Below are 46,205 nucleotides of genomic sequence, written 5' to 3'. Positions count from 1 at the left end.
CGCGCCTCCAGTCCGTCACGTGGATGCGTCCAGGACGCGACCCGCTAGATCGCGCGGACCGCGTCGAGCAGCTCCGCGACCGGCACGTCGCTGCGCTCGCCCGTGGCGCGGTTCCACAGCTCGACGACGCCGTCGGTGGCGCCGCGGCCGGCGACGACGACGATCGGCATGCCGAGCAGCTCGGCGTCGCGCAGCTTGACGCCCGGCGAGACCTTCGGACGGTCGTCGTACACGACCTCGAACCGCTCGTCCTCGAGCCGCGCCACGATGTCCGTCGCGAGCTCGTAGGCGACCTGGTCCTTGCCGGTGGCCACCACGTGCACGTCGAAGGGCGCGACGTTCTTCGGCCAGGCCAAGCCCTTGTCGTCGTTGTGCGCCTCGGCGAGGATCGCGAGGATCCGCGTCACACCGATGCCGTACGAGCCCATCGTCACCGTGGCGAGCTTGCCGTTCTCGTCCTGCACCCGGAGGTCGAGCGCCTCGGCGTACTTCCGGCCCAGCTGGAAGACGTGACCGATCTCCATGCCGCGTGCGGTCTCGAGCGGGCCGGAGCCGTCGGGCGCGGGGTCGCCGGCGCGGACGTCGGACACCTCGGCCACGCCGTCGGCGGTGAAGTCGCGCCCCATGACGAGTCCGGAGACGTGCACGCCGCGCTCGTTCGCGCCCGTGATCCACGCGCTGCCGTCGACGACACGGGGATCGACGAAGTAGCGGATGCCCGAGGGGCTGTCGCTGCCCAGGACCTGCGGGCCGATGTAGCCCTTCACGAACACCCCGGGGTGCTTCTTGAAGTCGTCGTCGCCCGCCGCTTCGACCTCGGCCGGGGCGAAGGCGACCTCGGCGCGCTTCATGTCGACCTCGCGGTCACCGGGCAGCCCGACGACGACGACCTCGCGCGTGCCGTCGAGGTGCGTCAGGGCGAGCACGACGTTCTTGAGCGTGTCGGCGGCCGTCCACGGGGCACCCTCGCGCGGGGCGACCTCGTTGGCGTGTGCGACGAGCGACTCGATCGTCGGGGTGTCCGCCGCGGGCAGGCGGACGGGTTCGGGCTGCCCCTCGATCGGGAGCGCGTCCGGGACCGGCGTGACGTACGCCTCGACGTTCGCCGCGTAGCCGCCGGCACTGCGGACGAAAGTGTCCTCGCCGACCGCGATCGGGTGCAGGAACTCCTCGGACTTCGAGCCGCCCATCGCACCGGCGTCCGCCTTGACGATCACGTACTCGAGACCGAGCCGGGTGAAGATCTTCTCGTACGCGTCACGCATGACCTGGTAGCTGCGTTCGAGCCCCTCGTCGGTGAGGTCGAACGAGTACGCGTCCTTCATCGTGAACTCGCGGCCGCGCAGGAGGCCGGCGCGGGGACGGGCCTCGTCGCGGTACTTGTCCTGGATCTGGAACAGCGTCACCGGGAGGTCCTTGTAGGAGCCGTACAGGTCCTTCACGAGGAGGGCGAACATCTCTTCGTGGGTCGGGGCGAGCAGGTAGTCGGCACCCTTGCGGTCCTGCAGGCGGAACATGCCGTCGCCGTACTCGGTCCAGCGGTTCGTGGCCTCGTACGGTTCGCGCGGGAGCAGCGCGGGCAGCAGGACCTCCTGTGCGCCGGCAGCGACCATCTCCTCGCGGATGATCCCCTCGATCTTCGCGCGCACGCGGAGGCCGAGCGGCAGCCACGCGAAGATCCCCGGGGACTGGCGACGGACGTACCCGGCACGGACGAGCAGCTTGTGGCTCGTCACCTCGGCGTCGGAGGGGTCGTCGCGGAGCGTACGGAGGAACAGATGCGAAAGCCGTGTGACCACGCGCCAAGCCTAGCGGCGCCCGCGCTCCGAACGGTTCGGCATGGAACGCACCCCCACTCCCCCTGCACGGTACGACGACCTGCGTGCCCTGTACGTCAACTGCACTCTCAAGCGCTCACCCGAGCCGAGCCACACCCAGGGGCTCATGGACCGGAGCATCGCGATCATGCGCGACCAGGGCGTGACGGTCGACAGCGTCCGGCTCATCGACCACGACGTCGCGACCGGTGTGTACCCGGACATGCGACAGCACGGCTGGGCCGCCGACGAATGGCCGGACACGATCTGGCCCCTCGTGCGTGACGCCGACGTGCTCGTGGTCGGCGGCCCGCTCTGGCTCGGCGAGAACGCCTCCGTCACCCGCACCTTCATCGAGCGGCTCTACGCGATGAGCGGCCTGCTGAACACCTCGGGCCAGTACGTCTTCTACGGCAAGACCGCCGGCACGCTCATCACCGGCAACGAGGACGGGGTGAAGCACGCCGCGATGTCGACGCTGTACAGCCTGCAGCACATCGGGTACGTCATCCCGCCCGCTGCGGACGCCGGCTGGATCGGCGAGGTCGGCCCCGGCCCGAGCTACCTCGATCCGGGCTCCGGTGGACCCGAGAACGACTTCACGAACCGGAACACCACCTTCATGACGTGGAACCTCCTGCACATGGCCAGGCTCCTCCGCGACGCCGGCGGGTACCCGGCGCACGGCAACCAGCGAGCGCTGTGGGACGGCGGCGAGCGGTTCGGCGCGGACCGGGCGCACCCCAACCCCGAGTACCGCTGAGCGATCGCGGGGACGTCCCGGACGAGGACGACCGGGCACGTGGCAGCGCGCCGCGTGCCCGGTCGCCACGGTCGATCAGGCGGTGACGACCTCGGGCTTGCCGGTCGCCGCCGCGGGGCCCATCTCGTCGGCGATGCGGTTCGCCTCGGCGATGAGGGTCTCCACGATCTCGCCCTCCGGCACCGTCTTGATCACCTTGCCCTTGACGAAGATCTGGCCCTTGCCGTTGCCGGACGCCACGCCGAGGTCCGCCTCACGCGCTTCACCGGGACCGTTGACGACGCAGCCCATCACGGCCACGCGGAGCGGGACGGTCATGCCCTCGAGCCCCTTCGTCACGTCGTTCGCGAGCTGGTAGACGTCGACCTGCGCACGCCCGCAGCTCGGGCAGGAGACGATCTCGAGCTTCCGTTCGCGGAGGTTCAGCGACTGCAGGATCTGCAGGCCGACCTTCACCTCCTGTGCGGGCGGCGCGGAGAGCGACACCCGGATGGTGTCACCGATCCCCTCGGCGAGCAGGATGCCGAACGCCGTGGCGCTCTTGATCGTGCCCTGGAACTCCGGCCCGGCCTCGGTCACGCCGAGGTGCAGCGGCCAGTCACCCGCCGCGGCCAGCTGCCGGTACGCCTTCACCATGACGATCGGGTCGTTGTGCTTCACGGAGATCTTGAAGTCGTGGAAGTCGTGCTCCTCGAAGAGGCTCGCCTCCCATATCGCCGACTCGACGAGCGCTTCGGGCGTGGCCTTGCCGTACTTCTGCAGCAGGCTCGGCTCGAGCGAGCCCGCGTTCACGCCGATGCGCAGGGAGACGCCGGCGTCCTTCGCGGCCTTCGCGATCGCGCCGACCTGGTCGTCGAACTTGCGGATGTTGCCCGGGTTCACACGGACCGCGGCGCACCCGGCGTCGATGGCCTGGAACACGTACTTCGGCTGGAAGTGGATGTCCGCGATGACCGGGATCTGCGACTTCTTCGCGATGATCGGCAGCGCGTCGGCGTCGTCCTGGCTCGGCACGGCGACACGGACGATGTCGCAGCCGGACGCCGTGAGCTCGGCGATCTGCTGCAGCGTGGCGTTGATGTTCGTCGTCGGCGTCGTGGTCATCGACTGGACCGACACCGGCGCGTCGCCACCCACGAGCACCTTGCCGACCCGGATCTGCCGGGACTTGCGGCGCGGGGCGAGGGTTTCGGGGACTTTCGGCAGACCGAGGTTCACTGCAGGCACGAGGTGCACTCTACGCGCTCAGGCGGTCGCGTCCCTGATCGGCGGGAAGCGCTCAGACGACGGTGATCAGCGGGGCGTAGAGCCGCATCGCCGCGAGGGCCCGCTCGTGGTCCTCGTCGCTCGCGCCCGCACAGGCCTCGGCCACGACGGTCACCGTCGCGCCGGCGTCCGCCGCCGCGAGGGCGGTCGAGAGCACGCAGCAGTCGGTGGAGACACCGGTGAGGACGAGGTGCGGATGGTCACCCGTGACGGACTGGAGGCTCGTCCCCCACTTGCCGAAGGTCGGCTCGGTGACGACGGGGTCGCCACGGTCCGCGGCGGCCGTCCGGAACGGCTCGGTGAGCTCCCACATCGGGTCCGTGGCCGGGGCCGTCGCGAAGGACCACTCGCGGTAGTACGGCACCCACGAGCCCTGCGGGCGTTCCGGTGCGACGAACCGTGTGAAGACGGTCCGGCCGGTGAACCGCGGGAGCAGACGCTCGATCCCGACGGTGGCGTGGTCGAACCGGGGCGTCGCCCACGGGCTCTCACCGGTGAAGACCTCCTGCATGTCGACGACGACGAGCCAGGCGTCCTCGGGGACGTCGACCCCGTCCAGCGCGGTCATGCCCGCTCCTGCCGGCGGACCGCCCCACGGGCCGCGAGCAGTGTGCCGAGGAACCCGACGACGAGTGCGACCAGGACGCCGAGGTTCGCGTACGCCCAGGCGCCGTCGCGTCCACCCAGTCCGAGCGGTCCGAGGAGGTACCCCTGCCAGGACAACCACGACGGCGACGACAGCGTCACCAGGCCCCACCCGAGGCCCGTTCCGACCACGACCAGGGCGATCGCACCCCAGCGGACGTCACCGTACCGCCCGCGTCGGTCGTCGAGCTCGGCCTCGGCGTACTCCGCACGTCGGAGGACCACGTCGGCGACGAACACGCCGGCCCACGCCGCGATGGGGACGCCGAGCGTGATGAGGAACGCCTGGAACGGCGCGAGGAAGTCCTTCGCGAAGAACACCACGTACACCGCACCGGCGATCATGAACACGCCGTCCACGCCCGCCGCGACCGGTCGCGGGATCCGGACCCCGGCGCTCAGCAGGGCGAGCCCGGAGGAGTAGATGTCGAGCACGGCGCCGCCGACCAGCCCGAGGATCGCGACGAGCGCGAACGGGATGAGGAACCACACCGGGAGGACGGTGGTGAGCGCACCGATCGGGTCGGCGGCGATCGCGGCGCTGAGGTCCTTCGACGAGCCGGCGAGCAGGACGCCGACCACGACGAGGATGGCCGGGGCGAGGGCCCCGCCGAACGTGGTCCACCACACGACGCCGCCGGTCGAGGCCGACCGCGGGAGGTAGCGCGAGTAGTCGGCGGCGGCGTTCACCCAGCCGAGGCCGAACCCGGTCATCACGAGCACGAGGGCGCCGACGACGTTCTGCGCACTGCCGGTCGGCAACGCCGCGATCGCGCCGAGGTCGATCGAGGGCGCCGCGAGCACGACGTACACGATCGTGAGGGCCCCGGTGACGACCGTGATCCAGGTCTGCAACCGCATGATCACGTCGAAGCCCGCGACCCCGGCGCCGATGACGAGCGCCGCCACGACCACGAGCGCGACGAGCTTCGTCAGGACGCCGTCGTCCCAGCCGAGCTCACGGAACACCGTCGATGTCGCGAGGACGGCGAGGGCGGCGAGCGACGTCTCCCACCCGACCGTGAGGATCCAGCTGAGGAACGACGGCAGCCGGTTGCCCCGGACACCGAACGCCGCCCGGCTGAGCACCATGGTCGGCGCCGACCCCCGCTTGCCGGCGATCGCGACGATGCCGCAGAGCAGGAAGGAGAACGCGACGCCGATCACCGAGACGATCGTCGCCTGCCAGAACGAGATGCCGAACCCGATGACGAACGACCCGTAGCTCAGGCCGAGGACGGAGATGTTCGCGGCGAACCACGGCCAGAACAGCCCCGGGGGTCGGCCCTTCCGGTCGGACTCGGCGATGACGTCGATGCCCTGCCGCTCGACGGCGCGGACCTCGGGCGCTGTGCTCATGACGAGAGCGTAGTGCCCGGCCCGGACGTGGGCGCTACCCGAACAGGTTCACGGGCCGCACGATGTCGGCGTAGATGAGCAGCGCGCTCATGCCCGCCAGGAGCACCACCACGACCATGGTGAGCGGCATCGTCTTCGCGAGGTCGATCGGCCCCGGGTCCGCCTTGCCGACGAGCTTGAACGACCGACGCTTCACCGCCTCCCAGATCGCCCCGGCGATGTGACCGCCGTCGAGCGGCAGGAGCGGCACCATGTTGAGCACGAACAGACCGATGTTGAGGGACGCCAGCAGCCCGAGGATCGTGTACGCCTTGTCGACCACCGGGACACCGCTCATCGACGAGACCTCGCCGATCGCGCGGCCGACACCGACGACGGACACGGGGCTGTCCTGCGACCGCTGCTGCGTCCCGAAGGCCGCGTTCCACACCGCGACGAGCCGCTGCGGCAGGTCGATGATGAGGTGGGCGGACGCGGAGATCTGCGCGCCGGTCGCCGGCAGCACCGCGGCGGGCGACTGACGGACCAGCGACTGCCCGATGCTGACGCCGACGACGCCGACCTGCTGCGTCTTCGTGGTGCCGTCGGCGTTCTTCGCGACCGAGCCGTCGGCCCGGTAGACGTCACGGGTGGCGGTGACCGGCGTGATGTGGAGCGTCTTCTCCGCGCCGTCGCGGGACACCACCACGGTCACGTCCTTGCCCGCCGAACGCTGGAACACCGCGGACACCTCGGCGATGGACGGGTCCTGCTCGCCGTTCACCGACCGGACCACGTCGCCCGGACGGATGCCCGCCGCCTTCGCCGGCGACACCGCGTCCCCCGAGGTGCAGGTGGTCGCCTGGCTCGTCGGGAGCACGCACGCGACGCTCGACGTGAAGGTCGTCGTGGGTGCGCCGAAGCCGACGAGCAGCACGCCGAACAGCACGATGCCGATCACGAGGTTCATCGCCGGACCGGCGACCATCACGATGATCCGCTTCCACGGGGTCAGTCGGTAGAACGCCCGCGAGTCGTCGCCGCCCGAGTCCGCGATCTGCTCGGCACTCGCCTGCCGCGCGTCCTGCACGAACGCGCCGTACATGCCCGTGTTCGTGATGGCGTTCGGCCGCCCTGATGCCCGCGGCTTGAGCATGCCGACCATCGAGATGTAGCCGCCGAGCAGGATCGGTCGGATGCCGTACTCGGTCTCACCCCGGGTGAAGGACCACATCGCCTTGCCGAACCCCAGCGAGTACTGCGTCACCTTCACGTTGAACAGCTTCGCGAAGGACAGGTGGCCCAGCTCGTGGAGTCCGATCGAGACCAGCAGGCCGATGATGAAGACGACCACGCCGAGGACGAAGAGCAGGACGGATTCGACGGTCACCGGGAAAGGGTACGGGACGCTCCCCATGACCGAGCCGAGCGCACCCTGGGAGGTGCACCGCGCCTCCAGTCGGGTCCCGGCTACCGGCCTGGAGGCGCGACCCGGCTCAGCGGGACAGCGTTCGGTCCGCCGCGGCGCGCGCCCAGCGCTCCGCTGCCAGCACACCCTCGAGGGAGGGCTCCCCCGGCGCGTGCTCGTCGACGACACGCTCGACGGTGTCGACGATGTCGAGGAAGCCGATCGCCCCGGCGTGGAAGGCGGCGACGGCCTGCTCGTTGGCCGCGTTGAAGACCGCCGGGTACGTACCGCCGAGCTGCCCCACACGCTTCGCCAGCGCGACCGCGCCGAAGGCGGCGTCGTCGAGGGGCTCGAAGGTCCACGTGCTCGCCGTCGTCCAGTCGAGCGGCACACCGACGCCCGGGACACGGTCCGGCCAGCCGAGGCCGAGCGCGATCGGCAGCCGCATGTCCGGCGGGGACGCCTGGGCGATGGTCGACCCGTCGACGAACTCGACCATCGAGTGCACGATCGACTGCGCGTGCACGGTCACGGCGATCCGGTCGTAGGGGACGCCGAACAGCAGGTGCGCCTCGATCACCTCGAGCCCCTTGTTGACGAGCGTCGCCGAGTTCGTCGTCACGACGAGGCCCATGTCCCACGTCGGGTGCGCCAACGCCTGCGCGGGCGTGACGTCGGCGAGTTCGGCTCGGGTGCGTCCGCGGAACGGGCCACCGCTGGCGGTGAGGACGAGGCGGCGCACCTCGGTGGCGGATCCGGATCGGAGCGCCTGTGCGATGGCGGAGTGCTCGCTGTCCACCGGGACGATCTGCCCGGGAGCCGCCGCGGCCTGCACGAGGGGGCCGCCGACGATGAGGCTCTCCTTGTTGGCCAGTGCCAGGGTCGCGCCGGACTCGAGCGTGGCGAGGGTCGGACCGAGGCCCACCGAGCCGGTGATGCCGTTCAGCACGACGTCCGCCGCCACGGTGCGGACGAGACGTTCGGCGTCCGCGGCGCCGAACGCGGTCTCGCGGACCCCGAACCGCTCGGCCTGCTCGGCGACGAGGTCCCGGTTGCTGCCCGCGGTGAGGCCGACGACCTCGAAGCGGTCCGGGTTCCGGGCGATGACGTCGAGCGCCTGCGTGCCGATCGAGCCGGTGCTGCCGAGGACGACGATGCGGCGCCTGGCCGTCACGATCAGCCCTTGGCGAGGATGTCGACGACGAACACCAGCGTGGCGTTCTTCGGGATGCCGGACCCTTCCTGCGGGTTCGCGCCGTAGCCGTCCTCCGGCGTGACGACGATGAGGACCTGCGAGCCGACCTTCTGGCCGACGAGCCCCGTGACGAAGCCCTTGATGAGCGAGCCCTCGGAGATCGTGAAGGTCGTCGGGGCGCCCTTCGACCACGACGAGTCGAACTCCTTGCCGGTGTCGTAGACGACGCCCTTGTACTGCACGAGCGCGGTGTCACCGTCCGCGATCGCCGCGCCGTCACCCTGCTTGATGACCTCGGGGGTGGTCTTCGTCGGAGCCGCGACGCCCTTCGGGATCGTGATCTCCGGCTCGCCGTCAGCCTTGTCCTCGACCGTCGGGAGCTTCGGGTCCTGGGGCTGCGGGGTACCGGAGGCCTTGGTCGGCGTCTGGGCGACGACGTCGGCGACGACGACGATCTCGCCGCCCGTGTTGAAGCCGAGCGCGGAGGACTGCCCCACGGCGGTCACCCGGTCCCCCACCTTCGCGCACGCGAGCAGTGCACCGAAGCCGGAACCACCGACCGAGAGGACCTGCGGGTTGCCCTGGTCGAAGCCGACCGTGCCGAGCTTCTTCGCGTCCTTCGCCTCGTAGACGCTGTAGGAGACCTGGACGTAGTCGCCTTCCCCGAGCGACTTGCCCGTGCCGTGGATGACGGTGCTCGCCTGCGGCTTCTTCGCCGACAGCCCGGCCTTGAACTCCACCGTCGGAGCGGTGGTGCCGCCGAACGCACCCGACACCTTGACCGCCTTCGACGCCGCACCCGGGTCCGGGCAGGACGTGATCGCCGCGGCCGACGCGCTCGACGAGGCGCTCGGGGTGGCGGACGAGTTGCTCGACCCGGAGCCGGAGCACGCGGCGAGTCCCAGCACGACGACGGGGACGAGGGCGATCGGGAGGAGACGCAGACGCTTCACGAGGACCTAGTCTGCCGCACGCACCTTGGTGTGCGGGACGTGGTGGACCGGGAACGACACCGAGCGGGCGATGAAGCAGAGGCTGTTCGCCACCGCGTGCGCAGCCTCGGCGTCGGCGACCCGGTCGGCCTCGAGGATCGTCACGACCGGGTGCAGGGTCGCCTCGGTGAGCTCGCCGGAGCCGTCCCGGTGCACCTCCAGGCTCGCCGTCGCACGGTCCTCGTAGTCGACGACCGTGAAGCCCTGCGTGACCGCCACGTGCAGGTAGCTCAGCATGTGGCACTGCGCGAGGGCCGCGAGGACGAGCTCCTCGGGGTTCCACCGGTCGCGGTCGCCGCGGAACGTCGGGTCGGCCGAGCCGGCGATGTCCGCCTTGCCCGCAGCGAGCACGTCGTGGTCGCGACCGTAGTCGCGGTAGCCGCTCGTCCCGGTGCCGCGGTCGCCGGTCCAACGGACGGCGACCTCGTACGCGTGGTCGTTCACGGTGGGGCTCCTCCGGCTCGGTACGATTGCGGCATGACGGTGAGCTCCGACGTCCGCACTGATCGCCATCCTCTCACCGCCGACGGGTCGGTCGAACTGGCGGTCATCGACCGCAACGGCTTCGACGAGAGCCGTCACGTCGGCGCCGGAGTCGTCGTCGCCGCGGACGGGACCGTGATCGACGCCGTCGGCGACGTGCAGGCGAGCGTGTACCCGCGCTCGACCATGAAGCCGTTCCAGGCGCTCGCGGTCCGCCGGGCCGGAGCGGTCTTCTCGGACGAGGAGCTCGTGCTCAGCACCGCGAGCCACGCCGGCACCGCTGCCCACCAGGCGCTCGCGCTCCACATGCTCGAGTCGTTCGACCACGTCGAGGCGGACCTGGGCTGCCCGCCGGACATGCCCTTCGACCGGGCCACCGCCCGCACGATGACCGAACCCCGGCGACTCGCGATGAACTGCTCCGGCAAGCACGCCGGCATGCTCGCCGCCTGCCGCGTCAACGGGTGGGACGAGGACACCTACCTCGAGGTCACCCACCCCCTCCAGCAGCAGGTCCGCGCGACGGTCGAGGAGTTCACGCACGAGACCGTCGACCTCGTCGGCACCGACGGCTGCGGTGCTCCGGTGTTCCCGCTCACCCTCGCCGGTCTCGCCCGAGGGTTCGCCGGGGTCGTCGCGCGATCCGACGCGGACACGGCAGCGCTCACCGACGCGGTGCTCGACCACCCGTGGGCCATCGACGGCATCGGACGTGCGAACACCGTCACGATCGAGCGGCTCCGGGTGCTCGCCAAGCTCGGTGCCGAGGGCGTCATGGTGATGGGGCTCCCGGGCGGGGCGGCCGTCGCGGTGAAGACCCTCGACGGCTCCCAGCGTGCCGGGACCCTCGCCGCGCTGACGCTGCTCGAGCGGAACGGCATCGTCGATGCTGCCGGCGTCGCCGACGTCATGGCCGCCACGGGCGAGCAGGTCCTCGGCGGCGGCGTGCCCGTCGGGTCGCTCCGCGCGGGTGCCGGCCTGCGCTGAGCGATAGCCAGCCTCGCGCTGTGCCGTCGCAGGCCTCCGCTGAGCGGTCGCCAGCCCGCGCCGAGCCGTCGGTCACGCCATGAGCCGCGGGAGCACCGGGGACACCGGTCGCCCGCGGTCCTCGCCGGAGCGACGGACGGTGCAGCCGTAGCGGGTGACCTCGACGGCGACGTCCCACCGCCGTGGCCACCGACCGGGATCGGACACGAAGACGATGCTCGTCCGGCAGTCGCCGCGCACCGGATCCGTCACGAGTGCCGCCGTGCCGTCCGGGAGCACCGGACAGGGCTCGTCCCCCGACGTGAGCGCCGGTCGGAGGTCGGGAGCGGCGGCGATCCGGACCGTGGCCCGCGAGGCGACGGCGGCGGCACGGACCTGGGCGGCCACGGCTCGGAAGACGGCCAGCGCCAGGACCCCGCCTCCGGCGACGACGACGTGCTCGGGTGTGCCCCCGTGCAGCGTGAGCACGGACCCGTCCTGGGCGGTGCCGAGGACGACCGGCGCCACCCGCACGTCGTGCGCGTCGGCCTGTGTGCGGGCTGCGGTCGGTGGGGAGTCGTCGCTGCGTGACGTCCGGCCGGGGACGACGCGGACGTCGGCCGGCCCGACTGCCGCCTCGGCGTCAGCCGCCTCGTCGTCAGCCGCCTCGTCGCCAGCAGGGTGAGGTGTGCGCACCGCGCGGACGAGCAGTCGGTCGAGTACCGCGCAGGCCCCCGCTGCGCCGATCACCACGGCGCGCGCGACGTCCGCCAGCGGTGCCCCGATGCCCGCTCCGAGGAGCACGATCGCCGTCCCGACGAGGCAGCACCGGGCGGTGAACGGGGTCATGGTCCCAGCACAGCACCACGGCCCGTCGCGCTGCGCACGAGCGCCGAGCTCTGTGGAACGCCGACCGGAGCGGCCGCTTGTGGAGGGGCAGGGTCACTGCACCAGGAAGAACTGCTCCCCGATGTCGACGCGTGCACCGCGCTCCACCCGGTACCGCCGTCCGGGTTCGCACCGCCGGATCGACCCGTCGATGTGCCGGATGACCGTGCCGTTGCCCGAGAACCGGTCCGAGACCCAGAGGTCGTCGCCGTCGCGGCCGAGCTCGAGGTGGGTCTTCGACACCGACTTCCCGGGGTCGTGCACGGTCAGCAGGTCGTCGAACCGTTCTCCGGGCTGCGGCCGCGGGAGGCGCCCGACGAGCCCCGTGCCGTGCACACCGAACCGTTCGCCCGTGCTGAAGTGCAGGACGAACGGTGCCTGGGTCGGGGTCTTCGACACGATCCGGGTCTCGTCGACGTCGTCCTCGAGGTCGTCGTCCGCGCTCGTCGGTGCACCCTCGGCGCTCGACGCCGGCACCACCGGACCAGTCGCACCGGGCAGCGGCGGCAGCGGGGCGGCCGAGGGCACCCGGAACGTCGCCGTGTCCGTCGGCGCCGGAGCCGACGACGGCAGCGTCGCCGAGCCGGGCATGGGCGGGACGGACGGCGGGACGTCGTCGGTGCGCTCCGCGCCCGGAGCCGCGTGCGCACCCCTGGGGCGGAGCGGTGCCCGGGGCGTGCTCTCCTCGGGCTGCCGGTCGCCGCCGCCGTCGAGCCATGCGGGCAGCGGGTCACGCTCCGCTGGGGCCGGCTCCTCCTCGGCGAGTGCGGACTCGGCGGTACCGCCCTCGTCGGCTGCGCCGGGGGCAGCGGCATCCTCGACGTCTTCCGCGTGCGCTCCCCCGGCGTCGTTCGCGTCCGCGCCTTCGGCGTCTTCATCGTCCGAGCCGTCAGCGGCCCAGTCCGGGCGCACCACCGGCAGCGGCACGATCTGTCCGGTGAAGGCGGCGGTCACGGCAGGCCGCACGGCACCGCACTCCGCACAGAAGATGTCGTCGGGCTCGAGCTGGTGCCCGCAGACGTGGCACGTCGTCGCCTGCGACCCCGGTGTCACGAGCGGCGCCGGGCGCGGACGACGGTCCACCAGGGGTTCCACCACGGCGGTGTCTCCGGGTTGCGGCGGTGCGATCTCGGCCCGAGCGCTCTCGGTCCGGTCCTGCTCGTCGTGCACTCCCGGCTGCGCGGCCGTCGCGTCCGTGCGCTCTGCCGCCGGGCGCTCATCAGGCTGCGCGGCGCTCGCCTCGGACGCGTTCGAGCGACCGACCCACCACGAGGGGCCTGCCGGCGCGGCCGCGGGAGGCTGTTCCGCGGGCGGTGCCCAGACCGGCTCGGCGGCCGACGGCGCGGCGGGGTCGGGCGTCACGGCAGAGCCGGGGCGCTCAGCGATGCGGGTGGCCTCCGGGTCCTCCCCGTCGTCGGCGACGGACGGGTACGCGTTCGGGTCGAGTGGCGGTTCGACGGGCTGCGCCGCGGCGACGGGCTGCTCCGCATCCGAGGGGTGCTGCTGGCCCGACCAGTCTCCGAGCCCGGACCCGGCTCCGTGCACGTGGGTCGGCGCGCTGCGGGGCGGGTAGGCGTCCGGCCGCTGCACGTGGACGGGCGCCGGTGGTTCCTCCTCGTGCCGGTCCGCGCCGGTCAGCCACGCGCGGGTCGCCGGGTCGAGCGTCGCCTCGGGCAACCAGGCCTCGGCCGCGGGGTCCTGCCGTCTGCCGTGGACGTCCGGCTGCTGCAGGGGCGGCGGCGGGGCCTGCTCCACCGGCGTCGGAGCGACCGGGCGTCGACTGGCCGCAGCGGTCACGGCACGTCCGCACTCACCGCAGAAGATCGCTCCGTCCGGGAGCATCGATCCGCAGTGTTCGCATCTGATCACGTGTTCCGCCTGTCCTCACTCAGCCGTCCACGACGCTCGCCGGCCTGCACGCCATCGTAGTCTCGCGCGCCAGCTCCACCCTGTCCGCCGTCGGAACGCCGTGTTCGCCGCTCGACGACGGACGCCACCGACGCGCTCGCAGCCCGCGACACCTCGCGGATCCGCAGTGACCGCAAGGACACCGCGGCGCGGATCCGCTCCTTCCGCGTCCGCCCGACCCGCAGGCTCGAGATCGCGTCGTCCGTCGCCGACCACATCCGGTCCGCCGTCGTCGCGTCCGCTTCACTCGGTCCGAACACGGAGCGGTCGGCGAGTGCCGCCAGCCCCGTCCCGCCCTCGCCGGGAGCCCCGACGACGGCTTCGCGCCGGGTGGCCGCACGGTCGACGACGTGTCCGCGGTCGACGAGCGCGTCGCGGTACTCGTCCCATGCCCCCACGATGCGCGCCCGCGGTGTCGGAGCCCGCCGCCGTCGCCGACGCCGGATCCGCTTGAGCAGCACGATCACCCCGAACGGCAGGAGCACGAGCGCGACGAAGCCGAGCGTCGCGAGCACCCACGGCAGGGCGGCGAGCAGGATCTGCAGCCAGAGGGGTTGCACGGGCGGGGTGTTCCGGTCGCTCTGCGGGGGTGCCTGCTGCGACCGGTCCTGCTGCTCGGCGGGAGGCGGCGGCACGACCGTCTCCGGACGTGTGACGGGCTTCGGGGTCTGCTGCTGCTCGTCCGGGATCTCGCGGACCGCCGGGTTCGGGTCGAGCATGACCCACCCCCACTGCGCCGTGTCGACCTCGACGCGGGCGGTGACGTCCGAGCCGCGGAACGTCGTCGTCCCGCCGGAGGTCGATCCCGTGCCGGCCTTCCCGCCGGCATCGCCGCCCGCGGTGAAGCCCATGACGACGCGCGCCGGGAAGCCCAGCTGGTTCGCCATCAGGGCCGCCGCGGCCGCGTACTGTTCCTGGTCGCCGATCATGAGCGGGGACGTCAGGAGTTCCTGGATGCGGTCGGCGCCGTGCCCGGAGCGGCTCGCGCGGTCGTCGCCGACCCCGTGGCTGACGTACCCGTTGCGCTTCAGGGCCTGCACCATCGCGACGAGCTTGGCACCGTCCGTCTCCGCATCGGCGGTGTACGCATCCACGGTGTCCCGCACGGCGTCGGGCACCGAGCGCGGCGCCGGCACGGAGGCGCTGCCCGGGCGCGCGGCGGCGAGCTGCTCGTCCGTCGGCTGGTCCGGCAGCACCGCGGTCAGGTCGTACCGGGTCCCGTCGCCGACACCGCCGACGACCGCGCCGGTGCCGGTCGATCCGTTGTAGAAGAACGCGCCCCGCTCCTTCTCGGCGTCCGATCCGGTGAAGCGGACGCGTTCGAGGTCGCCGACGGTCGGCAGCCAGACACCGCTGTAGCCGTCCACCGTGACGCCGACGTGGACCGTGCTCCCCCGGACGCCGCGGACGTCGACGGAGGTCGGCACCCGTTCGAAGGTCCCGGAGGCGGTGGCACCGTCGGAGCCGCCGACTCGGTAGACGACGCCGTCGTACGTGTCGAGCGTCGCGATCCGCACGAAGCCGTTCCGCGGCAACCCGGTGACCCGCAGTTGCGCCGTGTCCGCTTCGGTCTGTTCCTCGTACGCGCGGAAGCCGCTGAGCGGGCTGACGTAGTCGCGCGGATCGAACGGCTTGACGACGTCGGTGCGCGCGACCGTGCGGCCCGTCGACGGCGGCGCCACGAGACCGAGTCCGGTGGCGACCACCGCCGCGGCGACGATGGTCCCGGTGCCGACGAGCGCGGGCCGCAACACCGATCGCACCACGGACACCCTCGACCCGATCGTGGTCGCCACCGCGACCGCGCGCCGCGCGTGCCGCACGGTCAGCGCCCACACGAGGGCGATGCCGGTCAGCGCCACCGCCGTCACGATCGACGTGTCCAACCTGCTGGGTCCGACGACGACGCTGGCCGCGAAGACGACGAGCGCCGGGATGCTGGCGAGTTCCTGACGGGAGGCGCGGGTCGCCACACTCACGGCGGTCACGGTGGCGACGAGGAGCGTGACAAAGTAGGGAACGAGCAGTGACTCGTAGGAACCGACCGGCAAGCTGATCGTCACCAGCTGCTTCCAGCCGAGGGCGACACCGGCGAAGAGGTCCACGACGCCCTGCCCCGACGGCAAGACCCCGTTCGCCTCTCCCGGGACCGCGGCGGGGACGCCGGTCAGCGCGAAGGCCGCGACGGTCGCGACGGCGACCGCCGCCGTCGGCAGGCGGAACACCGTGCCGACGAGCGCGACGATCGTGCCGACCACCACCGCCGTCGACGCGGCGACCACCATCGATCCGTCCCGGTAGACGGGCCACCACGCCACGCTCGCGACCGCCAGCAGGAGCCACACCACGAGCGTCGCGCCGATCAACCGACCGGGCGAGACCCGGCGGGCGTCGCGCCGCACCGCCTTCCGCGCTCGGGTGTCCGGGTTCACCGCCGCGCTCACGCAGCCGCCGCCGATCGGTGCAGCGCGTGGCGCAGGTCGTCGAGGTAGCCGATCGTCATCACGGTGAGTCCGGCCACCCGGAGGAACCGCGGCTGGGCCTCGGGCTCGCAGATGACCGCGACGACCTCGACGCCGACGGGGAACCGCGTCGCCGCCAGACGCAGCGCGGGGAGCTCGACGGTCGAGCCGACCACCAGGAACGCGACCGAGATGCCGGTCGTGTCCGTGCCGACGATGCGCGCGACCTCGGCGACGGGCAGGCATGCGTCGGCCAGCCCCACCGAGGCGAACTCGTCGAGGAGTCGGGTCGGGGTGACGGTCGGCAACGGGTGCACCGCGTACACGGCGCGCTTGGCGAACTCCGGCGTCCGCTCGGACACCACCACCGTCACCTCGCGCCCGTCGCGGATCGCACGGGTGCCGAGCGAAGCGGCCGCGCTGACGGCCAGCTCGAACTCCTCGTCGTCGGCGAACTCCGACCGGGACACCGCCAATGCGACCACCAGGTGGGACCGACGGGTGTCCTCGAACTGCCGCACCATCAGGGCGCCGGACTTCGCGGTGGACTTCCAGTGGATCGTGCGCGGGTCGTCGCCGGGCATGTACTCCCGGATGGCGTGGAACGCGATGTCCGACGGCGAGAGGTCCGTCGTCGCCTGCCCTTCGAGGTCGCGGACCAGGCCGGTGCTCGTCGAGGGGATCGCGATCGTCCGCGGGTGCACGATGACCTGCTCACGGGCCGTCCAGACGATCTCCCGCCGGACCAGACCGACCGGGTCGGCCCGGACACCGGTGACCGGACCGACGTCGAGCACTCCTCGTCGGACGGTCGGGACGGGGACGTCGCGCTCGAACACGCCGCGCGGCCCGATCGACGGGATGGCGACGTCCACGAGGCCGGCACCCACCGGGACCTCCACCGTGGTCGGGACCGACGGCAGCCGCGCCGGGTTCTCCGCCGTCACGACGACGCCGGCCGGGTCCCCGACGGCGACGCGCTGCTGCGGCAACTGCATCCGGATCACGAGCCGCGAACGCCCGATGAGCGCGACCGCGGCGACGAGCACGAGGAGAGCTCCCGCGAAGCCGACCACGACGACCTCACGGAGGCCGAACCGGTAGCCGAGCACGAACGCGACCAGTGTCAGGGCCGCGACCGTCCAGCCGAGGCCGGTGACCACGGACGAGACCTCCGACCACCCACGCTTGACGAGCCTCCAGGCAGTGGACCAGGCGCGGGCGAGACCGACGACCGCGTCCGCCGCCACGCCGTCACGGTCACCGACCAGGCGGGTGCGGACGTTCGTGAGGCCGGCGACCGTCCCCGTGCGCTCGTACGCCGTCGTGCCGCGACGCGACCGCGTCGAGGACGGGCGGCGCGAGCGCGTGGAGACGGGCCGGCGATCGGTCACGAGGCGGCTCGGTCCGCCGGCGGCGGGGTCTCGACCAGCAGCTGGGCGATCACGCTCGTGGCGCTGACGCCGTCGAACTCGGCCTCGGCGTCGAGCACCAGCCGGTGCGCCAGGACCGGGACCGCGAGCGCCTTCACGTCGTCCGGGGTGACGTAATGGCGACCGCTCAGGGCCGCGAAGACCCGGGCCGCGCGGATGAGGCCCATGGCTCCGCGGACACTGACGCCCAGTCGCACCTCGCTCGCCGAGCGCGTCGCGTCGACCAGGCGGGCGACGTAGTCCGCGATCACGGGGTCGACGTGCACGGAGCGGGCGAGCGTCGCCATCTCGGTGATCGTCGCCGCCGGCACCACGCTCGCCAGCGGCACCGAGCTGGACGGTGCGGACGAGGTCTCGAGGATCTTCACCGTCGCGGCGTGGTCCGGGTAGCCGATCGACGCCTTCATGAGGAACCGGTCGAGCTGCGCCTCCGGCAGACGGTACGTGCCGGCCTGCTCGACCGGGTTCTGCGTCGCGATGACCATGAACGGTGCGGCGAGGCGGTGGTTCACGCCGTCGACCGTGACCGCGGACTCCTCCATCGCCTCGAGCAGCGCGGACTGGGTCTTCGGGCTGGCACGGTTGATCTCGTCTGCGAGGACGATGTTCGAGAACACGGGGCCGCGGTGGAAGTCGAACTCCTGGGTCCGCTGGTCGTACACGCTGATGCCGGTGATGTCGCCGGGCAGCAGGTCCGGCGTGAACTGGATGCGGTTCGTCGAGCCCTGCACGCTCTGCGCCATCGCGCGGGCGAGACTCGTCTTTCCGGTGCCGGGGACGTCGTCGAGCAGGAGGTGTCCCTCGCTGAGCATCGCCGTGACCGCGAGCCGGATCACGAACGACTTCCCGAGGAGCACCTGCTCGACGTTGGTCACGATGCGGCCTGCGACGTCGGCGAACCAGGTGGCCTGCTCCGGGGTCATGCTCATGCGGTGTCGTTCCTTCGGTCGTCGGTCAGTACGGGTCGCTACGGGCAGCGTAGGGCCTGCGCGTGGCCGGGATCAGTTGCCGGAGGCCGGCTGTGGAGCATCGGCGATCGGAACCGGGCCGGACAGGTCGCCGCCCCTCTCCGAGAGGGACGTCCCGTCCACGGAGACGTCCACGGTCACCGACACCGACTGGGCCGTGATGGGCGGCGTCGACCCGGGCTCGCCGGGCTGCCACGTGCCCTTGATCAGGAAGGGATTGCCGGCGGCGTCGTACCACGTGGCCGTGTACCGGTCGACGCTGATGCCCGTGCCGCTCGGTCCGCTGACCTCGAGCGGCGACCCCTGCTGGGCCTTCGTGATCGATCCGCTGGTGTCGAGCGCCGCACCGGTGAAGACGGACGAGTTCGCGTCCGTCGTGCAGAACGACGCACCAGGACCGCCGCAGGCCCTGAGGGTCAGCGATGTCGCCACGTTCCGCGCACCCGATCCGGGGACGCCCGTCCAGGACGCACCGGGGGCGAGGTCCACCGCGCCGGCACCCGTCTCGAGCCGGTAGTGGTCGACGCTCTGGGACGGCGCGGTCACCCGGAGGTTGAACTGCGAGGAGGACCCGGGTTGCGGGACGAGGTCGAGGCCGGGTCCCGGGGTGCCGTCGGGCCGCTGGTAGGTCGTCGCCGTCGCGTACGCGACGTTGCAGAAGTACCCGTTCGAGACCGTCACCGCGTAGGTCGCTCCCCCACCGTTGACACCGCGGTCGGTCGCGGGGCTCGACGATCCGATGGACGTGCCCGTCGGTGACGAGCAGTCGATGTTCGACGATCGGTAGACGTTGTAGCTCAGCGCGGGCCCGCCGGCAGCATCGGCCCCGCCCCAGGTGATCGACACGGTGGACTTCCCGTCGTTGTCGGCCTGCGTGCCGGCGACGGCGGTGACGTTGCTCGGCTTGCCGGGCGTCCCGACTGCCGAACCGGTGGCGGACGCGGAGTTCCACTGCACCACCGTGCCGTTGCGGTCGGCGCCGTTCCGGGCCGAGACCGTCACCGTGTACTGCGCCGCACTCTGGGCGCCCGTGAAGGACGTGCTCGTGGCCGTTCCGGTACTGCGTGTGGACGACAGGTTCGGGCCCTCGATCGTCACCACGTAGTTGTCCACCGCCGTGCCGTTGTTCGGGGCCGCGACCGCGTTCCAGTTGACGTCGAGCTGGTTCGGGGTGCTCTTGCTCGGCGTCACCGAGATGCCCGTGGGCGGAGCCGGCACGAAGTCGGCGCTGATCGCGGCGGAGTTCACCGAGGCCTTCGACTGCCCGATGGCGTTCGTCGCCACGACGGAGAACTGGTAGGACGCCTTGGGGTCGAGGCCCTTGATCGTGCAGACGGTCGCCGTGCCGCAGTCCTTCGAGACACCGTTGGTCCCCTGCAGCCGGTACCCCGTGATCGGCGAGTTGTTCGCCTGCGGGGTCGACCAGGTCAGTGTCGCCTGCCCGCCCTCGTAGGAACCGGTCCGGCTCGGCGCACCCGGTGCGTCCGGGACGTCCTGCACGGAGATCGTGACGTCGCCCCAGACGTACCGGTCCGGGTCGTTGGTGGCGTCCGCGACCTGGTACTGCAGGTGGGTGTCGACGGGCTTCGCACCTGCCGCGACGCTCACCTGCAGCCGCGACTTGTCCGCGCTCGGCGTCACGGTGACGCCGCTCGGCAGGCCGCCGCCGAGGCCGCGGATGTCGACCACCCGGAGGCGCTGCTCGGGGAACGGGTTGGTCGGCTGGTCGTTCTTCAGCACGTCGATCGTCGTCGTCGCGCCGCGCTTCGTGACCGACGTGTCCGCCCCGGGCTGGACGAGGGGGCGGGTGGACGCGACGACGTCGACGTTCACGACGCCGGAGCGCCCGGAGTTCGCCGAGTCGGCCACCCCGATGCCGATCGCCAGCGTGGAGTCCTTCCGCGCCGAGTCCGCGACCTTGATCGTCAGCTTCTGCCCGGAGATCGTCGCCGTCGCGCCGTCGCTCGGCCGGCTCACCACCGAGTAGCGCAGCTCCGGCAGGTCCTTCGGGTACGGGTAGTCCGTCAGCTTCGTCAGGTCGAGGGTGCGCGACTCCCCCGGCTGCATGTCGACGGCGGACCCGGTGAACGCCGGGGGCTGGTTCGACCGGGGCGTGACCTTGATCGGCAGCACGAGTGTCGCGACGCGGCCCTTGCCACCGTTCGCGTTCGATCCGTCGGTGACCTCGAACGAGATCGACGCGTTGCCGTAGTACAGCTTCGAGGACGTGAACTGCAGCGTGGACGAGTCGACGACGAGGTCCTGGCCGTTGGCGTGCGTCGCCTTGACCGTGCCGTCGTCGGTGATCTGGGCGGTCTTGCCGTTCGCCGTGACCACGTACTTCGACAGCGGGATCCGGACGGTCGCTTCGCTCTTGACCGTGATCGCGCCTGCCGTGCGGTTCACCTGGGGCAGGGCGTCGTCGAACCCGGGGACGTGGATGAAGCCGTACGAGACGATGTCCGGGTGGTCCACGCGGGCGACGGAGAACGGGATCACCTGTGACGCGTCGGTGAGTCGCACGACGATCCGCTGCCCTTCGGTCGTCCGGGCGTTGTCGCCGTAGCCGTCGACGACGCCCACCTTGAGGTCGGCCGTGGTGCCCTCGGCGAAGAAGACGTTGGCGAGCACGTCCACCGTGACGCTCTGCCGGTGGAGGATGTCCTGCAGGTCGAGCGTCGTGTCGTCGACCTCGGGCCGGAGCGGCTGCGCGTCCGGGTCCACGGTGACGGTGAGGAACGCGGTGCTCGCGCCGCCGTTCTCGTTCGCGACGGTGTAGAGCACGGCGAAGTCACCGCTCTTGGCGGACTTCGGCGGCGTCACGCGGATCTGCTGCTTCCGCAGGACCTTCGCGGTGACGTCCTTCCCGGTGGGCTCGGCCTTCGTGACGGTCAGCTGCCCGCCCTCGGGGTCGGAGTCGTTCTGCAGGACGCGGACGGTCACCGAGCCACCGGGACGGATCGTGACGTGGTCCGCCTCGGCGACGGGGTTCGACGCCTGTTCGGCGCGTGGGGCGATGCCGACCCGGACGGTACCGGTCGCACGCGCGCCGAGGGCGTCGACCACCGTGTAGGTGAACTCGTCGGTGCCCGCGGAGTAGTCGCCCGCCTCGTAGGTGAGGGCGTCTGCGGCGAGGTCGCTCACGGAGCCCTTGTCCGGGTTGGACGCCACGCCCACCAGCTGCACGGAGTCGCCGTCGGGGTCGATGCCGTTCAGTGGGATGGACACCCGCACCGACTGCCCGGCGACGACGCGTGCCGTGACGGTCTGCGGGACGGGCGGGTTGTTCGTCGCGGCGTCCCGTTCGCGCACCGAGATCGACACGGTCGCGTCGGCGTACTGACCGTCCGGCCCGGCGACGCGGTACACCGCGGTGTAGTTGCCCGGCGTGGTGGGCGCGAGGTACCGGAGGTGGTCACCGGAGACGAACAGCAGACCGCCGTCGCCGGGGACGTTCTGCACGAGGTCCGGTTGCAGGGTGAGCGGTTCGCCCTCCGGCTGCGTGTCGTTGTCGAGCACGTCGATGTTCGTGACGTCCCCGACCCGCACGGTCGCGGAGTCCGGCTGGGCGACGGGCGGTTGGATGCGGTCCGGCTTGGGGATCTCGACGACGGTGATCGTGCCGGTCGCGGACGCGAGACCGTTCGTCTCGGTGTAGCCGAACGACACCGGCCCGTCGAGCGGGGCGGTGAGGGTGACGCGGACGGTGTGCTGGTCGAGGATGCTCGCCTGGACGCCGGACCCCCGGTCGGGGCCGTCCAGCGCCGTCACGAGCAGGACACCGCCGGCCGGGTCGATGTCCGTCGCGGTGACGTCCGTGTCCTTCGTCGACAGCGTGTTCACGAACACGGTCTTCGGGGTGGTGATCGGCGCCGTGGAGGCGTCCGGCGGGGCGAGGATCGTGACCCGCACGACCCCGCTCGAGGTCTTCGTGCCGTCCGTCACCGTGTACTCGAGCTGGTGGTCGCCGGCACTCGCTCCCTGGACGCGGAAGGTGCCGGAATCGTAGCTCGGGGTGACCGTCAGGCCCGACGCCGAGGAGACGCTGGTGAGCGTGACGGTGCCGTTCCCGCCGCGGACGTGGTCGAGCGGATCGACGGTGAAGGCCTTGCCGGCGTACCCCTGCACGGGGAACGGGTCGGCGTACAGCGGCACGCTGCCCTGCTTGGCGACGTGCACGGTCACCGAGCCGCGTCCGTCGGCACGGCCGTCGCTGACGACGAGCTGCACGGCGCGCTGCCCCGTGCGACCGCTCGCGTTGCGGTAGTCGAGCAGACCGTCGGGGGTGGTCGAGACGCGGTCGCCGTCCGACGCGGTCGCGGACTTGAGGTACACCGGGTCGCCGTCCGGGTCCACCCAGTCCCCGAGGACGTTCGTGACCACGTGCCCGTTCTGCACGACGTTGGCGGAGGTGTCCCGCACCTGTCGTGGCGGGTCGTTCTCGGAGTAGGGACGGACGGTCACCTTCACGGTGGCGGTGTCGGACCCGCCGTTCCCGTCGGTGATCGTGTACGGGAACGAGATGGTCCCGGAGGCGCGGGCCGACAGGGTGATCTGCAGCCGCTGGCCGTCACCCACGATCGCGACGTCGCCCACGGCGGCGTCGATGCGACCGACCTCGCTCACCACGATCGGGTCGCCGTTCGGGTCGTAGTCGTTGAGCAGGACCGGGAGGCTCGTGGTGCGTCCCGGACGTGCGCCCAGGTCGTCGTCCACCGCCACCGGTGGCTTCTGGTCCTTCTCGACCTCGGGGTCGTCGTCGGACACCTGTTCCTGCTGCTGGTCGTCGTCCTTCTTGATGAGGTCCGACCAGTTGTCGATGAGCTGCCCGCTGCGGTCGATCGCCCACGAGCGCCCGCTCTGCGGGTCGTTGGCGACGACGGTGGAGCCGTTGTGCAGGATCTGCAGGTCGGACGTGCCGGCGGTGCTCGCGAGCCGCTGGAGCCCGTTGCCCCGGCACGTGTCGACCGCCTGGCCGCCCGCCCACGCGGCGTAGGTGCAGGAGCCGACGACGGTCGGTCGGGCGGCTCGGCCGGACACCTGCAGTGCCGTCGTGCTCACGTTCCCCGACGCCGACACCCGGACGAGCCCCGCCGTGCCCGCGACGGCCACGTCGGACGCGTCGTCCGTCGAGCGCTGCAGGGCGGGGGCCGTCCCCACGCGGTCCCCCAGGTCGATCGTCCGGCCGTCGACCGAGATCGCCCCGCTGGTCCGGTCGAGCACGGCGAGGTGGTCACCGAACGACGCCACCTGGAAGTCGTCGGCCCGGTCCATCCGCACGGTCCACCGCTTCGCGACGGACAGGGTGGACCCGACGTCGACGAGGGAGGCGGTGCCGGTCTTCGGGGAGTACACGGCGACGTGGCCGTCGGAGGCATCGAACACGGCGTCCGCGCCGAGCGTGAGGTCCGCCTTCGTCGAGGAGTCGAACTCGCCGAGGTCCTTCGCGGAGGTGGCCCAGAGCTCCCCGGTGTCGCCGTTGCCGATGACCGCCGTGGCGCCGGCGAAGAACACCTGCGGCGACCCCGCGGGCAGCGTCACCGGGTCCGCGACCGTGGCGTCCGCGACGTCGACCTTCGCGACCGTCCCCTTCGTCTCGTCCACGCTGTAGACCGTCGAGCCGCGCTGCAGCACGGACAGGCTGTCGCTCGCGGTCTCGACGGCCGTGTTGAGCTGGAGCACGCCGGTGTTCGCCCGGCCGACGGCTCCGTACTCGGCCGACGGCACCCACACCGTGCCGTCGCCCAGGTCGACGCGCTGCGTGTGGTACCCCGTCGAGGCGACGGCAGCCGTGGCGACGACCGCACCGACGACGATCGACGCACCCACGGTCACGGCGGCGGAGCGGTGCTTGGCGAGGAGGGCCCGGATCACCCGGCGCTCCCGATCGTGGCGCACTTCTGCGCGCTCGCGACCCCCGTCTTGCCGTCACGGTTGACCGCGACCGCGATGCACTCCTCGTCGCCCTTCTGGCCGGAGACCACGAAGCTCGTGCCCGTCTGCTGGCTGGACGCGCCGTTGGAGGAGATGACGTAGGTGTCACCCGTGCGCAGCCCCGGGTCGGTCCAACGGAAGGTCACCGAGGCGGTCGAGGACTGCGCGCGGACGTCCGAGACCACGGGGATCGCGCCGGTGCCGAGTCGGCCGACCACCACGACCGTGGCGACGACGAGGGCCGCGACCACCACCACCGCGAGCGACGTGGCCCACACCAGGGTCGACCGGGTACGACGACGCGCACGGGTGACGGACCCGGTCCGGTGCACGGTGCCGACGCTCTGCGACACCGCGGAGGAACCGCCCTGGACCGCTCGGCGCGTCCGCCGCCGTCCACCGACGCGGGTCGGCGGCTGGAGCTCCCGGATCATCGTCCGGTCGCCGTCCGGGGTCGGGGTCGCGACCGCCCATGCCTCGACGGCGACGTCGGCCGGGGTCTGCGGGATGCCGAGCTCGGCCTCGACCTGCTGGAACCCGCGGACGAGCTCCATCACGGTGGAGGGACGGCCGGCGACCCTGCGCGACATCGCGGAGGCGAGCAGCCGCTCGAGGGACGGCGGGACGTCGGTGCGGCCGGTCGGCTTGACGCCGCCCTTGTCGATCCGCCCCATCAGCTCGGCCGCCCCGTTCTTGCCGCCGCGGACCTCGAAGGGGCTGCGACCGGCGAGGAGGGAGAAGACGGTGGCGGCGAGGGAGTAGACCTCCGACTGGATGGTGCCGCGCGACTCGTCGATGAGGACCTCGGGCGCGGACCACGGGATCGACATGCCGATCGGTTCGTCGGGGTCGGACTCGCCGATCGTCGCTGCGATGCCGAAGTCCGACAGGACGGGGTTGCCGTAGGCGGTGAGGAGGATGTTCGACGGCTTGATGTCCCGGTGCAGCACGCCCTCACGGTGGGCCGTCTCGAGCGCCGACCCGATGCGGATGCCGATCGCGAGCACCTCGGAGACCGGAATCGGTTCTCGCCGGTAGCGCTCGCTGAGCGACGAGGAGCAGAGCTCCATCACGAGGTACGGCCGGCCGTCGGACGCGACGCTCGCCTGGAAGACGGTGAGGATCGAGGGGTGGGTGCTCAGCCGGGCCATGAGGTTCGCCTCGGCCTGGAACATCTGCCGGACGCGGTCGTCGACGACCTCGTCGAGGAGCACCTTCACGGCGACCTGCCGTCGGGGCATGTCCTGCTCGTAGAGGAAGACGTCGGCGAACCCGCCCGAACCGAGGACGTGCACGGGACTGAAGCCCGCGATCACGGGCGGGGTCGACGGCAGGCGTCGCGCCATCGTCCCCTCCTCCCCGGCCGAGCGGCCAGCTCTCTCGTCACGGCCCTGCCATTGTACGAACCGCGTCCGACCGACATTCCGCGCGCGGATGCGCCCCGGAGGTCAGCGTTCCCCCAGTTCGGGGGCCACTCAGTGTCGCGGGAGTGTGTCTTCCACGTCCCCGTCGTCGGGTGCGTCGTCGACCTGCAGCACGACCACCGTCACGTTGTCCCGACCCCCCGCAACGACCGCGTCACCGACGAGTCGCTCCGCGAGGTCCTGCGCGGACGGCACCCGCGCGGCGATGCGGGCGATGCCGGCGTCGCCGAGTTCCTTGGTCAGGCCGTCGGAGCAGACGATGTAGCGGTCCCCCGGACGCAGCGGCAGTGTCCACCAGTCGGGCTCCGGCGGTTCACCGAAGCCCACGGCGCGCGTGATGACGTTGCTGTCCGGGTGCCGTTCGGCGTCCTCGGCGCGGAGCAGGCCGGCGTCGACCATCTCCTGCACGACCGAGTGGTCGACCGTCACACGCCGGAGGACGCCGTCCTCGATGCGGTAGGTCCGCGAATCGCCGACGTTGAAGACGAGCGCCGCCGGTTGTCCGTGCGCCGCGACGAGGGCGATGCCGGTCACCGTGGTGCCCGCTCCGATCGCGTTGCCGCCCGCGGCACGCTCGATGTCCGCCGTGGCGAGCAGGAGCGCGCGCTGGATCGACTGCCGCGTCGTGAACGCGCTCTCGGTGGCCTGCTCGAGTCGACGCACCACCGCGTCGCTGGCGCGGTCCCCCGCGAGGTGTCCGCCCATGCCGTCGGCGACGACGAAGAAGGGCGCGGCGACGATGTAGCTGTCCTCGTTGTGGTCACGGCGCCGACCCACGTCGGTCGCCGCGCCCCACGACAGCGTCAGGGTGGCGCCGTCGGCACCGGGGACGTCGATGGCGTGCGCAGTCGCTGCTCGGCCGAGTTCGGTCACGGTTCAGGATCGCTCTCTGGGGGTTCGGGGCGTGCCGGCTGGTGGATCGGACGGCCACCCGGGAAGTGGTGGGAGGTCTCCCGTCGGCGGTGCGACCCGGAGGTGCGCCGAGAGGACCTCGATGACGTTGCCGTCACCGATCTCGACAACCGTACCCGTCAGCACGACGTTCGACGCACCCGCTGCCATCCGGAACGGCGGCGCGCCGGCGGGCCGCACGAGGGTCCCGTTGGTGGAGCGCAGGTCGTCGACCACGGCGACCTCGCCCTCCGCGTGGACGAGGACGTGCGACGACGACACCTGCCCGCTGGGCGACGGGACGGTCACGAGTTCGGGCACCGGCCCCCGCAGGATCCGCGGCAGCGCGGGGCGCCGACCGACGACGACGGGACGGTCGAGGCGGAGCACGCGGTCCCCGATGCGGATGGACGGGACGCGCGTCGTCGGCGTCGAGGGGGCGGACGGGAGGCGCGGCTCGGCCCCGACGGCCGGGTCAGGTCGGCCGGGTGGTCGACCCGGCCCCCGCACGACGGTGTCCTCGAGCGCGTCTCCGGCCGGGCGTGCCGCCTGCGGCCGGATCACGGTGTCCTCCGCCGCGGAGGCGTCCTGCCCGCCCGGCACCGGCGGGATCGGTCGGATCACCGTGTCGCCCAGTGGGTCCTGGTCGGGGCCCTGGGCGCGGGACGGGGCGGCGCGACGGATCACCGTGTCGTCGATGTCGTCGTCGCGCACCCGAGCCCTCCAAGTGTGGTCCACACCACCGTAGACGATCCTGTCCGCGCGTCATCACCGCGCATCCCATGTGGGGACGCTGCCAACGCGGACCGACCGGAGGACGAGGGCAGCCAGCGGATCGTCCGGGCAGGTGTCCAGGGCGTACTGCGCCCGGGTCTGCGCACGCGCCTGGGAGCCGAGCGCCCACGAGCACCACGACGCCAGCGCGAGTGCACCGGCCGCCCCCGTGGCGGTGTCCGCCGAAAGGTCCTCCGCACGCCACCACCGCCAGGCCTCGGCGCACCGGTCGCCGGCCGTCCGGAGTCGCGAGCGCCGCGGCTGGGGGCCAGCTCCGCACAGGGCCGGCGGCGTCGGGTCGTGGAAGGGGTCGAACGGCCGGACGGACCGGGGGTCGGGATCGTCCGAGGCGCTGAGGAAGCCGATGAGGGCGAAACGGGTCGCGAGGGCAGCGCAGGCGGTGACGACCGCTGCTGCTCCCCCGCGTCCCAGCGGCTCGGTACCGGGCGCGACGAGCGCGGCGGCGGCCGCGGGGACGGTGACCGCAGCGGCGATCTCGCGCGGGTAGCGCACTGCAGCGTCCGGATGGGCTCGTGTCGTGACGGGGATCATGCACGACATCGAAACGCAGGCAGCGCCTCCAGGCCGGCGTCGACCGACCATCTGGGGAACGTCAGCAGCCCCGCTGATCCTGTGGAGGACGAGCGGGGCTGCCGTGCGGAGGACGGGGTTCAGACGGCCGCGGGCTCCAGACTCTCCGCCACGAGGTCCCAGGAGCCGGCGTGCTCCTCGAACAGCACCCCGTGCGACGAGGCCCACGCGACGAGCTCAGGCATCGTCGACACCTCGGCGCCCGTCCGGGCGAGCAGACCGACCAGCCGGCCCTTCGCCGTCTTGTTCCAGTGGTTGAGCGCCTTGCGACGCCCGCTCCCGTCGACGCTCACGACCCTCGGCGCGACCGCGTCCGGGACGGGACCGAGCTGCCGGTACCCCTCGGAACGGAGGTCGAGGACGAGACCGTCCCCGGCGCGCGCGGTGATGACCCTCGTCGCGACCTCCGGCCAGTGCGAGGCCAACCGGAGGGAGCCGAGGCGCGAGTCGTGCGAGAGCCGGTACGCCGGGATCGGGTCCCCGGCACCGACGGGACCGAACATCGCGGACTGCACCACGACGTGCTCGAACCACCACGCCCGCGTCGCCCCATCGGCAGTCGGCGCACCGAGCGGGTCGTACAGCACGCCCGTGTAGCGGTCGATCGCCGCCATCGTGCCGGACGTCTCGAGGGCGAGGTTGCGGAACCGCTCCTCGATCGACCTCGGGCCGAGCTTCAACGCCGTCCGGGCAGAGGACTCCTCGGAACTGACGGAGCGGGCCGCGGTGATCACCGCGGCCCGCTCAGCAGCCAGTTCCGGGAACGACAGCGCACGCAGGTCGAGCGTGCGCGCCGGGTCCCCGCCCTCTCGCTTCGTCTCCGAAGGCGGGAGGAGGACGGTCAGTCCGGTCAGGACGCCAGCGCGGCCTGCCGCGCCACGATCGTGACCGTGTCGTGCTCGACCGACAGGAAGCCGTCCTCGGCGTCCGCCGCCACCGTCGAGCCGTCGGCTCGGGTGATGCGGACCTGTCCCTGCGCGAGGGTCGCGAGCAGCGGCTCGTGCCCCGCGAGGATACCGATCTGGCCCTCCGTCGTTCGAGCGACGACCATGGTGGCGTCGCCCGACCAGACCTCGCGGTCGGCCGAGACGACGCTCACGGTGAGCGCCGCCATGTCAGCGGTTCTCCTTCTGGATCTGCGCCCACTTCTCTTCGACGTCGTTGATGCCACCGACGTTGAAGAAGGCCTGGACGGCCACGTGGTCGAACTCGCCGTCGGCGATGGCGCGGAAGGACTCGATGGTGTCCTTGAGCGGCACCGTGGAGCCCTCGACGCCCGTGAACTTCTTCGCCATGTACGTGTTTTGCGAGAGGAACTGCTGGATACGACGAGCGCGCTCGACGGTGATCTTGTCCTCTTCGGAGAGCTCGTCGACACCGAGGATGGCGATGATCTCCTGCAGTTCCTTGTTCTTCTGGAGGATCTGCTTGACGCGCGTCGCCGTCTCGTAGTGGTCGGCACCCAGGTACCGGGGGTCCATGATCCGCGAGGTCGAGGTCAGCGGGTCGATCGCCGGGTAGAGGCCCTGCGACGCGATCTCACGCGAGAGCTCCGTCGTGGCGTCGAGGTGCGCGAACGTCGTGGCCGGTGCCGGGTCGGTGTAGTCGTCAGCCGGCACGTAGATCGCCTGGAGGGAGGTGATCGAGTGACCGCGCGTCGACGTGATGCGCTCCTGGAGGACGCCCATCTCGTCGGCGAGGTTCGGCTGGTAACCCACCGCGGACGGCATGCGGCCGAGCAGCGTGGAGACCTCGGAACCGGCCTGCGTGAAGCGGAAGATGTTGTCGATGAAGAGGAGCACGTCCTGCTTCTGGACATCGCGGAAGTACTCCGCCATCGTCAGCGCCGACAGGGCCACGCGCAGACGCGTTCCCGGCGGCTCGTCCATCTGGCCGAACACGAGGGCGGTCTTGTCGAAGACGCCCGCCTCTTCCATCTCACCGATGAGGTCGTTGCCCTCACGGGTGCGCTCGCCGACACCGGCGAACACCGACACACCACCGTGGTCCTGCGCGACGCGCTGGATCATCTCCTGGATGAGGACCGTCTTGCCGACGCCCGCACCACCGAAGAGGCCGATCTTGCCACCCTGCACGTACGGGGTGAGGAGGTCGATCGACTTGATGCCGGTCTCGAACATGGTGGTCTTCGACTCGAGCTGGTCGAAGGCCGGAGCGTTGCGGTGGATCGGCCAGCGCTCGGTGATCTCGAGCTTCTCGTCGGTGTTGAGCACGTTGCCCAGCACGTCGAAGACCTTGCCCTTGGTGACGTCGCCGACGGGGACCGAGATCGGAGCGCCCGAGTCACGGACCTCCTGGCCACGGACGAGACCGTCGGTCGGCTTCAGGGAGATGGCGCGGACGAGGTCGTCGCCGAGGTGCTGCGCGACCTCGAGACCGATCTCCTGCGTCGAGTCACCGATGGTGACCGTCGTGAACAGGAGGTTGTACATCTCGGGGATGGCGTCGTGCGGGAACTCGATGTCGACGACGGGGCCCGTGACACGGGCGATCCGGCCGACACCGGGCGCCGACGACGTCTCGACCGCGGTGGTTGCGGTGTCGGTCATGGCTGGTGCCTTCCTGAGGGTGGGTATCTGTCCGCGAACGACGCGGACTACTTCTTCTTCGACGAGAGGGCGTCGGCGCCGCCGACGATCTCGGAGATCTGCTGGGTGATCTCGGCCTGACGAGCGTTGTTCGCGAGACGGGTGAAGTCACGGATGAGGGCATCCGCGTTGTCACTCGCCGACTTCATGGCCTTCTGCCGGGCGGCGTGCTCGGAGGCAGCCGACTGCAGCATGGCGTTGAAGATGCGGCTCTCGATGTAGACCGGGAGCAGCGCGTCGAGCACGGCGTCCGCGTCGGGTTCGAACTCGTAGAGCGGGAGGGGCTCGTCGTTCGACGGCGCCTCGACGCCGTCCACGACCTCGAGCGGGAGCAGGCGGACGACCTGCGGCTCCTGCGTGGCGATGCTCACGAAGCGGTTGAACACGATGTGGATCTCGTCCACGCCGCCGTCAGCGGTGTCCTGGAGGAACTTCGACACGACCGCGTCGCCGATCTCCTTCGCCGTCGAGAACTCCGGCTGGTCGGTGCCGCCGACCCACTGCTGCTCGAACGGGCGCTCACGGAAGGTGAAGTACCCGACCGACTTGCGTCCGACGAGGTAGAACACGACCTCCTTGCCCTCGCTGCGGAGCAGGGAGGCGAGCTCCTCGCCCTGCTTGAGGACGTTCGTGCTGAACGCGCCGTTCAGGCCGCGGTCCGAGGTGAACAGGACGACAGCGGCACGCGTCGACGACTCGGGCTCGGTGGTCAGCACGTGGTCGACGTTCGAGAACGTCGCCACGGCCGACACAGCCCGCGTCACGGCCCGCGAGTACGGGCCGGACGCGGCCATGCGGGCCTGCGCCTTCTGGATCCGCGACGCCGAGATCAGCTCCATCGCGCGGGTGACCTTCTTCGTGGTCTTCGCGGAGCGGATTCGCTGCCGGTAGACCCGGACCTGTGCTGCCATCTAGCGACGACCCTTGACGATCTGCTCCTGGTCGACGTCCTCGGCCTGCGCGGCCTCGAACTGCTCGGACCCGAGCGTCTTGCCCTCGCTCGTCTGGAAGCTCTTGGAGAACTCGTCGATCTGCTTGGACATCTCGGCGACGGTCTCGTCGCTGAGCTGGTTGGTCTCGCGCAGCGTGGTCAGCACGTCCGAGTTGCGGCGGAGGTGGTCCAGCAGCTCCGACTCGAAGCGGAGGACGTCGCTGACGGGGACCTCGTCGAGCTTGCCGTTCGTACCGGCCCAGATCGAGACGACCTGCTCCTCGACCGGGTACGGCGAGTACTGCGGCTGCTTGAGGAGCTCGGTCAGGCGCGCACCGCGGTCGAGCTGACGACGCGACGCCTGGTCGAGGTCGGACGCGAACATCGCGAACGCCTCGAGCGAGCGGTACTGCGCGAGCTCGAGCTTGAGCGTGCCGGAGACCTTCTTGATGGACTTGACCTGCGCGTCACCACCGACACGCGACACCGAGATGCCGACGTCGACGGCCGGACGCTGGTTCGCGTTGAACAGGTCCGACTGCAGGAAGATCTGGCCGTCGGTGATCGAGATCACGTTCGTCGGGATGTACGCCGAGACGTCGTTCGCCTTGGTCTCGATGATCGGCAGACCCGTCATCGAACCGGCGCCGAGCTCGTCGGACAGCTTCGCGCAACGCTCCAGCAGACGGGAGTGCAGGTAGAAGACGTCACCCGGGTAGGCCTCGCGCCCCGGCGGACGACGGAGGAGGAGGGACACGGCACGGTAGGCCTCGGCCTGCTTCGACAGGTCGTCGAAGATGATGAGGACGTGCTTGCCGGCGTACATCCAGTGCTGGCCGATGGCCGAGCCGGTGTACGGGGCGAGGTACTTGAAGCCGGCCGGGTCGGAGGCGGGGGCCGCGACGATGGTGGTGTACTCCATCGCGCCGGCGTCCTCGAGCGCACCCTTGACGGAGGCGATCGTGGAGCCCTTCTGACCGATGGCGACGTAGATGCAGCGGACCTGCTTGTCCTCGTCGCCGGACTCCCAGTTGGCCTTCTGGTTGATGATCGTGTCGATCGCGATGGCCGTCTTGCCGGTCTGGCGGTCGCCGATGATCAGCTGACGCTGACCGCGGCCGACGGGGATCATCGCGTCGATGGCCTTGATGCCGGTCTGGAGCGGCTCGTGGACCGACTTGCGGGCCATGACGCCGGGCGCCTGGAGCTCGAGGGCACGACGGCCCTCCGCCTGGATCTCGCCGAGACCGTCGATCGGGGCGCCGAGCGGGTCGACGACGCGACCGAGGAAGCCGTCGCCGACGGGGACCGAGAGGACCTCGCCGGTACGGGTGACTTCCTGGCCCTCTTCGACGCCGGCGAACTCGCCGAGCACGATGGCGCCGATCTCGTCCTCGTCGAGGTTCTGCGCGAGGCCGAGCGTGCCGTCCTCGAAGCGGATGAGCTCGTTCGCCATGACGCCGGGGAGGCCCTCGACGTGCGCGATGCCGTCGCCGGCGTCGATGACGTGCCCGACCTCGGCCGTGGAGGCCTTCGTCGGCTCGTAGTTCGAGACGAAGTCCTTCAGGGCATCACGGATCTCATCGGGGCTGATGGTGATGTCTGCCATGGGATTTTCCTTGTTGGTTTCCGGGGCCGTTCGGCTCCGAGAGGGTGACGCTGCCTGACTCGGCAGTTCCCGTTGTGGACTTGGGAGGGGCGGCTTCGACCGTACGCTCAGCCGGCGAGCTGGAGCCGGAGCTCCGAGAGACGCGTGGAGACGGTGCCGTCGATGACGTCGCCGCCGATCTGCACCCGGACCCCACCGACGACCGACGGGTCGACGACGTGGTTGATGCTGATGTCCTTGCCGTACCGCTCGGACAGACCACGGGCGACGCGGGCCGCCTGACCGTCCGAGAGCGGGGTGGCCGTGGTGACGGTGGCGACGAGCTTGCCCGCCTGGTCCGCCACGATCCGTGATGCGTCGCGGACCAGCTCACCGATGCGGCGACCGCGCGGCTGCTGCACGAGGTGCGACAGGATGGCGATCGTCTGGGCCGAGGCCTTCCCACCGAGCAGACGCTCGACGAGTGAGCTCTTCTCCGACGGGCTGCCGAGCTTGGTGCCCAGCGCCAGTTCGAGCGCGGCGTCGGAACGGACCGCGGACTCGAAGGAGAACAGTTCGGCCTCGATCGAGGTGTCCGTCGACGCCGTCGCGGCGATGGCACGGATGCCAGCGTCCTCGATGCCGACGAGGAGGTCCTCGTGGGAGGACCAGCGCGAGCCGGCCACGGCGGTCAGGACCGCGCGCGTCGCCGCCGACTGGTCGGCGAAGACGCGGTCGATCACGGCCTTCTTGCCGGCCGGGTCGGCGGTCGGGTCGGACAGCAGACCGAGCAGCTGCGGCGCACCGGCGATCGCACGCCCAGCGGCGAGGATCTCGGCACCGACGGCGAGGTCGGCCGCACCGCCGAGGTCGGCGAGCACCGCCCTCGTCGACGCCAGTGCTTCCCTGGTGGCGCTTCGCATGCTCAGCGCTCCCCGGTCTTCGATGCCTCGAGGTCGGCGAGGAAGCGGTCGACCACGGCGGTCGAACGGGCGTCGTCCTTGAGGGACTCCCCGATCACGCCGGATGCGAGGTCGAGGGCGAGCGAGCCGACCTCGGTCCGCAGCGACTGGAGCGCGCTCTGACGCTCCGCCTCGATCTGCGCCTGCGCGTTGGCGGTGATGCGTGCCGCATCGGCCTGCGCCTGCTCACGGAGCTCGTTGCCGATCGCGTTCGCGTCGGAACGCGCCTGCTCACGGATGCGGGACGCCTCGGCACGGGCCTCGGCGAGCTGCTTGTTGTACTCGTCCAGCGCTGCGGCGGCCTGCTCCTGAGCAGCTTCCGCCTTCTTGATGCCACCTTCGATGGCCTCGGTGCGCTCGTCGAGCATCTTCGTGATCCGCGGGATGATGACCCGCCAGAACACCAGCAGGATGACGACGAACGCCACCGCCGACCAGAGGATGTCGTACACCGGCGGGATCAGCGGGTTGGGGTTCGCCTCCTCCGCTGCGACGATGAATGCGGTCTGCATCGGCTGGCCTTACTTGGTGAAGATGAAGTACGTCGCGATACCGATGAAGGCGAGGGCCTCGGTGAAGGCGATACCGATGTACATGAGGGTCGTCAGACGGCCCTGGAGCTCCGGCTGGCGAGCGACGGACTCGATCGTCTTGCCGACGACGATGCCCACGCCGATGGCCGGGCCGATCGCCGCGAGGCCGTAGCCCACCGTCGCGATGTTGCCGTTGATTGCCGCGAGAACGGTCGTTGCGTCCACGTGTGTTCCTTTCAGGATGCGGCCCGACGGATGCCGTGCCGTATTGGGGGTCAGTACAGGTCGGTGGTCAGTGCTCGTCAGCCAGCGCGAGCTGGATGTACACAGCGGTCAGCAGCATGAAGACGTACGCCTGCAGCAGCGCGACCAGGATCTCGAAGAAGCTGAACGCGATGCCGAACGCGAGCGTCCCGACTCCGAAGAGCGCGAGGAGGTTCCCGCTCTCGAAGAAGAAGAACTGCGTGGCAGCGAAGAACAGGACGAGCAGCAGGTGGCCGACGACCATGTTCATCAGGAGTCGCAGCGTCAGCGTCACCGGACGGAGCACGAAGGTCGAGACGAGCTCGATCGGCGTCACGATGATGTAGAGGTACCACGGCACGCCGGGCGGGAACAGTGCGTTCCGGAGGAAGGTGCCGGGGTGCTTGCGCAGACCCGCGTAGATGAACGCCACGTAGGCGACGATCGCCAGGATCATCGGGTACGCGATGCGGCTGGTGCCCTGCAGGTTGAACCCCGGGATGAGACCGGTGAGGTTCAGGAACAGCACGGAGAAGAAGATCGTCGCGAGCAGCGGCAGGAACCGCTTGCCGTCCTTCTCACCCAGGTTGTCGAAGGTGTTCCGGCGGACGACGTCGAAGCCGTACTCGATGAGCGCCTGGCCACGGCCGGGGACGAGCTTGAGCGAACGGGTCCCGATGATGCCGATCAGCAGCAGGACCGCGACGGCGATGAACCGGATGATGACGAGTCGGTCGATCTCGAACGGCGTTCCCGCGAAGAAGATCGCGTCCGGGAAGAACTCGTTGATCGACGGACCATGGAACTCGGCGGCCTGGCTGCTCCCCGCCGCGACGGTGTTACCCGCTGCAGTGAGGGACAGGGGAAGAGCGTGGGATAGCAGCGCTGTCTCCTGTGTCGGCGCGCGCACGCATGGCACGCGATGGTGGACGTTGTGGAGGCTCGCCCGCTCCGAGCAGTGCTCCGGACGCGGACTCCGAGAAGCCTATCAGGTGGAAGAGGCTTCCCGGGCTCTCAGTTGCGGGGGGTGTCCTTCTCAGGCTCTGCGGAGTCGCCGCGCAGGGACACCCCGATCGGGACGCGGGCCTTCGCGACGGCCGTCACGTCGATCACGAGCGAGCCGACGACGCCGATGATGATGACGATCGCCAGCACCGGGAAGTCCACCCAGTCGCGGTCCCGCAGCAGCACGAGCACGACGATGAACACCACGAACTTCAGCAGCCAGGTGCCCATCACGATGCCGAAGAACGCACCGGAGATCATCTGCCCCTTGGAGACCCGCAGGGCCACGAGCACCGACAACGCCGTCAGCCCGAGGAAGACGACGCTGAGGACCGCGCCGAGCAGGCCGCCGACGAGCCCGGGCTTGCCGGCGACGAGGAGGCCGACCACTCCGCCGACCACCGCCAGCCCGACGGCGAGCAGGGCGGCCCAGACGAGGATGCGGCGGAACACCGGCCGGACGTGGTCGAGCGCGTTCGGTGCGGTCACGAGATGTCTCCTGGGATCGATCGGTCGTTGGCGGCCCGGTCGAGCGGGTCGAGGCTGGCGTCCACCACCGTGGTGGACCGGGTGGCGATCTGCGCGGCGAACTCGGCGCGCTTCCGCCCGAGGGGTGCGAACGTCGCGACGGCGCACGCGGTGAAGCCGACGGCGACGAAGACGACGACCCAGTACCAGTCGACGAAGAGGAACAGCAGGCACCCGATCGCGACGGTGGCCGTCCACGCGTAGAAGATCAGGACGGCGTGGAAGTGCGAGTGCCCCATGTCGAGCAGGCGGTGGTGCAGGTGCTTCCGGTCCGCCGAGAACGGGGACTTCCCCGCGCTCAGCCGTCGGGTGACCGCCAGGCCGAAGTCGAGGATCGGCACGATGAGGATCGCGAACGGCAGCAGGATCGGGATGAACGCCGGCAGCAGCGCCTGACGGGAGTGCACCGCCGCCGGGTCGATGTTGCCGGTCACCGACACCGCGCTCGTCGCCATGAGGAACCCGACGAGCAGCGCCCCGGCGTCACCCATGAACAGCTTCGCCGGGTGCCAGTTGAGGATCAGGAAGCCGAAGCACGAGCCGACCAGCACCGCGGTGAGCAGTGACGGGAGGTTGAAGAAGAACTCGGTCTGGACGACCACGCGGTTGATGAAGAACGTGTAGAGGAAGAACACGCCGCCGGCGATGATGGCGACGCCCGCGACGAGGCCGTCCAGCCCGTCGATGAAGTTCACCGCGTTCATGACGAGCACCACCGCCAGCACGGTGAAAATCAGGCTCATGTACGACGAGCCCACGCCGAGGGTGTTGCCGATCGGCAGCGACACGATCGCCACGCCCTGCCACGCCAGGATGCCCGCGGCGATGATCTGCCCCGCCAGCTTCGTCATCCAGTCGAGGTCCCAGATGTCGTCCGCGACGCCGAGCACCACGATGATCGTCGCCCCGGCGAGCACGGCGATCACGCGCCCGGGTTCGGAGAAGACGAGCCGGAAGTAGTCGGTCCCCGCGATCGACGGGAACAGGAACCACGCCGCCAGCAGGGACGCGATGACACCGATGTACATGGCGATCCCGCCGAGCCGCGGCGTCGGCGTGCGGTGCACGTCCCGCTCACGGACCTTCGGGTACCACTTGTACTTCAGCCCCAGCTTCCACACGATCCAGCTGACGCAGAAGCTCACGACCGCCGCGATGGCGCCCGCGAGCAGGTAGTACTTCATCCGACGAGGTCGGCTCCGACGACCCTGGTGATCTCGTCGTCGGAGATCACGCCGTGACGGACGATGCGGAGCCTCCCGCCGTCGGAGAGACCGGTCGCGTCCACGATCGTCGAGCCGGTCGACGCCTCGAAGCCCTCGTGCGGCGCGAGCGGGCCGCCGTCCAGGTACACCGACACGCTGTCCCCGAGCATCGCTTCCGCACGGTCGACGTCCATCGCCGCCGGGTCGCCCGTCGAGTTCGCGGACGACACCGCGAGCGGCCCGACCTCCTGCAGGAGCTCGAGCGCGATCCGGGAGTCCGGCATCCGGAGCGCGACCGTCCCGCGGGTCTCGCCGAGGTCCCAGTCGAGGGACGGCTGCGCGCGGAGGATCACGGTGAGACCGCCCGGCCAGAACTCGGCGACGAGGTCCCGCACCTGCTCGGGGATGTCGCTCGCGAGCGCCTCGAGCGTGGGCGGCCCCGGGATGAGGACCGGCGGCGGGGACTGACGCGTGCGCCCCTTCGCGTCGAGGAGGCGCTGCACGGCGGCCGCGCTGAAGGCGTCCGCGGCGAGGCCGTAGACGGTGTCGGTGGGGACGACGACGAGTTCTCCGCGTCCGAGTGCGGCACGTGCGAGCCGCATCCCGGTCAGGAGCCCGTCGGAGTCGGTGCAGTCGTATCGGGATGCCATGACTCGACGATGATAGTGCGACACAATGGGTGGCATCGTGAACGAGACGCCCGCGCCCCGACTCCTGTTCCTCTTCGACATGGACGAGGTCCTCGTCCGGTACGACTGGAAGGTGCGGATGGCCGCCCTCGCCGAGTTCACCGGCCACGAGTTCGACGAACTCCGGCGCCGGTGGTGGGACTGCGGCAACGAGCAGCGGGCGGAGGCCGGCGGGTACGCCGACGGGGACGCCTACCTCGCCGCGTTCGAGCGCGCGATGGGCTGCGAGGTGCCGGAGACGGAGTGGGCGCGCATCCGCGGCGCGGCGATGACCGAGCTGCCCGAGCGCATCGACGCGGTCCGGGTCGCGAGCGAGCACGGCCGGGTGGGGCTCCTCACCAACAACGGGCCGCTGGCCGGGCGGTGGATCCAGCACTGGGCGCCGTCGCTCCCCCCGCTCTTCGGCGAGCACCTCGACACGACGAGCAACTTCGGGGCCCGCAAGCCCGAGCCCGAGGTGTTCCTCCGTGCGCTCGAACACCACGGCGTGCCCGCCGAGCGGACGTTCTTCGCCGACGACATGCCGATCAACGTCGAGGGCGCCAGGAGCGTCGGGATCCACGCCGTGCTGGTCGAGGAGCACACCGACCTGCGTGCGGCCGTCCTCGCCTTCGTCGCGGAACAGGAGCGCCAGGAGCGCCAGGAGACACAGGACCGGGACGGCCGGGAGGCGCGGGTCGGCTCCGTCTAACGGGTCGCCGTGGTCGTCCGATCGCGACCGGTCAGGTCGACGTGCGTCTCCGGAGTGCGGAAGCCGCGGCGCGCGAGGACCGCGCGGACCGCGGCCCCCTGCGGCTCGGCGTGCTCGATGACGAGCACTCCCCCGGGCACGAGCAGCCGCCACGCGGTCTCCGCCAGCGCACGGACGGCGTCGAGGCCGTCAGGTCCGCCGTAGAGCGCGGCCGCGGGGTCGTGGTCCCGGACCTCCGGGTCGACGGGCACCGCGTCGTCGGGGACGTACGGCGGGTTCGACACGACGACCGACACGGTGCCGTCGAGTTCGGGCAGCGCGTCCGCCAGGTCGCCCTCGACGAGCCGGACGGTGCCGCCGTGGGCCTGCACGTTCCGCCGCGTCCACGGCAGCGCCTCGGCCGACCGTTCGACGGCGTACACGACTGCGTTCGGCACCTCCGTGTCCATCGCGATCGCGATCGCCCCGCTCCCGGAACCCAGGTCGACCGCGATCGGTGCGGGCACGGCGGTCGCACGGAGCGCGTCGATGCCGAACTGCACGACGGACTCGGTCTCCGGCCGCGGCACGAAGACACCGGGTCCGACGGCGAGGGTCAGCGCTCGGAAGTACGCCTCGCCGGTGATGTGCTGCAGCGGCTCACGCGTGGCGCGCCGGGCGACCGCGCGCCGGAACCGCTCGACGTGCTCCGGGGCGATCGCTCCCCCGGTCAGCGCGCGCGCCTGCACCGCGCCTCGCGAGGTGTCCGTCGACCAGGCGAGCAGGAGCTCGGCGTCCACCTGGGGGGTGGGCACACCGGCCGCGCCGAGCGCCGCGGCCGCCTCGCGCAGGAGGCGGTCCGCGGCGTACGTGCGGTCACCGTCGGACGTGTGCCGCGCCTCCTGGCTCACGCGTCCTGGTCGCCGATGGCGGCCAGCCGTGCCTCTTCGTCGGCACGGATCGCCGACTCGATGACGGGCTCGAGCGCTCCGTTCATCACGCGGTCCAGGTCGTAGGCCTTGTACCCGGTGCGGTGGTCCGCGATGCGGTTCTCGGGGAAGTTGTACGTGCGGATGCGTTCGGAACGGTCCATGCCGCGGATCTGCGACCTGCGTGCGTCCGACGCTGCGGCGTCCAACTCCTCCTGCTGCTTGGCGAGGATGCGGGCGCGGAGCACGCGCATCGCCGCCTCACGGTTCTGCAGCTGCGACTTCTCGTTCTGCATCGACACCACGATGCCGGTGGGCAGGTGGGTGATGCGGACCGCGGAGTCCGTGGTGTTCACCGACTGGCCGCCGGGGCCGGACGACCGGTAGACGTCGATCTTGAGGTCGTTCTGGTTGATCGCGACCTCCTCCGGCTCGTCGACCTCGGGGAAGACGAGCACCCCGGTCGTCGACGTGTGGATGCGCCCCTGGGACTCGGTGGCCGGCACACGCTGCACGCGGTGCACACCGCCCTCGTACTTGAGGTGCGCCCACACGCCCTGCGACGGGTCCGTCGCGTTCGACTTGATCGCGACCTGGACGTCCTTGTAGCCGCCGAGGTCGCTCTCGGTCCGCTCGAGGAGCTCGACCTTCCAGCCCTTGGACTCGGCGTAGTGCGAGTACATGCGCAGCAGGTCCGCCGCGAACAGCGCGGACTCCTCGCCGCCCTCGCCGCCCTTGATCTCCATGATGACGTCACGGCCGTCGTCCGGGTCCCGCGGGATGAGGAGCCGCCGGAGCCGCTCCTGGCGCTCCTGCAGCTGCTCCTCGAGCCCGGGGACCTCGTCCGCGAACGCGTCGTCCTCGCGCGCGAGTTCCTGGGCGGCGGCGAGGTCGTCCCCCGCAGCCTGCCAGGCTTCGTACGCGGCCTTGATCTGGCTGAGCTCGGCGTACCGCCGGTTCACCTTCTTCGCCCGGGCCGCATCGGCGTGGAGCGCGGGGTCCGACAGCTGCTGCGTCAGGTCCTCGTGTTCCGCCAGCAGCCCTGCCACCGACTCGAACACGCGTTACTCCTGGTGACCGTTGTGGTGGCCGCCGGTCGTCGGGACCGACTTCTGCACCTGCACCAGGAACTCGACGTTCGACTGCGTCTCCTTGAGGTTCCGCAGGACGATCTCGAGCGCCTGCTGCGGGTCGAGCCCGGCGAGGGCCCGGCGCAGTCGCCAGGTGATCTTGACCTCGTCGGCGGAGAGCAGCTGCTCCTCGCGACGGGTACCGGAGGCGTTGACGTCGACGGCCGGGAAGATCCGCTTGTCGGCGAGGTGCCGGTTGAGGCGGAGCTCCATGTTGCCGGTGCCCTTGAACTCCTCGAAGATGACCTCGTCCATCTTCGAGCCGGTCTCGACGAGCGCCGTCGCGAGGATGGTCAGCGAGCCGCCGTCCTCGATGTTGCGCGCGGCGCCGAAGAACCGCTTCGGCGGGTACAGCGCCGACGAGTCGACGCCGCCCGACAGGACGCGACCGGACGCCGGGGTCGACAGGTTGTACGCACGGCCCAGGCGGGTGATCGAGTCGAGGAGCAGGACCACGTCGTGGCCGAGCTCGACGAGGCGCTTGGCGCGCTCGATGGCGAGTTCGGCGACGGTGGTGTGGTCCTCGGCGGGACGGTCGAAGGTCGAGGCGATGACCTCGCCCTTCACCGTGCGCTGCATGTCGGTGACCTCTTCGGGCCGCTCGTCGACGAGGACGACCATGAGGTGCGCCTCGGGGTTGTTCTTCGCGATGGCGTTCGCGATGGCCTGCAGCACGACGGTCTTGCCGGCCTTCGGCGGGGACACGATGAGACCGCGCTGACCCTTGCCGATCGGCGACACGAGGTCGATGATCCGGGTACTGAGCTTCGACGGCTCGGTCTCGAGACGCAGGCGCTCGTTCGGGTACAGCGGCGTGAGGTCCTGGAAGTCGACCCGAGCGGCCGCTTCCTCGGCGGTCTGCCCGTTGATCGAGTCGACCTTGACGAGCGCGTTGTACTTCTGGCGGCTCTGCTGCTCGCCGTCCCGCGGCTGCTTGATCGCACCGACGACGGCGTCGCCCTTGCGCAGGTGGTACTTCTTCACCTGGCCGAGCGAGACGTAGACGTCGTTCGGTCCGGGGAGGTACCCGGTCGTGCGCACGAAGGCGTAGTTGTCGAGGACGTCGAGGATGCCCGCGATCGGGATGAGGACGTCGTCCTCGGTGATCTCCGGCTCGAACTCGTCGTTCTGTCCGCCTCGGCCGCGCTTGCGGTCGCGCTGGCGACGGCTGCGACCGCCCTCGGTCTCGTCGGCGCTCTGCTGCTGCTTCTGCTGCTGGCCGTTCTGCTTCTGCTGCTGCTGGCCGTTCTGCTTCTGCTCGTTCTTGTCGTCCTGCTGGGCGTTCTTCTGATCGCCCTGCTGGCCGTTCTTCTGGCCGTTGTCCCGACCGCCGTTCTGCTGGGCCTGCTGCCCGTTCTGGTCGACGCCCTGCTCACCGTTCTCGGTGTTCTGGCCACGACCACGACCACGCCCACGGCTGCGACGGCCGCGACGCGAGCCGCCCTCGCCCTGCTGGTCGTTCTGGTCGGAGGACTCGGTGTTCCCGCCCGTGGACTGCTCGTGCTGGTCGTCCTGGTCGGCGTCACGCTGCGCCTCCTGGGCCGGCTGCGCGCTCTGGTCCTGACCCTGCTGCTGGTCACGCTGGCCGTTGCGGCCGCGACGCTGCCCGCCGGCCTGGGCGGCCTCCTGCGCGTCCTTCTCGGCGCGCACCTGGTCGAGCCCGGCGAGGAGGTCCTCGGTGCCGGTGTGGCCGTGGTTCGTGTGCTCGGCGGCCGACGTCGGCGCGGCGTTCACGGTGCCACCGGAGGACGCACGACGCGAGCGGCGGGCGCGCGAGGTCGGCTGCTCTGCCGGGGTCTCGTCCGCCGTGGCTGCGGGCGCCGCCGGGGCCTCGGTCGGCTCGGGGAGCGTGGGCTGCTCGGCCGGCACCTCGGCGGTCGGTGCCGGGGCCTGGGCCGCCTCGGCCGCGGGGGCCTCGTCCGCCACCGGACGCTTGTCCTCGATGGAGGCGATCAGGTCACCCTTGCGGAGCTTCGACAGCCCCGTGATGCCGAGGGCGGAGGCGATGCGCTGGAGCTCCGGCAGACGGAGGGCGCGCAGGTCGCTGGGGATCTCCACGGGCGTGGAGTCGTTGACGTTCGTCAAGGTCGGTGTTTCCTTTCGAACCGCAGAACGCGGAGAGTTTCCACCGTCCCGGATGCACGGGTATGCATCGACCGCCGTTCAGACGACGGACCGGGATTCGGTGATCAGAAAGAGATTGCCCCCGCGCACCGGACCCTGCATGGCGAGGAACGTTCCTGCCGCCTACGCGGGTTCGGCTTGGAGCGCCGAGTGCGGCACCACTGTAGCACCACCCAGGTCGACCGCCAGCATGAGCGCCCGCCAGTCGGATTCCCCGTGTCGCGACACCAGTTCGGCCGCGGTGAGCCGCTGGGCCGGATCGCTGCCGAGGACCAGGAGGCTCGGGCCGGCTCCCGAGACGACGGCCGCCAGACCGTGCTGGCGCAGCAGGCCGATGAGCGCGTCGGTCTCCGGCATGGCGCTGGCCCGGTACGCCTGGTGCAACCGGTCCTCCGTCGCGGCGAGGAGCAGCTCCGGGCTCTGGATGAGCGCCGCGACGAGCAGTGCCGACCGCGAGACGTTGAACGCGGCGTCCTCGTGCGGGACGCTCGCAGGCTGCAGGGACCGGGCGAGCTTCGTGGACAGCGTCGAGGTCGGCACGAAGACCACCGGCGAGACGCCCCGGTGCACGAGGAGCCGCTTGTAGGCCGGTCCCTCGGCGGTCATCCACGCGATGGTGAGCCCGCCGAACAGCGCTGGAGCCACGTTGTCCGGATGGCCCTCCATCTCGGTCGCCAGGGTCAGCAGCGTCGAGGCGTCGAGGTCGACCACACCCTCGAGCAGGCCGCGCGCCGCCATCAGCCCGGCGACGATCGCCGCGGCGGACGACCCCATGCCCCGGCCGTGCGGGATCGCGTTGACGGCGTGGAGCTCGAGGCCGGGCTGCTCGTCGACACCGGCGTGCGCGAGGCCCCGGCGGACCGCCTGCACGACGAGGTTCGAGTCGTCCGTCGCGACCTCACCGGCGCCGACACCGTCGACGGTGACGGTCGCGCCCGGCTCTGGTCGAACGCGGACGACGACCTCGTCGTAGAGCGACAGCGCGAGCCCGAGCGAGTCGAAGCCCGGTCCGAGGTTCGCGGAGGTGGCGGGGACCCGCACGCGTACCGCCCGTCCGGCCGGTACAGCGATCTGGGCGGTCACGCCCTCCCCCGGTCCGGACGAGCGGTCCTCGCTCACTCCGCGCCGACCAGTCCGAGCACGTCGGCGACCGCCGTGGTGTCGACGGGGACGCTCGTCGGCGTGACCTCGCCGCCGTCCTGCGTGCGGAGGGCCCACTGCGGGTCCTTGAGGCCGTGCCCGGTCACGGTGATGACGACCTTCGCACCCTTCGGCACGACACCGGCGTCGGCACGCTCGAGGAGCCCGGCCACGCCGATCGCGGACGCGGGTTCGACGAAGACGCCGACCTCGGCGGAGAGGATCCGGTGCGCCGCGAGGATCGCCTCGTCGGTGATCGCACCGAAGTAGCCGTCGGTCTCGTCGCGTGCCTCGAGGGCGAACTGCCACGACGCCGGGTTGCCGATCCGGATGGCGGAGGCGATGGTGTCGGGGTTCGTGACGACCTCGCCGCGGACGATCGGCGCGGACCCCGCGGCCTGGAAGCCGAACATGCGCGGCAGCTTCGACGAGCGGCCCGCGGCGACGTCCTCGCGGTAGCCCCGGGAGTACGCCGTGTAGTTGCCCGCGTTGCCGACCGGCAGGAAGTGGAAGTCCGGCGCGTCGCCGAGCACGTCCACGACCTCGAACGCGGCGGTCTTCTGCCCCTCGATGCGGTCGTTGTTCACGGAGTTGACGAGGTGGACCGGGTAGTTCGCGGCGAGGTCCCGCGCGATGTCGAGGCAGTCGTCGAAGTTGCCCTGCACCTGCAGCAGCTGGGCGTCGTGCGCGACGGCCTGGCTGAGCTTGCCCATCGCGATCTTGCCCTCGGGCACGAGCACCGCAGCGGTGATGCCCGCGTGCGTGGCGTACGCGGCGGCGGAGGCGCTCGTGTTGCCGGTGGAGGCGCAGATGACGGCCTTGGCCCCGTGCTCGACGGCCTTCGAGATCGCCATCGTCATGCCGCGGTCCTTGAACGACCCGGTGGGGTTCATCCCCTCGAACTTGACGTAGACGTCGGCGCCGGTGCGCTCGGACAGGCGACGTGCCGGGATGAGCGGGGTCCCGCCCTCACCGAGCGTGACGACGGGTGTCGCCTCGGTCACGTCGAGACGGTCGGCGTACTCGCGCAGGACTCCCTGCCACTGGTGGGCCATGAGGCTCTCCTTGTTCGGTGTGTTGCAGTCGATGGGTGTCGCGGGGCGCCGGTGTCAGCCGCCGACGACGCGGAGGACGCTCGTGACCTCGACCACGACGTCCTCGTTGCGGAGCGCCAGCACGGTCGCGGCCAGGTCCGACTCGCGCGCCAGGTGCGTGCCGATGACGAGCGTCGCCGTCGCGTCCGCGCCGGTCGCCACGGTCTGCTCGACGGTCTCGACGCTGACGCCGTGCTTCGCGAGCACGCCGGCGACGGTGGACAGCACGCCGGGTGCGTCCGCGACGTGCAGCGTGATCTGGTAGCGCGTGCGCACGGTGCCGATCGGGAAGACGGGCAGGTCCGCCTGCGTCGACTCCGCCACGCCGGGACCGCCGATCACGTGCCGGCGCGCGGCCGAGACGAGGTCGCCGAGCACGGCGGAAGCGGTCTCCGTGCCACCGGCGCCCGCGCCGTAGAACATGAGGTCGCCGGCCGCCTCGGCCTCGACGAACACGGCGTTCTTCGCCCCGTGGACGCTGGCGAGGGGGTGCGACACCGGCACGAGCGCCGGGTACACGCGGGCGCTCACGCCCTCGGTGCCCTCGGCGTCGGTCAGGCGCTCGGCGGTCGCGAGGATCTTCACGACGTACCCGGCCTTGCGCGCGGCCCGGACCTGGTCGATGGTGACCGAGGTGATGCCCTCCCGGTGCACGGCGGCGAGGGGCACCGAGGTGTGG

At 71.2% G+C, this 46,205-nt stretch carries 39 protein-coding genes (1 of these 39 only partly in view); 3 read left to right on the top strand and 36 right to left on the bottom strand.

Annotation, left to right across the window (positions count from 1 at the left end):
• Positions 1–44: 44 nt before the first annotated feature.
• A complete protein-coding gene (locus ACTJKO_RS02665; RefSeq protein WP_440685398.1) occupies positions 45–1,799 on the bottom strand; it encodes a proline--tRNA ligase in 1,755 nt (584 codons plus the stop codon).
• A 40-nt stretch (positions 1,800–1,839) separates the two neighbouring features.
• On the opposite strand from ACTJKO_RS02665, the gene ACTJKO_RS02660 reads away from it, so the two are divergent.
• Positions 1,840–2,580: a flavodoxin family protein gene (locus tag ACTJKO_RS02660; RefSeq protein WP_440685395.1), complete on the top strand. Its 741-nt coding sequence runs from the start codon at positions 1,840–1,842 to the stop codon at positions 2,578–2,580.
• A gap of 75 nt (positions 2,581–2,655) precedes the next feature.
• On the opposite strand, the gene ispG is transcribed toward ACTJKO_RS02660, so the two are convergent.
• The 7 genes from ispG to ACTJKO_RS02625 all read right to left on the bottom strand — a co-directional run bounded on the left by ispG (position 2,656) and on the right by ACTJKO_RS02625 (position 9,868).
• Positions 2,656–3,786 (bottom strand): flavodoxin-dependent (E)-4-hydroxy-3-methylbut-2-enyl-diphosphate synthase, encoded by a 1,131-nt coding sequence (ispG, locus tag ACTJKO_RS02655; RefSeq protein WP_440685904.1) that lies wholly within the window; start codon positions 3,784–3,786, stop codon positions 2,656–2,658.
• A 73-nt stretch (positions 3,787–3,859) separates the two neighbouring features.
• A complete protein-coding gene (locus ACTJKO_RS02650; protein ID WP_440685393.1) occupies positions 3,860–4,414 on the bottom strand; it encodes a cysteine hydrolase family protein in 555 nt (184 codons plus the stop codon).
• Positions 4,411–5,850 carry a purine-cytosine permease family protein gene (locus tag ACTJKO_RS02645; protein ID WP_440685391.1) on the bottom strand — a complete coding sequence of 480 codons (1,440 nt, stop codon included), beginning with the start codon at positions 5,848–5,850 and terminating at the stop codon, positions 4,411–4,413. The genes ACTJKO_RS02650 and ACTJKO_RS02645 overlap by 4 nt, the downstream gene beginning before the upstream one ends.
• Positions 5,851–5,884: 34 nt before the next feature.
• The gene (locus ACTJKO_RS02640) at positions 5,885–7,219 is read right to left on the bottom strand and encodes a M50 family metallopeptidase (RefSeq protein ID WP_440685389.1); all 1,335 of its coding nucleotides are present in this window, start codon (positions 7,217–7,219) and stop codon (positions 5,885–5,887) included.
• Positions 7,220–7,325: 106 nt separating this feature from the next.
• Positions 7,326–8,411, bottom strand: a complete 1,086-nt coding sequence (locus ACTJKO_RS02635; RefSeq protein WP_440685387.1) for a 1-deoxy-D-xylulose-5-phosphate reductoisomerase — start codon at positions 8,409–8,411, stop codon at positions 7,326–7,328.
• A 2-nt stretch (positions 8,412–8,413) separates the two neighbouring features.
• Complete coding sequence (locus tag ACTJKO_RS02630; RefSeq protein ID WP_440685385.1) at positions 8,414–9,385, bottom strand: FKBP-type peptidyl-prolyl cis-trans isomerase; 972 nt, start codon at positions 9,383–9,385, stop codon at positions 8,414–8,416.
• A 6-nt stretch (positions 9,386–9,391) separates the two neighbouring features.
• The gene (locus tag ACTJKO_RS02625; protein ID WP_440685383.1) at positions 9,392–9,868 is read right to left on the bottom strand and encodes an OsmC family protein; all 477 of its coding nucleotides are present in this window, start codon (positions 9,866–9,868) and stop codon (positions 9,392–9,394) included.
• Positions 9,869–9,901: 33 nt separating this feature from the next.
• Here ACTJKO_RS02625 and ACTJKO_RS02620 point away from each other — a divergent pair, with 33 nt between their 5' ends.
• Positions 9,902–10,894 (top strand): asparaginase, encoded by a 993-nt coding sequence (locus ACTJKO_RS02620; protein ID WP_440685381.1) that lies wholly within the window; start codon positions 9,902–9,904, stop codon positions 10,892–10,894.
• Positions 10,895–10,966: 72 nt separating this feature from the next.
• On the opposite strand, the gene ACTJKO_RS02615 is transcribed toward ACTJKO_RS02620, so the two are convergent.
• The 22 genes from ACTJKO_RS02615 to ACTJKO_RS02510 all read right to left on the bottom strand — a co-directional run bounded on the left by ACTJKO_RS02615 (position 10,967) and on the right by ACTJKO_RS02510 (position 38,400).
• Positions 10,967–11,722: a hypothetical protein gene (locus tag ACTJKO_RS02615; RefSeq protein ID WP_440685379.1), complete on the bottom strand. Its 756-nt coding sequence runs from the start codon at positions 11,720–11,722 to the stop codon at positions 10,967–10,969.
• A gap of 93 nt (positions 11,723–11,815) precedes the next feature.
• Complete coding sequence (locus ACTJKO_RS02610; protein ID WP_440685377.1) at positions 11,816–13,630, bottom strand: zinc-ribbon domain-containing protein; 1,815 nt, start codon at positions 13,628–13,630, stop codon at positions 11,816–11,818.
• Positions 13,627–16,113, bottom strand: coding sequence for a transglutaminaseTgpA domain-containing protein (locus tag ACTJKO_RS02605; protein ID WP_440685375.1), 2,487 nt, complete (start codon positions 16,111–16,113; stop codon positions 13,627–13,629). The genes ACTJKO_RS02610 and ACTJKO_RS02605 overlap by 4 nt, the downstream gene beginning before the upstream one ends.
• Complete coding sequence (locus ACTJKO_RS02600) at positions 16,110–17,525, bottom strand: DUF58 domain-containing protein (protein WP_440685372.1); 1,416 nt, start codon at positions 17,523–17,525, stop codon at positions 16,110–16,112. The genes ACTJKO_RS02605 and ACTJKO_RS02600 overlap by 4 nt, the downstream gene beginning before the upstream one ends.
• Positions 17,522–18,493, bottom strand: a complete 972-nt coding sequence (locus tag ACTJKO_RS02595; protein ID WP_440685370.1) for an AAA family ATPase — start codon at positions 18,491–18,493, stop codon at positions 17,522–17,524. Before ACTJKO_RS02595 ends, ACTJKO_RS02600 begins: the two co-directional genes overlap by 4 nt.
• A 72-nt stretch (positions 18,494–18,565) precedes the next feature.
• Positions 18,566–24,406, bottom strand: a complete 5,841-nt coding sequence (locus tag ACTJKO_RS02590; RefSeq protein WP_440685368.1) for an Ig-like domain-containing protein — start codon at positions 24,404–24,406, stop codon at positions 18,566–18,568.
• Positions 24,403–25,812: a serine/threonine-protein kinase gene (locus tag ACTJKO_RS02585; RefSeq protein WP_440685366.1), complete on the bottom strand. Its 1,410-nt coding sequence runs from the start codon at positions 25,810–25,812 to the stop codon at positions 24,403–24,405. The genes ACTJKO_RS02590 and ACTJKO_RS02585 overlap by 4 nt, the downstream gene beginning before the upstream one ends.
• A 129-nt stretch (positions 25,813–25,941) precedes the next feature.
• A complete protein-coding gene (locus ACTJKO_RS02580; RefSeq protein ID WP_440685364.1) occupies positions 25,942–26,763 on the bottom strand; it encodes a PP2C family protein-serine/threonine phosphatase in 822 nt (273 codons plus the stop codon).
• A 3-nt stretch (positions 26,764–26,766) separates the two neighbouring features.
• Positions 26,767–27,495 carry a hypothetical protein gene (locus tag ACTJKO_RS02575; RefSeq protein ID WP_440685362.1) on the bottom strand — a complete coding sequence of 243 codons (729 nt, stop codon included), beginning with the start codon at positions 27,493–27,495 and terminating at the stop codon, positions 26,767–26,769.
• Positions 27,496–27,549: 54 nt separating this feature from the next.
• Entirely contained in the window at positions 27,550–28,107 is a 558-nt protein-coding gene (locus tag ACTJKO_RS02570) for a hypothetical protein (RefSeq protein WP_440685360.1), read from the bottom strand.
• Between the two features lie 119 nt (positions 28,108–28,226).
• Positions 28,227–28,991 carry a YaaA family protein gene (locus tag ACTJKO_RS02565; RefSeq protein WP_440685902.1) on the bottom strand — a complete coding sequence of 255 codons (765 nt, stop codon included), beginning with the start codon at positions 28,989–28,991 and terminating at the stop codon, positions 28,227–28,229.
• Between the two features lie 5 nt (positions 28,992–28,996).
• Entirely contained in the window at positions 28,997–29,260 is a 264-nt protein-coding gene (locus ACTJKO_RS02560; RefSeq protein WP_022905458.1) for a F0F1 ATP synthase subunit epsilon, read from the bottom strand.
• 1 nt (position 29,261) lies between these two features.
• Positions 29,262–30,716: a F0F1 ATP synthase subunit beta gene (gene atpD, locus ACTJKO_RS02555; RefSeq protein ID WP_440685358.1), complete on the bottom strand. Its 1,455-nt coding sequence runs from the start codon at positions 30,714–30,716 to the stop codon at positions 29,262–29,264.
• 47 nt (positions 30,717–30,763) lie between these two features.
• Entirely contained in the window at positions 30,764–31,666 is a 903-nt protein-coding gene (locus ACTJKO_RS02550) for a F0F1 ATP synthase subunit gamma (protein WP_440685356.1), read from the bottom strand.
• A complete protein-coding gene (gene atpA / locus ACTJKO_RS02545) occupies positions 31,667–33,295 on the bottom strand; it encodes a F0F1 ATP synthase subunit alpha (protein ID WP_440685354.1) in 1,629 nt (542 codons plus the stop codon). It lies immediately after the preceding gene.
• 107 nt (positions 33,296–33,402) lie between these two features.
• The gene (locus ACTJKO_RS02540) at positions 33,403–34,197 is read right to left on the bottom strand and encodes a F0F1 ATP synthase subunit delta (protein WP_440685352.1); all 795 of its coding nucleotides are present in this window, start codon (positions 34,195–34,197) and stop codon (positions 33,403–33,405) included.
• A 2-nt stretch (positions 34,198–34,199) separates the two neighbouring features.
• Positions 34,200–34,748 (bottom strand): F0F1 ATP synthase subunit B, encoded by a 549-nt coding sequence (locus tag ACTJKO_RS02535; RefSeq protein WP_440685350.1) that lies wholly within the window; start codon positions 34,746–34,748, stop codon positions 34,200–34,202.
• A gap of 9 nt (positions 34,749–34,757) precedes the next feature.
• Positions 34,758–34,994, bottom strand: a complete 237-nt coding sequence (gene atpE / locus ACTJKO_RS02530) for an ATP synthase F0 subunit C (RefSeq protein WP_214982018.1) — start codon at positions 34,992–34,994, stop codon at positions 34,758–34,760.
• Between the two features lie 67 nt (positions 34,995–35,061).
• Positions 35,062–35,922: a F0F1 ATP synthase subunit A gene (atpB, locus tag ACTJKO_RS02525; protein WP_440685347.1), complete on the bottom strand. Its 861-nt coding sequence runs from the start codon at positions 35,920–35,922 to the stop codon at positions 35,062–35,064.
• 104 nt (positions 35,923–36,026) lie between these two features.
• Positions 36,027–36,506, bottom strand: coding sequence for a hypothetical protein (locus ACTJKO_RS02520; RefSeq protein WP_440685345.1), 480 nt, complete (start codon positions 36,504–36,506; stop codon positions 36,027–36,029).
• Complete coding sequence (locus ACTJKO_RS02515; RefSeq protein ID WP_440685343.1) at positions 36,503–37,729, bottom strand: MraY family glycosyltransferase; 1,227 nt, start codon at positions 37,727–37,729, stop codon at positions 36,503–36,505. The genes ACTJKO_RS02520 and ACTJKO_RS02515 overlap by 4 nt, the downstream gene beginning before the upstream one ends.
• Positions 37,726–38,400 (bottom strand): L-threonylcarbamoyladenylate synthase, encoded by a 675-nt coding sequence (locus ACTJKO_RS02510; RefSeq protein WP_440685341.1) that lies wholly within the window; start codon positions 38,398–38,400, stop codon positions 37,726–37,728. Before ACTJKO_RS02510 ends, ACTJKO_RS02515 begins: the two co-directional genes overlap by 4 nt.
• A gap of 37 nt (positions 38,401–38,437) precedes the next feature.
• Here ACTJKO_RS02510 and ACTJKO_RS02505 point away from each other — a divergent pair, with 37 nt between their 5' ends.
• The gene (locus ACTJKO_RS02505; RefSeq protein WP_440685339.1) at positions 38,438–39,130 is read left to right on the top strand and encodes an HAD family hydrolase; all 693 of its coding nucleotides are present in this window, start codon (positions 38,438–38,440) and stop codon (positions 39,128–39,130) included.
• On the opposite strand, the gene prmC is transcribed toward ACTJKO_RS02505, so the two are convergent.
• The 6 genes from prmC to ACTJKO_RS02475 all read right to left on the bottom strand — a co-directional run.
• Entirely contained in the window at positions 39,127–40,020 is an 894-nt protein-coding gene (prmC, locus tag ACTJKO_RS02500) for a peptide chain release factor N(5)-glutamine methyltransferase (RefSeq protein WP_440685337.1), read from the bottom strand. The two genes, ACTJKO_RS02505 and prmC, sit on opposite strands and share 4 nt — an antisense overlap.
• Positions 40,017–41,099 carry a peptide chain release factor 1 gene (gene prfA / locus ACTJKO_RS02495; protein ID WP_440685335.1) on the bottom strand — a complete coding sequence of 361 codons (1,083 nt, stop codon included), beginning with the start codon at positions 41,097–41,099 and terminating at the stop codon, positions 40,017–40,019. Before prfA ends, prmC begins: the two co-directional genes overlap by 4 nt.
• A 3-nt stretch (positions 41,100–41,102) precedes the next feature.
• Complete coding sequence (gene rho / locus ACTJKO_RS02490; protein WP_440685333.1) at positions 41,103–43,253, bottom strand: transcription termination factor Rho; 2,151 nt, start codon at positions 43,251–43,253, stop codon at positions 41,103–41,105.
• A gap of 162 nt (positions 43,254–43,415) precedes the next feature.
• On the bottom strand, positions 43,416–44,375 hold the full coding sequence (thrB, locus tag ACTJKO_RS02485) for a homoserine kinase (RefSeq protein ID WP_440685331.1): 960 nt from the start codon (positions 44,373–44,375) through the stop codon (positions 43,416–43,418).
• A 32-nt stretch (positions 44,376–44,407) separates the two neighbouring features.
• Positions 44,408–45,487 carry a threonine synthase gene (thrC, locus tag ACTJKO_RS02480; RefSeq protein WP_440685329.1) on the bottom strand — a complete coding sequence of 360 codons (1,080 nt, stop codon included), beginning with the start codon at positions 45,485–45,487 and terminating at the stop codon, positions 44,408–44,410.
• 54 nt (positions 45,488–45,541) lie between these two features.
• Positions 45,542–46,205: the 3' portion of a homoserine dehydrogenase gene (locus ACTJKO_RS02475; protein WP_440685327.1), read on the bottom strand. The gene runs 644 nt beyond the window's last position; 664 of the gene's 1,308 nt are visible here — the last part of the coding sequence; the start codon falls outside the window, past its right edge; the stop codon is at positions 45,542–45,544.

It is taken from the genome of Curtobacterium sp. 22159 (genome assembly GCF_052045775.1).
In the GTDB taxonomy this organism is placed as follows: domain Bacteria; phylum Actinomycetota; class Actinomycetes; order Actinomycetales; family Microbacteriaceae; genus Curtobacterium.
Note: the sequence above shows the minus strand (reverse complement) of the source record. Positions and strands in the feature narration are given on the sequence as shown.

Coding starts and splice junctions, on each gene's coding strand:
- ACTJKO_RS02660 (WP_440685395.1), top strand. CDS start 1,840: ATGGAACGCACCCCCACTCCCCCTGCACGGTACGACGACCTGCGTGCC.
- ACTJKO_RS02650 (WP_440685393.1), bottom strand. CDS start 4,414: ATGACCGCGCTGGACGGGGTCGACGTCCCCGAGGACGCCTGGCTCGTC.
- ACTJKO_RS02645 (WP_440685391.1), bottom strand. CDS start 5,850: ATGAGCACAGCGCCCGAGGTCCGCGCCGTCGAGCGGCAGGGCATCGAC.
- ACTJKO_RS02620 (WP_440685381.1), top strand. CDS start 9,902: ATGACGGTGAGCTCCGACGTCCGCACTGATCGCCATCCTCTCACCGCC.
- ACTJKO_RS02615 (WP_440685379.1), bottom strand. CDS start 11,722: ATGACCCCGTTCACCGCCCGGTGCTGCCTCGTCGGGACGGCGATCGTG.
- ACTJKO_RS02595 (WP_440685370.1), bottom strand. CDS start 18,493: ATGAGCATGACCCCGGAGCAGGCCACCTGGTTCGCCGACGTCGCAGGC.
- ACTJKO_RS02585 (WP_440685366.1), bottom strand. CDS start 25,812: ATGGCGCGACGCCTGCCGTCGACCCCGCCCGTGATCGCGGGCTTCAGT.
- ACTJKO_RS02570 (WP_440685360.1), bottom strand. CDS start 28,107: ATGATCCCCGTCACGACACGAGCCCATCCGGACGCTGCAGTGCGCTAC.
- ACTJKO_RS02560 (WP_022905458.1), bottom strand. CDS start 29,260: ATGGCGGCGCTCACCGTGAGCGTCGTCTCGGCCGACCGCGAGGTCTGG.
- atpD (WP_440685358.1), bottom strand. CDS start 30,716: ATGACCGACACCGCAACCACCGCGGTCGAGACGTCGTCGGCGCCCGGT.
- ACTJKO_RS02550 (WP_440685356.1), bottom strand. CDS start 31,666: ATGGCAGCACAGGTCCGGGTCTACCGGCAGCGAATCCGCTCCGCGAAG.
- atpA (WP_440685354.1), bottom strand. CDS start 33,295: ATGGCAGACATCACCATCAGCCCCGATGAGATCCGTGATGCCCTGAAG.
- ACTJKO_RS02540 (WP_440685352.1), bottom strand. CDS start 34,197: ATGCGAAGCGCCACCAGGGAAGCACTGGCGTCGACGAGGGCGGTGCTC.
- ACTJKO_RS02535 (WP_440685350.1), bottom strand. CDS start 34,748: ATGCAGACCGCATTCATCGTCGCAGCGGAGGAGGCGAACCCCAACCCG.
- ACTJKO_RS02515 (WP_440685343.1), bottom strand. CDS start 37,729: ATGAAGTACTACCTGCTCGCGGGCGCCATCGCGGCGGTCGTGAGCTTC.
- ACTJKO_RS02510 (WP_440685341.1), bottom strand. CDS start 38,400: ATGGCATCCCGATACGACTGCACCGACTCCGACGGGCTCCTGACCGGG.
- thrC (WP_440685329.1), bottom strand. CDS start 45,487: ATGGCCCACCAGTGGCAGGGAGTCCTGCGCGAGTACGCCGACCGTCTC.